Source organism: Pseudomonas sp. IT-P44 (assembly GCF_949768225.1).
In the GTDB taxonomy this organism is placed as follows: domain Bacteria; phylum Pseudomonadota; class Gammaproteobacteria; order Pseudomonadales; family Pseudomonadaceae; genus Aquipseudomonas; species Aquipseudomonas migulae.
In genome coordinates, this window is sequence record NZ_CATKQM010000015.1 from 1 (window position 1) to 57,671 (window position 57,671).

At 59.3% G+C, this 57,671-nt stretch carries 38 protein-coding genes (1 of these 38 running past the window's edge); 20 read left to right on the forward strand and 18 right to left on the reverse strand.

Annotated elements, in window-relative coordinates:
- The first annotated feature begins 67 nt into the window (after positions 1-67).
- Both ACM6IO_RS09545 and ACM6IO_RS09550 read left to right on the forward strand, forming a co-directional pair.
- Entirely contained in the window at positions 68-631 is a 564-nt protein-coding gene (locus ACM6IO_RS09545; protein WP_192227246.1) for a TetR/AcrR family transcriptional regulator, read from the forward strand.
- A gap of 56 nt (positions 632-687) precedes the next feature.
- A complete protein-coding gene (locus ACM6IO_RS09550; protein WP_008038345.1) occupies positions 688-1,164 on the forward strand; it encodes a DUF1348 family protein in 477 nt (158 codons plus the stop codon).
- A gap of 118 nt (positions 1,165-1,282) precedes the next feature.
- Here ACM6IO_RS09550 and sfnG read toward each other — a convergent pair whose 3' ends face one another.
- A complete protein-coding gene (sfnG, locus tag ACM6IO_RS09555; RefSeq protein WP_223414370.1) occupies positions 1,283-2,374 on the reverse strand; it encodes a dimethylsulfone monooxygenase SfnG in 1,092 nt (363 codons plus the stop codon).
- 338 nt (positions 2,375-2,712) lie between these two features.
- Between sfnG and ACM6IO_RS09560 the strand changes: the two genes are divergently transcribed.
- Together ACM6IO_RS09560 and ACM6IO_RS09565 are read left to right on the forward strand one after the other, a co-directional pair.
- The gene (locus ACM6IO_RS09560) at positions 2,713-3,951 is read left to right on the forward strand and encodes an acyl-CoA dehydrogenase family protein (RefSeq protein ID WP_414911342.1); all 1,239 of its coding nucleotides are present in this window, start codon (positions 2,713-2,715) and stop codon (positions 3,949-3,951) included.
- Positions 3,952-4,133: 182 nt separating this feature from the next.
- Complete coding sequence (locus ACM6IO_RS09565) at positions 4,134-4,913, forward strand: TSUP family transporter (RefSeq protein WP_223434540.1); 780 nt, start codon at positions 4,134-4,136, stop codon at positions 4,911-4,913.
- Here the strand turns inward: ACM6IO_RS09565 and nudC are convergent.
- Both nudC and ACM6IO_RS09575 read right to left on the reverse strand, forming a co-directional pair.
- The gene (gene nudC, locus ACM6IO_RS09570) at positions 4,881-5,711 is read right to left on the reverse strand and encodes an NAD(+) diphosphatase (protein WP_008026265.1); all 831 of its coding nucleotides are present in this window, start codon (positions 5,709-5,711) and stop codon (positions 4,881-4,883) included. The genes ACM6IO_RS09565 and nudC overlap by 33 nt on opposite strands.
- Before the next feature lie 7 nt (positions 5,712-5,718).
- Entirely contained in the window at positions 5,719-6,531 is an 813-nt protein-coding gene (locus tag ACM6IO_RS09575) for a crotonase/enoyl-CoA hydratase family protein (protein ID WP_008026262.1), read from the reverse strand.
- Positions 6,532-7,086: 555 nt separating this feature from the next.
- Between ACM6IO_RS09575 and glgA the strand changes: the two genes are divergently transcribed.
- The 11 genes from glgA (at position 7,087) to ACM6IO_RS09630 (ending at position 24,954) form a co-directional block, all read left to right on the forward strand.
- Complete coding sequence (gene glgA / locus ACM6IO_RS09580; RefSeq protein ID WP_207284283.1) at positions 7,087-8,673, forward strand: glycogen synthase GlgA; 1,587 nt, start codon at positions 7,087-7,089, stop codon at positions 8,671-8,673.
- Between the two features lie 13 nt (positions 8,674-8,686).
- Positions 8,687-10,483 carry a malto-oligosyltrehalose trehalohydrolase gene (treZ, locus tag ACM6IO_RS09585; protein WP_414911343.1) on the forward strand — a complete coding sequence of 599 codons (1,797 nt, stop codon included), beginning with the start codon at positions 8,687-8,689 and terminating at the stop codon, positions 10,481-10,483.
- Positions 10,480-12,558, forward strand: a complete 2,079-nt coding sequence (malQ, locus tag ACM6IO_RS09590; RefSeq protein ID WP_414911344.1) for a 4-alpha-glucanotransferase — start codon at positions 10,480-10,482, stop codon at positions 12,556-12,558. Before treZ ends, malQ begins: the two co-directional genes overlap by 4 nt.
- Entirely contained in the window at positions 12,555-15,326 is a 2,772-nt protein-coding gene (locus ACM6IO_RS09595) for a malto-oligosyltrehalose synthase (protein ID WP_414911345.1), read from the forward strand. Before malQ ends, ACM6IO_RS09595 begins: the two co-directional genes overlap by 4 nt.
- Before the next feature lie 2 nt (positions 15,327-15,328).
- Positions 15,329-15,655 (forward strand): DUF2934 domain-containing protein, encoded by a 327-nt coding sequence (locus ACM6IO_RS09600; RefSeq protein WP_008038331.1) that lies wholly within the window; start codon positions 15,329-15,331, stop codon positions 15,653-15,655.
- 198 nt (positions 15,656-15,853) lie between these two features.
- On the forward strand, positions 15,854-18,013 hold the full coding sequence (gene glgX, locus ACM6IO_RS09605) for a glycogen debranching protein GlgX (RefSeq protein ID WP_414911346.1): 2,160 nt from the start codon (positions 15,854-15,856) through the stop codon (positions 18,011-18,013).
- Between the two features lie 215 nt (positions 18,014-18,228).
- Positions 18,229-18,987, forward strand: coding sequence for a PIG-L deacetylase family protein (locus tag ACM6IO_RS09610; RefSeq protein WP_192227257.1), 759 nt, complete (start codon positions 18,229-18,231; stop codon positions 18,985-18,987).
- Positions 18,988-19,524: 537 nt separating this feature from the next.
- Entirely contained in the window at positions 19,525-20,325 is an 801-nt protein-coding gene (locus ACM6IO_RS09615; RefSeq protein WP_008041048.1) for an endonuclease/exonuclease/phosphatase family protein, read from the forward strand.
- A gap of 417 nt (positions 20,326-20,742) precedes the next feature.
- Positions 20,743-21,810: an autotransporter domain-containing protein gene (locus tag ACM6IO_RS09620; protein ID WP_414911347.1), complete on the forward strand. Its 1,068-nt coding sequence runs from the start codon at positions 20,743-20,745 to the stop codon at positions 21,808-21,810.
- A 139-nt stretch (positions 21,811-21,949) separates the two neighbouring features.
- Positions 21,950-24,679 carry an RHS repeat domain-containing protein gene (locus ACM6IO_RS09625; protein ID WP_414911348.1) on the forward strand — a complete coding sequence of 910 codons (2,730 nt, stop codon included), beginning with the start codon at positions 21,950-21,952 and terminating at the stop codon, positions 24,677-24,679.
- Positions 24,680-24,705: 26 nt separating this feature from the next.
- Positions 24,706-24,954: a hypothetical protein gene (locus ACM6IO_RS09630; protein WP_192227299.1), complete on the forward strand. Its 249-nt coding sequence runs from the start codon at positions 24,706-24,708 to the stop codon at positions 24,952-24,954.
- Here ACM6IO_RS09630 and glgB read toward each other — a convergent pair whose 3' ends face one another.
- The 3 genes from glgB to ACM6IO_RS09645 form a co-directional block, all read right to left on the reverse strand.
- Entirely contained in the window at positions 24,955-27,186 is a 2,232-nt protein-coding gene (gene glgB / locus ACM6IO_RS09635; RefSeq protein ID WP_192227260.1) for a 1,4-alpha-glucan branching protein GlgB, read from the reverse strand.
- 2 nt (positions 27,187-27,188) lie between these two features.
- Positions 27,189-30,530, reverse strand: coding sequence for a maltose alpha-D-glucosyltransferase (gene treS, locus ACM6IO_RS09640; protein WP_414911349.1), 3,342 nt, complete (start codon positions 30,528-30,530; stop codon positions 27,189-27,191).
- Positions 30,531-30,696: 166 nt separating this feature from the next.
- Complete coding sequence (locus ACM6IO_RS09645) at positions 30,697-32,691, reverse strand: alpha-1,4-glucan--maltose-1-phosphate maltosyltransferase (protein ID WP_414911350.1); 1,995 nt, start codon at positions 32,689-32,691, stop codon at positions 30,697-30,699.
- A gap of 216 nt (positions 32,692-32,907) precedes the next feature.
- Here ACM6IO_RS09645 and ACM6IO_RS09650 point away from each other — a divergent pair, with 216 nt between their 5' ends.
- Positions 32,908-33,075 (forward strand): hypothetical protein, encoded by a 168-nt coding sequence (locus tag ACM6IO_RS09650; protein ID WP_192227263.1) that lies wholly within the window; start codon positions 32,908-32,910, stop codon positions 33,073-33,075.
- Between the two features lie 110 nt (positions 33,076-33,185).
- On the opposite strand, the gene ACM6IO_RS09655 is transcribed toward ACM6IO_RS09650, so the two are convergent.
- Positions 33,186-33,680, reverse strand: coding sequence for an MgtC/SapB family protein (locus ACM6IO_RS09655; protein WP_008041053.1), 495 nt, complete (start codon positions 33,678-33,680; stop codon positions 33,186-33,188).
- A gap of 121 nt (positions 33,681-33,801) precedes the next feature.
- Here ACM6IO_RS09655 and ACM6IO_RS09660 point away from each other — a divergent pair, with 121 nt between their 5' ends.
- From ACM6IO_RS09660 to mapR, 3 genes are all read left to right on the forward strand, one after another.
- Positions 33,802-34,035, forward strand: a complete 234-nt coding sequence (locus tag ACM6IO_RS09660) for a DUF3203 family protein (protein WP_008035603.1) — start codon at positions 33,802-33,804, stop codon at positions 34,033-34,035.
- A gap of 195 nt (positions 34,036-34,230) precedes the next feature.
- On the forward strand, positions 34,231-35,643 hold the full coding sequence (ccoG, locus tag ACM6IO_RS09665; RefSeq protein ID WP_192227264.1) for a cytochrome c oxidase accessory protein CcoG: 1,413 nt from the start codon (positions 34,231-34,233) through the stop codon (positions 35,641-35,643).
- Positions 35,644-35,773: 130 nt separating this feature from the next.
- Positions 35,774-37,183, forward strand: a complete 1,410-nt coding sequence (gene mapR / locus ACM6IO_RS09670) for a GntR family transcriptional regulator MpaR (RefSeq protein WP_414911351.1) — start codon at positions 35,774-35,776, stop codon at positions 37,181-37,183.
- Between the two features lie 123 nt (positions 37,184-37,306).
- Here the strand turns inward: mapR and ACM6IO_RS09675 are convergent, their stop codons facing one another.
- From ACM6IO_RS09675 to ACM6IO_RS09720, 10 genes are all read right to left on the reverse strand, one after another.
- A complete protein-coding gene (locus tag ACM6IO_RS09675) occupies positions 37,307-38,053 on the reverse strand; it encodes an SDR family oxidoreductase (RefSeq protein WP_008035597.1) in 747 nt (248 codons plus the stop codon).
- Between the two features lie 241 nt (positions 38,054-38,294).
- The gene (locus ACM6IO_RS09680; RefSeq protein ID WP_414911352.1) at positions 38,295-40,403 is read right to left on the reverse strand and encodes a putative bifunctional diguanylate cyclase/phosphodiesterase; all 2,109 of its coding nucleotides are present in this window, start codon (positions 40,401-40,403) and stop codon (positions 38,295-38,297) included.
- Positions 40,404-40,730: 327 nt separating this feature from the next.
- Positions 40,731-42,206 carry an efflux transporter outer membrane subunit gene (locus tag ACM6IO_RS09685; RefSeq protein ID WP_414911353.1) on the reverse strand — a complete coding sequence of 492 codons (1,476 nt, stop codon included), beginning with the start codon at positions 42,204-42,206 and terminating at the stop codon, positions 40,731-40,733.
- A complete protein-coding gene (locus ACM6IO_RS09690; protein ID WP_192227267.1) occupies positions 42,203-45,310 on the reverse strand; it encodes an efflux RND transporter permease subunit in 3,108 nt (1,035 codons plus the stop codon). Before ACM6IO_RS09690 ends, ACM6IO_RS09685 begins: the two co-directional genes overlap by 4 nt.
- Positions 45,307-48,411, reverse strand: coding sequence for an MdtB/MuxB family multidrug efflux RND transporter permease subunit (locus ACM6IO_RS09695; protein WP_008030209.1), 3,105 nt, complete (start codon positions 48,409-48,411; stop codon positions 45,307-45,309). Before ACM6IO_RS09695 ends, ACM6IO_RS09690 begins: the two co-directional genes overlap by 4 nt.
- Positions 48,408-49,724: an MdtA/MuxA family multidrug efflux RND transporter periplasmic adaptor subunit gene (locus tag ACM6IO_RS09700; RefSeq protein ID WP_414911354.1), complete on the reverse strand. Its 1,317-nt coding sequence runs from the start codon at positions 49,722-49,724 to the stop codon at positions 48,408-48,410. Before ACM6IO_RS09700 ends, ACM6IO_RS09695 begins: the two co-directional genes overlap by 4 nt.
- A gap of 178 nt (positions 49,725-49,902) precedes the next feature.
- The gene (gene tpx / locus ACM6IO_RS09705; RefSeq protein ID WP_008030203.1) at positions 49,903-50,403 is read right to left on the reverse strand and encodes a thiol peroxidase; all 501 of its coding nucleotides are present in this window, start codon (positions 50,401-50,403) and stop codon (positions 49,903-49,905) included.
- A 347-nt stretch (positions 50,404-50,750) separates the two neighbouring features.
- Entirely contained in the window at positions 50,751-53,048 is a 2,298-nt protein-coding gene (locus tag ACM6IO_RS09710) for a hypothetical protein (RefSeq protein ID WP_414911355.1), read from the reverse strand.
- A gap of 344 nt (positions 53,049-53,392) precedes the next feature.
- The gene (locus ACM6IO_RS09715; RefSeq protein WP_414911356.1) at positions 53,393-54,103 is read right to left on the reverse strand and encodes a hypothetical protein; all 711 of its coding nucleotides are present in this window, start codon (positions 54,101-54,103) and stop codon (positions 53,393-53,395) included.
- A 205-nt stretch (positions 54,104-54,308) separates the two neighbouring features.
- Positions 54,309-56,267 (reverse strand): hypothetical protein, encoded by a 1,959-nt coding sequence (locus ACM6IO_RS09720; protein WP_414911357.1) that lies wholly within the window; start codon positions 56,265-56,267, stop codon positions 54,309-54,311.
- 258 nt (positions 56,268-56,525) lie between these two features.
- Between ACM6IO_RS09720 and ACM6IO_RS09725 the strand changes: the two genes are divergently transcribed.
- On the forward strand, positions 56,526-56,951 hold the full coding sequence (locus tag ACM6IO_RS09725) for a YciI family protein (RefSeq protein ID WP_414911358.1): 426 nt from the start codon (positions 56,526-56,528) through the stop codon (positions 56,949-56,951).
- 100 nt (positions 56,952-57,051) lie between these two features.
- Here ACM6IO_RS09725 and ACM6IO_RS09730 read toward each other — a convergent pair whose 3' ends face one another.
- Positions 57,052-57,671 carry the 3' portion of a hypothetical protein gene (locus ACM6IO_RS09730; protein WP_414911359.1) on the reverse strand. 349 nt of this gene lie beyond the right edge of the window, so only the last 620 of its 969 coding nucleotides appear in the window; the start codon falls outside the window, past its right edge; the stop codon is at positions 57,052-57,054.

Genomic DNA, 57,671 nt, shown 5'->3' on the forward strand with positions numbered 1-57,671 from the left:
AGGCGATTTAATGGTCAACACAAAATAATATTTGACCAAGGAGAACGATCGTTCTACTGTATGCCACATGAACGAAATCACTAGCAACGACACACGCGACATCATTCTGGATGTCACCGAAAAGTTGATCTACAAAAGTGGCATCGCTGCTACGGGCATGGATCTTCTGGTGAAAACCGCCGGCGTCTCCAGAAAAAGCATCTACCGCTACTTCGCCAACAAGGAGGAGTTGACCGTCGCCGCCCTGCAACGCCGCGACGTGCGCTGGATGCTCTGGTACAGAAGTGCCGTCGACCAGGCCGAAACCCCGGCCGACCGGCTGCTCAACCTGTTTACCGTGCTCAAGGCCTGGTTTGCCTCCGAAGGCTTCCGTGGCTGCGCTTTCATCAACACCAGCGGTGAAACCGGCGACCCGCAAGACCCGGTCCGGCTGGTCGCCAAAGAACACAAACAGAAGCTGCTCGACTACGTGCGCGAGCTCTGCACCGAACATGGCGCAACCGACCCGGAGACGCTGGCCAAACAGCTGCTGATCCTGATCGATGGCGCCATTACCGTGGCGCTTGTCATGGGTGATCACAGTGCCGCCGATAATGCGCAATGCATGGCGCGAAAGTTATTGGACCTGTAACACTTTAAACAAGCCCGACAACTTGCTTGAACTTTAATCTTATTGGGAGACTTTAAATGTCTAACGCCGAAGTTCGTCCGCCATTGCCGCCGTTTACCCGTGAATCGGCCATCGAAAAAGTTCGCCTGGCCGAAGATGGCTGGAACTCCCGTGATGCAGAGCGCGTGTCTCTGGCCTACACACTGGACACCAAATGGCGCAACCGCGCCGAATTCGCCTACAACCGTGAAGAAGCCAAAGGTTTCCTGACGCGCAAATGGGCCAAGGAACTGGACTATCGACTGATCAAGGAGCTCTGGGCATTCACCGGCAACCGCATCGCCGTGCGCTACGCCTATGAATGGCACGACGACTCGGGCAACTGGTTCCGTTCCTACGGCAACGAAAACTGGGAGTTCGACGAGAACGGCCTGATGGCCAACCGGTTCGCCTGCATCAACGACATGCCGATCAAGGAAAGCGACCGCAAGTTCCACTGGCCGCTGGGGCGTCGCCCGGATGATCATCCAAGTTTGTCCGACCTGGGCTTGTAAACGCATATCCCCCTTGTAGGAGCCGGCTTGCTGGCGATGGCGTCATAACATTCAACGATGATGTTGATTGTGAAATCGCTATCGCCAGCAAGCCGGCTCCTACAGGGGTTTGTGGTGGTCAGGCGACTTCGGCTTGTTTCACGCTGGCCTCAGCCTCCAGCTCCCGCACCAACGGCAGCACCCGCTTGCCGAAATACTCCACCTCTTCCTGAAAGTGCAAAAACCCCGCCAGCACCAAATCCACGCCCACCGCTTTCAACGCCACAATCCGCTCGGCAATTTGCCGCGGCGTGCCGATCAGGTTGGTCTTGAAGCCGTCGTTGTACTGCACCAGATCCTCGAACGTCGATTTGGCCCAATTGCCCTCGCCTTCCGGTGATGCCCTGCCCGCCTGTTTCGCCGCATCGCCAAAGGCATTCACCGCTTCCGGATCAGCCTGATCGATGATCTGCGCCAGCACTGCGCGTGCTTCTTCTTCGGTGTCGCGGGCGATGACGAACGCGTTGACCCCGACCTTCACCGAGTGATTATTCGCGGCGGCCTTGCTGCGGATATCGTCGACTTGCGCCTTGATGCCTTCCGGCGTGTTGCCGTTGGTGAAGTACCAGTCCGAAACTCGCGCCGCCATGTCCCGTGCTGCGCGGGAGCTGCCGCCCTGGAAGATTTCCGGCTGGCCCAGCGGTTTCGGTTTGAGGCTGTAATTGTCGAAACGGTAGAAGTCGCCGCGAAAGGTGAAGTTGTCCTGGCTCCAGATGCCTTTGAGCGAGCGAATGAATTCTTCGGAGCGGCGATAGCGCTCGTCGTGCTCCAGCCAGTGTTCCCCGATCGCCTGGAATTCACCCTTGAACCAACCGCTGACGATGTTCACCGCGATGCGGCCGTTGGTCAGTTGATCGATGGTCGCCAGTTGCTTGGCCGCCAGCGCGGGTTGCCAGGGGCCGGGCAGGATCGCCGCGATGACTTTCAATGTGGTGGTGGCGGCGAGCAGCGCGTGGCTGAAGGCGACCGATTCATGCTGGTACTCGGCACCGTAACCGGCGGTGAAGCGAATCTGCGTCAGGGCGTATTCGAACCCCGCCGCTTCGGCCAGTTGCGCCAGTTTGCGGTTGTAGTCGATGCCCCAGTGGGTGCGTTGTTCGATCTTGCTGACCACCAGCCCGCCGCTGACGTTCGGCACCCAGTAGGCAAATTTGACGGCTTGCTGACTCATTGACGTGTCCTCGGGACGTTAGGAAGTTCTGGGGTGAGAGCAGCAACCGTGCCAGTGCTTTCCCGAGCCAACCGAAATCCCCTGTGGGAGCGAGACCGGCTTGCCGGCGATGGCGGTGTGTCAGCCAACAAAAGTGTTGTATGTGCAACCGCCATCGCGAGCAGGCTCGCTCCCACATGGGTCTGGGTGTGTCAGGGCAATTTGCTGCGGCGCTGTTGGCCCAGCAACAGTTCAAGCAGAATCTGAATCCCTACGCTTCAGTAAATCCTGGCTGCCCCTCTCCGGCATGGACCATGCAATCCCCCTTGGCATCCACTGCCGATCCAAGGAGCTGTCCCATGACCGAACACCAGGTAATCAATCCGCTGTCCATTGGCACTGACTATGAAGCGCTGGCCGCGAGATTCCGTCCGATTTTTCAGCGCATCGCCGCCGGTGCCGTTGAGCGTGAACAGTCGCGCAGCCTGCCTTACGAGCCCATCCAGTGGCTGAAGGAAGCCGGTTTCGGCGCGGTGCGCGTGCCGGTGGAATATGGGGGTGGCGGCGCCTCCCTGCCGCAGCTGTTTGAGTTGCTGATCGAACTGGCCGAAGCCGATTCCAACGTGCCCCAGGCACTGCGCGGGCATTTCGCGTTTGCCGAGGACCGCTTGAACGCCACGCCAGGGCCGGCACGGGATCTGTGGTTCAAACGCTTTGTCGACGGCGACATTGTCGGCTGCGCCTGGACTGAAATCGGCAATGTGGCGATTGGCGACGTGATCACTAAAGTCTCGCCCAACGGCAACGGCTGGCGGCTCAACGGTGAAAAGTTCTACAGCACCGGCAGCCTGTTTTCCGACTGGATCGACGTCTACGCCCAGCGCAGTGATACCGGCGGCGATGTCATCGCAGCGGTTCGCACCCGACAACCGGGGATCGTGCAAAGCGATGACTGGGACGGTTTCGGTCAGCGCACCACGGGCAGCGGCACGTCGCGGTTTATCGACGCCGAGGTGGACGCCGAAAACGTCATCGACTTCGCCACCCGTTTCAAATACCAGACGGCGTTCTATCAGCTCGTGTTGTTGGCCACGCTGGCCGGAATCGGTCGCGCCGCTTTGCGCGACGTGGCGCATCAGGTACGTGAGCGCAAACGTATTTACAGCCATGGCAATGCCCAGCGCGTCAGCGAGGATTCACAAGTTCAACAAGTCGTCGGTGAAGTGGCGGCGCTGGTGTACGCCGCCGAAGCGAGCGCGTTGAAGGCCGCACAACCGGCGCAGCGGGCGTATCTGGCGCGGTTTTCGGGGGATGACGCGCTGGAGCGGGCGGCGAATGTTGCAGCGGAGCTCGAATCGGCGAAAGCGCAGGTGGTGGTGTCGGAGCTGATTCAGCGGGCGACCACCGAGCTGTTCAATGCGCTGGGGGCTTCGGGTGTGCGTCAGGGCAAGTCGCTGGACCGGCATTGGCGTAATGCGCGGACCGTGTCTTCGCATAATCCGGTGATCTACAAGGCGCGGATTGTCGGGGATTGGGAGATTAACGGGACTGAACCGCCGTTTGTGTGGCAGATCGGCAATGGGCCGGCCGCCAAGTGATGTAGCGCCTGCACGTCAGTCTTCGCGGGCAAGCCTCGCTCCTACAGGGGAATACACTTAACCGTAGGAGCGAGGCTTGCCCGCGAAGAGGCCAGACCAGTCGCCGCAGAAGTTGGATATAGGTAAGATATCGGCCCTTCCCCGCAGCCCTTTGCTGCACCCCGCCGAATAAGCCCATTTCCATGCCTTTCGAACTCAGCGTTGACCTCACCACCCTCGCCATCCTGGCCGTCGTCGCCTTCATTGCCGGTTTCATCGACGCCATTGCCGGCGGCGGTGGTCTGTTGACCACGCCGGCGCTGTTGACCGCAGGCCTGCCGCCGCACCTGGTGCTGGGCACCAACAAACTCAGTTCGACCTTCGGCTCGGCCACCGCCAGTTTCACCTTCTATCGGCGCAAACTGTTTCATCCCCGACAGTGGGTGCACGCCATCGTCGGCACCTTGGTCGGCGCGCTGACCGGTGCCGTGGTCGCCCATTACCTGCCCGCCGAATGGCTGAACAAAATGCTGCCGGTGATCGTGTTCGCCTGCGGCCTCTACCTGTTGTTCGGTGGCACGCCGAAAGCGCCGCTGGACAGCAACGCCCCGATCAAGAAAAAGTGGCAATCGACCCAAGGCTTCAGCCTCGGCTTCTACGACGGCGTGGCCGGCCCCGGCACTGGCGCGTTCTGGACCGTGAGCAGCCTGCTGATGTACCCCATCGACCTGGTGAAGGCCAGCGGCGTGGCGCGCAGCATGAACTTCGTCAGCAACATTGCAGCGCTGTCGGTGTTCATCTTTTCCGGGCAAGTGGACTGGATCATCGGCTTGAGCATGGGCCTGTCGGTGATGGTCGGTGCGTTCTTCGGTGCGCGCTCCGCCATCAGCGGCGGAGCCAAGTTCATTCGCCCGGTGTTCATCACCGTGGTGCTGGGTCTGACCGTGCGCCTAGCCTGGCAGCACTGGTTCAGCGTGGCCTAAGCGCCGCGCCACATAGACATCGATCAGGTAACGGGCAATCGAGCGTGACGCCGGCAACGGCGGCAGCTCGTGCACGTTGAACCACTGGGCGTCCTCGATCTCGTCCTCCTGGCAGACAATCTCGCCGCCGGCGTACTCGGCGTGGAAGCCGAGCATCATCGAGTGCGGGAACGGCCAGCACTGACTGCCCATGTACTGGATGTTCTTGACCTCGATCTGCACCTCTTCACGCACCTCGCGAATCAGGCAGTCTTCAGCCGATTCGCCCGGTTCGGCAAATCCCGCCAGCGTGCTGTAGACCCCGGTGACAAACCGTGGCGAACGCGCCAGCAAGACTTCATCGCCACGGGTGATCAGCACGATCATGCTCGGCGAAATCCGCGGGTAATAGCGCAAATTGCACGGCTCGCAATACATCGCCCGCTCACGCGGCACCTGCAAGGTCGCCTGCCCGCAGTTGCCGCAAAAACGGTGTTCGCGGGCCCAGGTGCCGATCTGCGCGGCATAACCCAGCACTTTGTAAACCGCGTGATCGCCATCGAGCATGAACGCCCGCAAGCCTTTCCAGTTGCAGCCCGGTACTTCGCTGTGACTGCGCAGCTCCAGCAGGTAGACCGGTTCGCCATCCAGATGACCGATGCCGTGTTCGGCCAGAACCGGCAGGTCCTGGCGCTTGAGCCATTCACGCGGGAACAGCGCGCCATTGTCGTCGAACAGGAAGCCTTCGGGGCTGCGCGCAACGGCCCAGCCGCCCGGTTGATCGGTGTCCAGTACTGCAGTGGTCCAGCGTGAAGTCATTTTTCAATCAATCCAGAAATTCGGGTTTCTGTTTGCTCATATGGGCGGCCATGGCCACGCGCAAGTCAGTGGATTGCAGCATGGCGGCGTTCCAGGTAGCGACGTATTCAAGGCCGTCGTCAATGCGATGGTCGCGCATGTAGCTGATCATCTCTTTGGTGCCGGTGATCGCAATCGGCGACTTGCCGGCGATGTCCCGGGCAATGCCCATGACACCGTCGAGCAGGCTGGCGGCGTCGCTGTAGACGCGATTGACCAGGCCGATACTGCGCGCTTCCTCGGCGCCAAACGAGCGACCAGTGTAAGCCAGTTCACGCAGCATGCCGTCACCGATGATCCGCGGCAAGCGTTGCAAGGTGCCAACGTCGGCGGCCATGCCGATGTCGATTTCCTTGATCGAGAATTGCGCGTCTTCGGCGGCATAACGCATGTCGCAGGCGGCAATCAGGTCGATCGCGCCACCCAGGCAGTAACCCTGGATTGCTGCCAGCACCGGCTTGCGGCAGTTGTCGACGGCATTGAAGGACGCTTGCAGCGCGAGGATCTTGCGGCGCAGCAGGCGCGCATTGCGGCCGACGTCCTTGCCCAGCTCATTGGCCACGCCGGCCAGCATCATCAGGTCGATACCGGAGGAAAAGTGTTTGCCGGCGCCGCTGAGCACCACCACCCGGACTTCGTCGGTGTCATCGATCCACTGGAAGATCTCGATGATCTCGCTCCAGAACGCGGCGTTCATCGAGTTGATCTTTTCCGGACGATTGATCTGCACATGGGCAATTTTATCGGCCAGTTCGACGGTGAACGCAGTGTACTGAGACATGGCAGTGATCCTTTACCGGGCAAAAAATGAGGCCCGAACTATAACAAGGCAACCCGCGCCGCAGTAAGGCAGCGGTTCGGCCAAAAGCGGGACCTGCGAGCGCACCACAACAGTGCGTAGCCGTAATCGCCCTCGCACATTCGTGTGACTGCCAGGTTACTTTTTGGGGCTGAATCGCGAAAAAACATGCCCTTCGTCGGGGCGTTTGGCTGCCTATCCGGCACGTCCGTACCGCTTTGAACCGATTGTCGAACAATTTTGCCATATGGCCTTCACCGCTCTAAGTTCTGGCCTAGACTCCTTTTCGCGGGGCAAAACCGGTCGGTCACAAAGTGTCAAAAAAATCGAAACTTTTGCCATTTGTGGCCGGTCCTCTGAAAGGTAGGTGCGTTGCGACTGGTGCAATCCTTGCAACGGCCACTCCAGCCATTCTGCTTTAACGCATGGGCAGCGTTTGCTCACCGATGCGTAGCGCGTTTGCGCCCGGCCACAGGATTTGGCCACGAAACACCGTTTGCCAGACCTAGAACTAGATCAACAACACGGGAGATTCATATGATCAGTACGGCATTAGATATCCAGGGAGAACGTGCTCATCAGCAGGTCGGCGAAACGAGCGCCGTGAGCGCCCCAAGTGCCCAATCGATCAACGTCACGGGTACCAAGACGTTGACGCCGGTGGTCAGTCAGAATCCCAACAGAAAGAAAGTGTTGTTTGTGACCTCGGAAATCGCCGACCTGGTGAAGACCGGCGGTCTGGGTGACGTTTCCGCGGCGCTGCCCCGGGCCATGGCGAAATTGCACGATGTGCGTGTGCTGATCCCCGGTTACCCGCAAGTGCTGCACAGCGAAAACCCGATCCACATTATTGGTGAGCTCGGCGGTCATGCCGCGCTGCCTGCCTGCAAGATCGGGCGCATGGACATGCCTGACGGACTGGTCATTTACGTGTTGATCTGCCCTGAACTCTACGAGCGCGAAGGTTCACCTTACGGCGCCAATAACGGTCGCGACTGGCCGGACAACCATATTCGTTTCGCCCGCCTGGGCCTGGCGGCTGCCGACATCGCCGCCAACCTCGCGCAAATCCACTGGTGCCCGGACCTGGTGCACGCCCATGACTGGCCCGCCGGCCTGGCCCCCGCCTATATGCACTGGCGCGGTCAACGCACGCCGACGCTGTTCACCATTCACAACCTCGCTTATCAAGGCGTGACCAGCCTGGGGTCGTGCCCCGAGCTGGGCATTCCCGCGCATGCCCTGCAACAGGAAGGCATGGAGTTTTACGGCAAGATGTCGTTCCTCAAGGCCGGCATGGCTTATTCGAGCCACATCACCACCGTCAGCGCCACCTACGCCCAGGAAATCACCACGCCGGCCTTCGGCTGCGGCCTCGACGGTTTTCTCGCCGCCAAGACCCAGCAAGGCCTGCTCAGCGGGATTCCCAATGGCATCGATGAGAGCTGGGACGCCGCCACTGACAGCCACCTGTTCCGTCCGTTCAGCATCGGTGACTGGGAAGGCAAAGCGGTCAACGCGGCGCACGTGCGCGAGCTGTTCGGGCTGGACGACTCCGAAGGTCCGCTGTTCGCCGTGGTCTCGCGCCTGGTCTATCAGAAAGGCCTGGACCTGACGGAAGCCGTGTCCGAGTACATCGTCAAATCCGGTGGCCAGATCGCGATCATCGGGCGCGGCGAGCCAGAAGAAGAACAGGCAATGCGTGAACTGGCACTGCGCTTTCCAGGGCAGATCGGTGTGCGCATCGGCTTCAACGAAACCGACGCCCGCCGCATGTTCGCCGGCAGCGATTTCCTGCTGATGCCCTCGCGTTATGAACCGTGCGGCTTGAGCCAGATGTACGCCCAGCGTTTTGGTTCGTTGCCGGTGGCACGCAACACCGGCGGCCTGGCCGACACCATCGAAAATGGCGTGACCGGCTTCCTGTTCGACGAATCCACGGTCGAGAGCTATCAGGAAGCCCTGAGCCGTGCCTTCAAGGTGTTCGCCTTTCCTGGCTTGCTCAATGCCATGCGTTGCCGGGCCATGGCCGCACCGTTCAACTGGTGCAAAGCCGTCGAACCCTACGCCGAACTCTACGAACAGCTGGTGGCTAAAGCGCTGGGGAAATCGAACAAACAGTAAGAGGTTTTCAACGATGCCGTTACGGACCCTTGAGACCTGGCCCCACGGCGCAATCATGCTGGACGCAGAGCACACGCGTTTTGCCTTGTGGGCGCCGGATGCGTTTTTTGTCAGTGTCGAACTGGAAGATGGACAGTCCTTGCCGTTGCTGCCTCAGGCCGATGGCTGGTTCGTGATCAAGACGCGCTGTCCTGCGGGCACGCGTTACCGCTACAACATTGATGGCGAACTCGAGGTGCCCGACCCGGCCTCCCGCGCTCAGGCCGGTGACATTCACCGGCACAGCGTGGTGGTCGATCCCCTCGCCTACACCTGGCGACACCGCGACTGGCTGGGACGGCCCTGGAACGAGGCGGTGATCTACGAGTTGCACGTCGGTGCGCTTGGCGGTTTTGTCGAGGTCGAGCAGCACCTGGCGCGGCTTGCCGGACTGGGCGTTACCGCCATCGAACTGATGCCGCTGGCGCAGTTCCCCGGTGATCGCAATTGGGGCTACGACGGGGTTCTGCCCTACGCGCCCCAGGCCTCCTATGGCACGCCCGAGCAACTCAAGCACCTGATCGACAGCGCCCACGGCCATGGTCTGGCGGTGATGCTCGATGTGGTCTACAACCACTTCGGCCCGGACGGCAATTACCTGCATCGCTACGCCAAGGCCTTCTTCAATGAAGACAAGCACACGCCTTGGGGAGCGGCCATCGACTTCCGGCGACGCGAGGTGCGCGACTTCTTTATCGACAATGCGTTGATGTGGTTGCTGGAATACCGCTTTGACGGTTTGCGCTTCGACGCGGTGCACGCGATCAAGAGCCCGGACTTTCTACAGGAACTGGCGCAACGCATCCGGCAGCAAATCGACCCGGCGCGCCACGTGTGGCTGACGGTCGAAAACGAACACAACCAGGCCAGCCTGCTGCAGGAAGGTTACGACGCGCAGTGGAACGACGACGGCCACAACGCCTTGCACGTGCTGCTGACCGGTGAAACCGAGGCCTATTACGCCGACTATGCCGACAACCCCACCGAACAGTTGGCGCGTTGCCTGAGCCAGGGCTTCGTGTTCCAGGGCCACACCAACCGCCACGGCGAAGCTCGCGGCGAGCCCAGCGGTCATTTGCCGCCCACGGCGTTCGTGCTGTTCTTGCAGAACCATGACCAGATCGGCAATCGCGCATTCGGTGAACGGCTGCACCAACTTGCCCATCCCGACGCCTTGAAAGCCGCGACGGCGTTGTTGCTGTTATCGCCGATGATCCCGCTGATGTTCATGGGCGACGAGTTTGCCGCCGAGCAACCGTTCCTGTTTTTCACCAGCCATCACGGCGAACTGGCGGAACTCGTTCGCGAAGGTCGGCGTAACGAATTTTGCGCGTTCGATGCATTTTCCGATCCGGCCAGGCGTGAACAGATTCCCGACCCGAACGCGCAGCAGACCTTCGAAGACTCACGGCCGAATCTGACGGCGAGCGGGCAATCGGCCATTTACGCGCTGTATCGCCAACTGCTGAAAATCCGCCACGAGCAGATCATCGCGCGCCTGCCCGGTGCACACCCGTTGGGTGCCGAGGCACTGGCGCCAGGCGCGGTGAGCGCGCGCTGGCAACTGGGCGATGGCAGCCTGCTGCGCATTGACCTGAACCTCAGCGACAAGCCGGTGGTCCACTCCCCACAGGCCGGCACTTCGTTGTTGTTCGAATACCCGCCGAAGTCCGCCGACCTGCTGAATCAGGGCACCCTTGCCCCGTATTGCGCGTTAGTCAGCCTCACGACCGCAGCCCCTTTGCTACCCCCGGATGGAGAGCGCCCATGAGCGATGCGCAATTGGAAATACTGGCCAGCCGCGCTGGCCTGGCCGTCGACTGGATCGATGCCAACGGCCGCCCACAAAAAGTCGCGCCATCGGTGTTACGCAATGTCCTGACCGGGCTCGGCCATCCGGCCGGCAGCGCCCAGGAGATCGATGCCAGCCTGCAAGAATTGCAGCAAGTGCAACAAACCCGGCATCTGCCGCCGCTGCTGACCGCGGACGTTGGCGTGGGCCTCAGCCTCGCGCATTATTTCGAGCCGCAGACCCCCTGCGAGATCCACCTTGAGGACGGATCGCGGCTCAACCTGAAACTGGATGCCCAGGCGATGTTGCCCGGCCTGATTCCTGTCGGTTATCAGCACGTCACAATCGACGGCCAATCCTTTACGCTGGCCGTGGCGCCGGCACGCTGCTACAGCGTCAGCGATGCGGTCGACAGCCCGATCCCTCGCGCCTGGGGGCTGAGCGTGCAGCTGTACTCGCTGCGCCGTCCCGACGATGGCGGTTTTGGCGACACCCAGGCACTGGAAGATCTGGCCCGCGTTGCCGGTGAGCGTGGCGCCGAAGCGCTGGCGATCAGTCCGTTGCACGCGATGTTCAGCAGCGACACCCAGCGCTATAGCCCTTATTCGCCGTCCAGCCGCCTGTTCCTCAACAGCCTGTACGCAGCACCCGGCGCGATCCTTGGCGAACGAGCGATGCGCACGGCGATTGACGCCACCGGGCTCGCCGCCGAGCTCAAGCATCTGGAACAACAGCCGCTGGTTGACTGGCCCGTGGCAGCCGACGCCAAGCACCGTCTGTTGCAGGCGTTGTACGAAGGCTTTGTCCAGGGCGAACACCCGTTGCACGCCGATTTCAGCAGTTTCCGCCACGCGGCCGGCGAAGCGCTGGAGAACCACTGTCGTTTCGAAGCCATTCAGGAGGCCCGTGCCGCCAAAGGTGAAAACCTCGACTGGCGCGAGTGGCCCGAGCAATGGCGCGACCCGCGCAGTGCTGCGCTGGCTGAATTTGCCGAAGAGAATGCCGGGCGCATCGGCTTCTTCTCCTTCTGCCAGTGGTTGATTACCCGTTGCCTGGAGCGCGCACAAACCGCTGCGCGCAGTAGCGGCATGAGCATTGGCCTGATCGCTGACCTCGCGGTCGGTGCCGACGGCGGCGGCAGCCAGGCCTGGAGTCGCCAGGACGAATTGCTTGCTTCGCTGACGGTGGGTGCGCCGCCGGACATTCTCAATCGCACCGGGCAGGGCTGGGGCATTTCCGCGTTCTCGCCCGAAGGCCTGGTGCGTCACGGATTTCGTGCGTTCATCGAAATGCTCCGGGCCAACTTCGCCCATGCCGGCGGCCTGCGCATCGATCACGTCATGGGATTGCAACGGCTGTGGGTGATCCCCAACGGCTCATCACCCGCCGATGGCGCTTATCTTTATTACCCGGTGGACGATCTGCTGCGCCTGCTGACCCTGGAATCCCATCGGCATCAAGCCATCGTTCTCGGCGAAGATCTCGGGACAGTGGAAGACGGCCTGCGGGAAAAACTCATCGCCCGTTCGATTCTCGGCATGCGCGTGTTGCTGTTCGAGCAGGACAACACACACTTCAAGCCGATCCTCGACTGGCCGGACAACGCACTGGCCACCACCAGTACCCACGATTTGCCGACGCTCAACGGCTGGTGGCATGGTCACGATATCGACTGGAATGCCCGATTGGGCCTGGTCGACGCCACGGGTGAAATCGAGTGGCGCCGTCACCGCGAACGCGAGCGTGAAGGCCTGCGCCGGGCGTTGAGCCAGGACCCGCAGAACTTCCGCGAAGAGTCCCATGAGACCGATCAGATACTTGACGCAGCCATTCGCTTCCTCGGCCATACCCGCGCGCCGCTGGTGTTGCTGCCGCTGGAGGATGCCCTGGGCATCGAACAGCAGGCCAACCTGCCCGGCACCATCGACACCCATCCGAATTGGTCGCGCCGCTTGCCCGGCGCCAGCGAAGCCCTGCTCGATGACCTGGACGCTGCCCGACGTCTGGAATTGCTTGCCTGCGCGCGGCTTCAGGCGGCCGAGCGTGACCGATGAATCAACCACGCGCGACCCTGCGTTTGCAGTTTCATAAAGGCTTCACGCTGGACGATGCGGTGCCGCTGGTGCCCTATTTCGCCCGCCTCGGCATCAGCCATGTCTACGCCTCGCCGTTGCTGAGCGCACGCGCAGGTTCCATGCACGGCTATGACGTGGTGGACCCCACCACGGTCAACCCGGAACTGGGCGGCGAAGCGGCGTTGCGCCGTTTGGTCAGCGCGTTGCGTGAGCAGAACATGGGACTGATCCTCGACATTGTCTCCAACCACATGGCGGTCGGTGGCGGCGATAATCCCTGGTGGCTGGACTTGCTGGAATGGGGCCGTTTGAGCCCGTACGGCGAATTTTTCGACATCCAATGGCATTCGCCCGATCCGCTGATGGAGGGTCAGCTCTTGCTGCCATTCCTCGGCAGCGACTATGGCGTGGCGTTGCAGGACGGCACCCTGCCCTTGTGCTTCGATGCGCAGCACGGTGCTTTTTACGTCGAACACTACGATCATCACTTCCCGATTTGCCCGATGAACTACGGCGAATTGCTCAAAGACGATACCGAGCGATTCAAGTCACTGGCCGACCGCTTCAGCACCTTGAGTTACCAGACCGACGCCCACCGCCTGGCCAAACCGTTGAAAGACGAGCTGCGCGAACTGGCCAGCGACCCGGCCCTGCTTCAAGTCATCGAGCAGAACCTGCAAGCCTACGATTCGCTCACGCCGGACGGTTTCCAGCGCCTGCACCAGTTGCTGGAACGTCAAAGCTATCGCCTCGCCAGTTGGCGCACGGCGGCGGATGACATCAACTGGCGGCGCTTTTTCGATGTCAACGAACTGGGCGGTCTGCGTGTGGAGCGCCCGGCGGTGTTCGAAGCCACTCACGCAAAAATCTTCGAACTGGTCGCCGAGGGCCTGATCGACGGCCTGCGCATCGACCACATCGATGGCCTCGCCGATCCACGCGGTTATTGCCGCAAACTGCGACGCCGGGTCGACAGCCTGACGCCGGGCCGACACCTGCCGATCTACGTCGAGAAGATTCTCGGTGAAGGTGAAACCCTGCACCGTGACTGGTCGGTGGATGGCACCACCGGTTATGAATTCATGAACCAGGTGTCCTTGCTGCAACATGATCCCGCTGGTGAGAAAACCCTCGGCGAATTGTGGAACCGCTACAGCGAACGGCCCGCCGATTTCCGTCAGGAAGCACACCTGGCCCGCCAGCAAATTCTCAACGGTTCGCTTGCCGGCGACTTCGAAAGTGTCGCCCAGGCGCTGCTGCAAGTGGCCCGGGATGATGTGATGACCCGCGACCTGACCCTCGGCGCGATTCGTCGGGCGTTGCAGGAACTGATCGTGCACTTCCCGGTGTATCGCACCTACATCAGCCCTTGTGGGCGTTCCGCTGAGGACGATGGTTTTTTTCAGCAAGCCATGGACGGCGCGCGGCAAAACCTCAGCGAAGCCGATTGGCCGGTGCTCGATTGCCTGGCCCGATGGCTGGGCGGCGAACCCTGGCGAAAACGCCCGGTGGGCCGCCCGCGCAAGATGCTCAAGCATGCCTGCGTGCGTTTTCAGCAACTGACTTCACCGGCAGCGGCGAAGGCCGTCGAGGACACTGCGTTTTATCGCTCGGCGGTTTTGCTGTCGCGCAATGACGTGGGGTTCAACACGGAACAATTCAGTGCACCGGTGGCTGACTTCCATGCCGCATGCTTCAATCGTCTCGAAGAATTCCCCGACAACCTGCTGACCACCGCGACTCACGACCACAAACGCGGCGAAGACACCCGTGCCAGGCTGGCGGTGTTGAGCGAGCGCAGCGCGTGGTTCGCCGAGCAGGTGCCGCTCTGGCAGACACTGGCCCGGCCGGTGCGCGCCGACGATGCGATGCCGTCGGCGGGCGATGAATTGATTCTGTATCAGGCGATTCTCGGCAGTTGGCCGCTGGAACTGCGCGTTGACGATCGGCCCGCGCTCGAGGACTACGTCAAACGTCTCTGGCAGTGGCAGCAGAAAGCCTTGCGTGAAGCCAAGCTGCAAAGCAGCTGGAGCGCGCCGAACGATGCGTATGAACGTGCGACCCAGGCGTTCATCGAACGTCTGCTGCTAAGTCCCGAAGCCGAGCTGCTGCGCGCAGCCCTGAGCAAAGCCGTGACGTCCATCGCTGCATCCGGCGCACTCAACGGATTGGCGCAAACCTTGCTGCGCATGACCGTGCCGGGCATTGCGGACCTTTACCAAGGCAACGAGTACTGGGACTTCTCGCTGGTCGATCCGGACAACCGACGCCCGGTGGATTACGCGAGTCGCCAACACACCATGCAACGTTCGCCGGAACTGCCGGAACTGCTGGCCAACTGGCGTGACGGACGCATCAAACAAACCCTGATCGCGCGCACATTAGGCCTGCGCGCCCAACAGGCCGCGCTGTTTCAACGCGGGACGTATCAAGCGCTGGAAGTAGTCGGCTGCGAGGCACACCGGGTGCTGGCATTTGCGCGCTCGTACAACCAGAAGCAGGCCATCGTGATCGTCCCGATACGCTGTGCAGGCCTGCTGAAAAACAGTGCCATACCCCATGTCGGCGCGCCGCTGTGGGGCGATACGCGAGTCAAATTACCGTTTACCACCCCTGCCGAAAATCTGAAGGGACTTTTTTCCAGCGTCGCAGTCACAGAACACAAGGAGCTGATGATTGGCGCCGCGCTGGGGGATTTCCCGGTCAATCTCTTTATCCAAAACTTTGAGTTCAGTTCAGGAGCATAGCGATGAGTACCGACGATAAACGCATCCGCGAATTTGCCTATCAGATCTGGGAATCGGAAGGAAAACCCGAGGGCCATGAAGCCCGGCACTGGGAGATGGCTCGAAAACTGGCAGAAGCCGAAGCCCTGGCCCCCAGCAAATCGCCCAAGGCGGCCGGCAGCAAAGCGGCAGGTACCAAGCCTGCCGTCAGCAAAACCGCCAACGGCAAGGCTGGCGAGCCGAAAACCAAAGCCAAGGCGAAACCGGCCGCTGCGGCAAAGGTGATCCCGCCCGGGGAAAAATCCACCGAGAAGAAACCTCGCGCAGCGCGTAAACCGCCTGCGGTCTGACGCTTCCCGGCATTGTCCTGACTGACCTTGTGGCGAGCGACCTCTCGCCACCGTGGGCACGTTCGCCCCCGATAAACCTGTAGGAGCGAGGCTTGCCCGCGAAGGCGGTGTGTCATTCAACATTCGAATCGACTGACACGCCGTCTTCGCGGGCAAGCCTCGCTCCTACAGGGGATTCCCCCAATTGCAGGAGCATCTATGACCAGTCCAAAAAAAGCCGCGCCAGAACCTCAGGCCGAGGCTTCGCGAATCCGGGAAGGTCTGCCCTTCCCGCTGGGCGCCACCTGGGATGGTCTGGGGGTCAACTTCGCCTTGTTCTCCGCCAACGCGACCAGGGTCGAACTGTGCATCTTCGATGACGCCGGCGAAGTTGAACTGGAGCGCATCGAACTGCCGGAATACACCGACGAGATCTACCACGGCTACCTGCCCGACGCCCATCCGGGGCTGATCTATGGCTACCGTGTTTATGGCCCGTATGACCCGGCCAACGGGCATCGTTTCAATCACAACAAACTGTTGATCGACCCCTACGCCAAACAACTGGTCGGCAAGTTGAAGTGGTCCGAAGCGCTGTTCGGCTACACCATTGGCCACCCCGACGCCGACCTCAGTTTTGACGAACGCGACAGCGCGCCGTTCGTACCGAAGTGCAAGGTGATTGACCCGGCGCACACCTGGGGCCACGACCACCGCGTCAGCGTGCCGTGGGACAAAACGATCATTTACGAAACTCACGTGCGCGGCTTCAGCATGCGTCACCCGTCTGTCCCCGAGAACGTGCGTGGCACCTTCGCCGGGTTGATGGTCGATGACATGCTGGAACACATCCGCAAGCTCGGCGTGTCGACCGTGGAATTGCTGCCGATTCACGCGTTCGTGAATGACCAGCACTTGTTGCACAAAGGCATGACCAATTACTGGGGCTACAACAGCATCGCGTTTTTCGCCCCGGACCCGCGCTACCTGGCCAGCGGCAAGATCGCCGAGTTCAAGGAAATGGTCGCGCACCTGCACGAAGCCAATCTGGAGGTGATTCTCGACGTGGTGTACAACCACACCGCCGAGGGCAACGAACAGGGCCCGACCCTGTCGATGCGCGGCATCGACAACGCCTCGTACTACCGCTTGATGCCCGACGACAAGCGCTTCTACATCAACGATTCCGGCACCGGTAACACCCTGGACCTGAGTCACCCGTGCGTGCTGCAAATGGTCACCGACTCCCTGCGTTACTGGGCGTCGGAAATGCACGTGGACGGTTTTCGCTTCGACCTGGCGACCATTCTCGGGCGCTACCACGACGGTTTCGATGAACGCCACAGCTTTCTCGTTGCCTGCCGCCAGGACCCTGTATTGCGCCAGGTGAAAATGATTGCCGAGCCGTGGGACATTGGTCCCGGTGGCTATCAGGTCGGTCGCTTTCCACCGGGCTGGGTTGAATGGAACGACAAATTCCGCGACACCGTGCGCGCGTTCTGGAAAGGCGACGACGGCCAACTCGCTGACTTCGCCAGTCGGATGACTGCCTCCGGTGAAATGTTCAATCAGCGTGGTCGGCGGCCCTACGCGTCGGTGAACTTCGTCACCGCTCACGACGGTTTCACCCTCAACGACCTGGTGTCGTACAACGAAAAACACAACGAAGCCAACGACGAGAACAACCAGGACGGCAGCAACAACAACCTGTCCTGGAACCACGGCGTCGAAGGCCCGACTGACGACCCGGAGATCAACGCGCTCCGCCAACGGCAGATGCGCAACTTCTTCGCCACCCTGCTGCTATCCCAGGGCACGCCGATGCTGGTGGCCGGTGACGAGTTCGCCCGCACCCAGGACGGCAACAACAATGCCTATTGTCAGGACAGTGAAATCGGCTGGGTCAATTGGGACCTGAGCGAAGATGGCAAGGCGTTGCTGAAGTTCGTCAAACGCCTGATCAAGTTGCGCCTGGCCTACCCGATCCTGCGACGCGGGCGCTTCCTGGTGGGCAATTACAACGAGGACATCGGTGTCAAGGACGTCACCTGGCTGGCGCCGGATGGCAGCGAGATGAGCACCGAACAATGGGAGGAATCCCACGGAAAATGCCTCGGCATGTTGCTCGATGGCCGAGCCCAGGAAACCGGGATTCGCCGCAAGGGCGGTGATGCCACCTTGCTACTGGTGGTCAACGCGCACCACGACATCGTCAACTTCAACTTGCCGCAAGTGCCGGATGGCAGGTTCTGGACCTGCATGGTCGACACCAATCAGCCATCGATCCGCGGTCAGGAGCGCTTTGAGTTCGGCCACGAATATTCGGTCACCGGCCGTTCGCTGCTGCTGTTCGAATTGCAGCGTGAGGAAGAAGAGTGAAATGAAACTACGGGGGTTTCTACATGGCCAGGCAGCGGACGGACACTGGAGCGACTCCAGCGATAATTGCGCGACCTGGCACAGCCCGGAGAAAAATATGCACCGGTGGGAACATCGACGCGACGAATAGCGTGACTTGAGCAATACTCTGCTCGCGGCAATCCAGGGTTCGGAGAGCGGCACATTGCTATCAATTAGAACAAGGACGTAGCCCGATGAAATCCGTTTCCATCAGCGACAGCAGCCTTACTGCACAGATCTGGAACAACGCGCCTCAGCTCGACAACATTCCCGTCATCAACACCCAGACCCTGGTCCCGCCCGGCGCCCGCGCCGTGGTGATCGCGCCGCATCCCGGCGATGAAGTCGTGACCTGCGGCGGACTGCTGCAATTACTCAGCGCTCTGGGCCATCCCCTGCAATTGATCTCGATCACCGACGGCAGCGCCAGTCATCCGGGGTCACAGCAATGGTCGGAGAAACGCCTCAGCGTGTTTCGCCCCCAGGAAAGCGTCGAAGCCTTGCGCCGCCTCGGTTTGCCGATGCACAGCCTGAAGTGGATTCGCGGTGGGTTCACCGACAACGCCCTGGCTGAGCGCGAACTTCAGTTGACTCAATTCATCGCGCGGTACTTGCGGCCTGGTGATGTGGTGTTCAGCACCTGGAGCGAGGACGGCAATGTCGACCACGACGTCGTCGGCCGCGCCAGTGCCAAAGCCGCCGCCTCGGTCGGTGCAGCGTTCAACGAAGTACCCGTCTGGGCGTGGCATTGGCCCTCGCGTGATCGAGGACTGATCCCGTGGCACCGCGCCCGCAAGGTTCGCCTCGACACCTGGACCGTCGCGCGCAAAAGCCACGCCACCCACGCCTACGCCAGCCAGCTCGACGGCGAACCCGCCATCGGCATCGCCCCGCTGCTGCCCCGGGTACTGCTGGAACGCATGCGGTTGCCCTATGAAATCGTCTTCGTCTAAACCAACACCCCCTGTAGGAGCCGGCTTGCCGGCGATGAGGCCCTTGAACCTTACGCTGATCTTGCGGACGCCATCGCCGGCAAGCCAGCTCCTACAGGTTTGTGTCGATCGCACCTTCGAAATTGCCCCCGCCTCTGTAGGAGCCAGCTTGCTGGCGATGAGGCCCTTGAACCTTGCACTAATCTTGAAGACGCCATCGCCGGCAAGCCAGCTCCTACAAAGTTGTGTCGATCACAGGTTTGAATTTACCCCCGCCCCTGTAGGAGCCAGCTTGCTGGCGATGAGACCCTTGAACCTTGCGCTATTCTTGCGGACGCCATCGCCGGCAAGCCAGTTCCTACAAAGTTGTGTCGATCGCAGGTTTGAAGTTGCCCCCACCCCTGTAGGAGCCGGCTTGCTGGCGATGAGGCCCTCGAACCTTGCGCTAATCTTGAAGACGCCATCACTGGCAAGTCGGCCCCCTGCAAATGCTCAAACTGAACTGCCCGCCCCCGCATCAGTCGCATACATAAGCCAGCCTGATTCAGAGGAGTCAAAGTGACCAGTGATTCCAAGCGCCAGACCGTCGAATCGACGCCATTGAACACGCCGCCGGCGATTAATCGACTCAGAGTACTGACGGTCAACACCCACAAGGGCTTCACCGCGCTAAACCGACGCTTCATCCTCCCGGAACTGCGTGAAGCGGTACGCAGTACGTCCGCCGACCTGGTGTTCCTGCAGGAAGTCGTCGGTGAACACGAACGCCATTCTTCCCGCCTCAACAACTGGCCGCAGACCTCGCAATACGAGTTCCTGGCCGACAGCATGTGGAGCGATTTCGCCTACGGCCGCAATGCGGTCTACCCCAACGGTCACCACGGTAACGCGCTGCTGTCAAAATACCCGATCCGCGAATACCGCAACCTCGACGTCTCGATCACCGGTCCCGAACGCCGAGGTCTGCTGCATTGCCTGCTCGACGTACCGGGCCACGCCGAAGTCCACGCGATTTGCGTACACCTGAGCCTGCTGGAAAGTCATCGTCAGTTGCAGCTCCAGTTACTCTGCCAACTGCTCGAGTCTTTACCCGACGATGCACCGGTGATCATCGCCGGCGACTTCAACGACTGGCAGCTACAAGGCAACGCCGCCCTCGCCCGCCACGACTACCTGCACGAAGCCTTCGAGCGCCACCATGGTCGCCCGGCAAAAACCTATCCGGCACGGTTTCCGTTACTGCGCCTGGACCGGATCTATCTGCGCAATGCCAGCAGCCATGAGCCGCGGATATTGGGCAGCAAGCCGTGGACGCATCTGTCGGATCATTTGCCGTTGGCGGTGGAAGTGCGTCTTTAGTGTTTCAGGCATGACCCGTCAGGCATCATTGATATTGACAGTAATGCTCTAAGGGATGCGCCCGTGAATCTCGCCGTTCACATCGACTTTCTTACCGACCGTCGGCTGCTCAAACGCCTCTGGAACAATACTTTCACGATGATTTTTCGTACAAACAAGAACTTAGATAAGCGCCAAAAAACAATCAGTTGCAACGGCTAAATTAGACATACCGCTTATCGTTCATTTTCTTGACGCGACGCCATCGGTCTTCTTGACTTGACGTTACTACCCCCGGAAGTACCACCCGGAGCAACCCCCAGACACCCGTCAAAACGGGCCGCCAGCGGCTTGCCCCAGTCCATTCGGTCGCCCCTCAATCAGGGGTAGGAGAGACGCCAGAGCGAGATACCACATGCGACTGCAAGGTAGCCCTCCATGAAAACTTCATTCACCCCACAAGAGATCAAAGTTACTTTTTGCACAGTGTCGAGTTCACTCTTGCTGTGTTCATCCATGGAAGTGCAGGCCTCGCCTGCCGAGGAAGAAACAACCCCCTGGTATGACCAGGAGGTCCCGGTGCTCACCTTGCCCTCGCTCGCTACCAACTACCCCGGCCGCTTCAGCGCCAACCCTGATCTGCGAAGTTCACACCTGACCATCGAAGACGCTGCGCCCTCGGCCTGGGATCAGCTCTATGGACAGGCGTCGCGTCAGGCACAAACCGATTATCTGTCCCAGGGATTCAGCATTCCTGGTGCCAACGAATTCAAAGGCCCGGCGATCCTCACCCTGCAAAGCGGTAGCGGCCATACCCAGCAGGTCGGGCTGATCGGCGGGATGAGCCAGTTTCAAGGCAACAGCAACGGCCTGCTGACCAGTCGCGCCCTTGCCGACCCCAACACCGACACCCTCAACCTGCAAGGCCAGAGCCTCGGCGCCTACTGGAGCCTGACCGGCCCACAGGGCTGGCACGTCGACTTGACGGCCAGTGGCGGTCGGGTCAACGGCTTCAGTCGTAATGAACAGGGAGCCCGACAAGCCACCGAAGGCAGCGCAGTCACCTTCTCGGTGGAAGGCGGCTTTCCGATTGGCCTGGGCGACAACTGGGTGGTCGAACCCCAGGCTCAGTTGATCAATCAGCGCATCACCCTGGACACCCCGTACGCTGGTTCCGGCAATGCGTCCTCCAGCGACCTGACATCCTGGAGTGGCCGGGTCGGTGCTCGGTTGAAAGGTAGCTACGACATCAACGGCCTCGGGGTCGAACCGTATGTGCGGACCAACTTGTGGCACACGGTGTACACCGGCAATACCGTGACCCTGGATCAGGTCGACAAGATCAGCACCAGCCGCTATTCATCGACAGTCGAAGTGGGTTTGGGCCTGGTGGCCAGAGTGACACCCGCCGTGAGTCTGTATGTCAGCGCCGATTACAGCAGCAGTGTGGATGAAAATGATTTGAATGGGCTGATCGGCAGTTTGGGTGTGCGGATGCGTTGGTGAAAACACTTGATTCACCTGTTACTTCTTACAGTAGGCAGGCGAATGATGGTCATGCATTGTGATAGGCAGTTCACCTTGATCAAGGCCAGCAGGGATGCTAACCGGAGCTTCGTCATACGCGCATACCGGCACACCGACCATGGTGGTGTCGGATGCGCGTGGGCTGTTGCTCAGAACGGTGCAGTTTCATCGGCGGGAGGCGGTCGATCCTGTTGACACACGGGTGACCCAACAAGGCTTCGATGCGGTGGGTCGATTGACGGCCGGTCGTGATCCGTATCTGTTCGATCTGGCTCACACCGATGCATCGGCTCCTTTTAACCTGAGCCAAGTGGCGAGCCTGTCAGGTGGCGCATTGATGACCGACAGCGTGGATGCCGGATGGCGCGTTTTTTTGCAGGGTGCCGCCGGGCAACCTTTGGAACACTGGGACGGCCGCGGCAGCCATTTGCTGACCGAATACGATGAACTGCTGCGCCCGGTGGCCGTGCATGAATATGGTCGGGAAGTGGCCGAACACACGCTGGAGCGCTTTACCTATGCCGATGCCAGCGCGGAGTCTGCGGCACGCAACCTGTGTGGCCAACCGATCCGTCAAGATGACCCGGCCGGCACCGTGTATGTTCGCCACCTGAATATCACCGGTAATGTGCTGAGCCACACGCGGAAGTTTTTGACCGGCACCGATGCGCCCGATTGGCCGGCCGATGTTGCCGGGCGGGATGCATTGCTCGAACCGGGAGACGGCGCGACCACGGCTTACACCTTTGCCCCCGGCGGCGAACCGCTCAGCCAGATTGACGCCTTCGGCAATGTTCAAGCCTTTGCTTACACCCTCGCCGGCCAACTGAAAGATACCCGCCTGACCCTGGCGGGCGACGGACAGGTCGAGAAGTTGCTGGTCCACGATATTCGCTACAGCGTCACTGGCCAGATCGAAGCGGAAACCGCCGGCAACGGCGTCATCACTCGCCACCGTTACGACGAAGCCAACGACCGACTGACCGAACTGAGCGCCCACAAAGCCGATGGCACACCGCTGCAAGACCTGAAATATCACTACGACGCCGCGGGCAATGTGCTGAGCATCGAGGATGCCGCGCAACCAATCCGCTACTTCGCCAACCAGCGCATCGCGCCGCTCAAGACCTACCGCTACGACACGCTTGATCAGTTGATCGAAGCCACGGGCTGTGAGGCCAAAACCGGATCCGGCGGCCCCGCCCTGCCCGACTTTCAAGCCCTGCCGCCCGACCCGAGCCAGATCGCCAACTACACACAAACTTTTTATTACGACGCAGGCGGCAACCTGCTGGACCTGGTACACGTCGGAGCGCAAGCCCATGGCCGCACCTTGACCCGAGCACGTTACAGTAACCGCTGCCTGCCCGAACGCGATAACCGGCCACCGACCGAGGAAGAACTGGCCAACGGCTTCGATGCCAACGGCAATCTGCGAGAGCTTCTAGTCGGCCAGTCACTGACCTGGGACTTGCGTAACCAGTTGCGGGAAGTGCGGCCGGTCGTGCGCGAGGACAAAGAAGACGACTGCGAATGCTACCTCTACGACGGTGGCGGCCAACGGGTGCGTAAAGTGCATTCCAGCCGGACCAGCGCGCGCACTGTACTTCGTGAAGTACATTACCTGCCCGGCGTGGAAATTCGCCGCCACAGCGGCACCGGTGAAATCCTCCATGTCATCACCGCCAACGCTGGCAGCAACAGCGTGCAGGTGCTGCACTGGGTGTCGGAACCACCCGATCAAATGACTCAGGATCAGGTGCGTTACAGCCTCAACGACCAACTGAAATCCAGCGCATTGGAACTGGACCAGCATGCCAACCTGATCAGCCAGGAATGGTATTACTCGTATGGCGGCACGGCGTGTTGGGCAGGTCGAAACGCGACCGAGGCCAAGTACAAAACCGTGCGTTATTCCGGCAAGGAACGGGATGCGACAGGGCTCTATTACTATGGATTGCGCTATTACGCGCCGTGGTTGCAACGGTGGATCAACCCGGACCCGGCCTGGGCAATTGATGGTCTCAATTTCTATCGAATGCTCAGCAACAACCCGATTGCTTACATTGATGTATTAGGAAATAAGGGGGAAAAATTTAACGACAACGATCTATCCGCGTTCAAAAATGAACTTTTCAAGGAGTCAGAGTTTGTATTGGGTTCTATTAAGAACAATGAGCAGATTCAAAAAATTCTTGAGAAAATAAAGAAAACAGACTCAATAGTAAAATCCAAACACTATACAAAATTCAAGACTCGAATCCTGAAACTGCTCGCAGAAATAAAGACCGAAAAAGACAGGATTGGCCCTGATGCTTTTAAAATGGCAGATAAGCTTTTTAGGTCTTCATTAACCTTTAAGCCTACTACCGATGGAGATTACAAACCCTGGGAGGCACCTGTATACAACTTCTGGGAAAACAATAGATCGAGCGCCTCCCACTCTTCGAGAGCTAGCAGGCCGAGTAGCGCTCAAGGCACGCATCCAGGTCCGCAGCGATCTGACACTTCAAGCAGGAATACAATAAATCACACTATCGGATATCCAGGCTTTCAAAGATCGACAGTTCCAAATGCATATACTGAAAACCCTGTAGCGACGCTTCGAGGGAACGACTCAAACTTTCGAACTCATCAAAACCTGTTGAGAATTGAGGGTGATCATCCAATTCAAACTGGCGCCCATGATCCTTATCCCCCAACTGGCATGGAAAGTACAAGGCAACAAAATCGTTTCACTACTCACGAGGCTGATGAGCGCAACCCGCATACCACCTCAGACGATATCAATGGAATTCGAACACGAAGAAGGTCACCTGATAGGACGGCCGCGGCGGCCATTCGCTGACGCAGCACGATGAACTGCTGCGCCTGGTGGCCGTGCGCGAATGCGGTCTGGAAGTGGCCGAACCCGCGCTGGAGCGCTTTACCTATGCCGATGCCAGCATGGAGTCTGCGGCGCGCAACCTGTGTGGCCAACCGATCCGCTACTTAGCCAAACAGCGTATCGAGCCGGTCAAGACCTACTGCTACGACACGCTTTATCAGTTGATCGAAGCCACAGGTTGTGAGGCCAAAACCACGTCCGGCGGCCTCACCCTGCCCACTATCAACGTTCCCTGATCACCCCTCCGGCCGCAACATCAACACCGCCAACGGCGGCAAATTCAGCACCAGCGAAAGCGCCTGCCCATGGCTCGCCTCTTCCTCGGTAGACGCCCCGCCGCTGTTCCCGTAATTCGACCCGGCATACGTCGCCGCATCGCTGTTGATCACCTCGGTCCAGCGCCCCGCAAACGGCACGCCAATGCGATAAGCCTGGCGCGGCACCGGCGTAAAGTTGGCCACCACCAGCACCGGCCGACCATCCTTGCTCCAGCGCAGGAACGCATAAACGCTGTTGATCGCGTCATCGCCAATCAACCACTGGAACCCTTGCGGCACGTCGTCCTGCTCATGCAACGCCGGTTCTTCGCGGTACAGCCGATTCAGGTCACCGACCAATGTCTTCACACCTTGGTGTTCCGGGTACTGCAGCAAGTACCAATCCAGCTGCTGATCATGATCCCACTCGCGCCACTGGCCAAACTCGCAGCCCATGAACAACAGTTTCTTGCCCGGATGCGCCCACATGAAGCTCAGGTACGCGCGCAGGTTGGCGAATTTCTGCCAGCGGTCGCCGGGCATTTTGTCGATTAGCGAGTGTTTGCCGTGGACCACCTCGTCGTGGGAGATCGGCAGGATGAAGCGCTCGGACCAGGCGTATACCAGGCCGAAACTCAGTTCGTTGTGATGATGCGCGCGGTACACCGGATCCTGCTGGATGTAATGCAGCGAATCGTGCATCCAGCCCATGTTCCATTTGTAATCGAAACCCAGGCCGCCCTGTTGCGTGCTCTGGCTCACGCCTGGCCACGCGGTGGATTCTTCGGCGATCACCAGTGCGCCAGGGGCTTCGAGGTTGACCACGTCGTTGAGGTGGCGCAGGAAGTCGATCGCTTCAAGGTTCTCCCGCCCGCCGTGACGGTTCGGCACCCATTCGCCGGCCTTGCGCGAATAATCGCGATACAGCATCGACGCCACCGCATCGACGCGCAGGCCATCGACATGGAAATGCTTGAGCCAGTGCAGCCCCGACGCCAGCATGTAGCCGTGCACTTCGGTGCGGCCGAGGTTGTAGATCAGCGTGTCCCAATCCTGGTGGAAACCTTCCAGCGGGTTGCCGTATTCGTACAGCGCGGTGCCGTCGAATTGCGCCAGGCCGTGGACATCGGTCGGAAAATGCGCCGGCACCCAATCGAGGATGACGCCGATGTCGGCCAGGTGACAGGCGTTGACGAACGCGGCGAAGTCATCCGGTGAACCGTAGCGCGCACTCGGGGCGAATTGCGAGAGCAGTTGATAGCCCCACGAACCGCCGAACGGGTGCTCCATGATCGGCATCAGCTCGATGTGGGTGAAGCCCAGATCCTTGACGTACGGGATCAACCGTTCACCCAGTTCGTGCCAGGTGTACTGGCGCGCGACTTCGCCCAGATCGTCCAGTTCGCACTGCCAGGAGCCGGCGTGCAATTCGTAGATCGACAGCGGCGCGCTCGGGCGTGAACGCTCGACACGTGCCTGCATCCACGCGTGATCCTGCCACTCGATGCTCAGCGGTGAGGCGACTTTCGACGCGGTGTCCGGCGGCAGCGCGGTGGCCAGGGCCATCGGATCGGCCTTGAGCGGCAGAATGCCGTGGGCACCGAGGATCTCGTACTTGTAAGCCTCGCCTGCCTGCATGCGCGGGATGAACACTTCCCAGACGCCGGTCGGGTGACGCGAGCGCATCGGGTGCCGGCGGCCATCCCAGTTATTGAAATCGCCGACCACCGACACCCGTCTGGCGTTGGGTGCCCACACGGCGAAACGCACGCCGTCGACGCCGTCGACGTTTTTCAGCTGCGCACCGAGACAACTGCTCAAGTCGCGGTGATTGCCCTCGGCGAACAGGTACAAGTCCATTTCGCCGAGCAACGGGCCGAAGCTGTAAGGGTCCTCGGACACCTGTTCGCCACCGGCCCAACGGGTGCGCAGCACATACGGCTGAGCGTGCTCGAAATGCCCGACAAACAACCCCGGCGTCTGGGTGGCTTCAAGGCTGCCGAGTTCTTCGCCGGAGTCCTTGGCCAGCACCTGCACGCTCAGCGCGTCAGGCAGATAAGCTCTTATGAATTGCCCGCCAGCACCATCGCCATGGGGGCCGAGGATTGCAAAGGGGTCGTGATGTTCAGCGCGTACCAGCGCATCGATGTCCCGGGATCTGGGCAGTAACGCCTCTCTAGCGTGACCCTGTTCCTTGTTCGAGAAACTCATGACTACTCTCCACCAAGATCGGAAAAGGGTTTAAGCCCACTCAATAATCCATATAAACCGTGCAACGGCACGGGCAACCAGGTGGGCCGATTCTCTGCCTCATAGGCCACCTCATACGCCGCTTTCTCCAGACCGAACAACGCCAGCGCGGCGTCCTCGCCTTCCGGATCTTGCCACGCATGAGCAAGACTAGCTGCCGCCAGCCGATAAGCGTCGACAAATGCCTGTCGCGCTTCACTTAAATAGCGATCGGCAACGCGCTGACGGGCCGCCTGCACATCGGTGGTGTGATCGGCGTTGTGCACGTTGATCGTCATCGCCGCAGCGTAGTCGAAGGAACGCAACACGCCGCTGACATCTTTATAAGGGCTGTGTTTGCCGCGCCGTTCGGCCAGTGGCCGCGCCGGCTCGCCTTCGAAGTCGATCAGGTACGCATCACCCTTGATCACCAGCACCTGCCCGAGGTGCAAGTCGCCGTGGACACGAATCCGCAAACCACCGACCGCTTTTTTACCCAGTTCTTGGACATGGCCGAGGATGGCTTTTTTGTTGTCCAGTAAACGGCTGACCAGGGTTTTGTCCGCCGGGTTCAGTTCGCTTTGATGCTGTTTGAGCAACTTCAGCGCGTGCTCCAGTTGCGCCGCGACATCCTTGGCCGAGGCCAGGGCGTCTTTTTGCGTGGTGACTTGCGGGGTGAAGTCCGGGTCGTCGGTAGACGCCGCCAGCACCAAGTGCATTTCACCCAGGCGCTGACCGAGCATGCCGGCGAAGTCTTTCAATTCGCCGAGGGCGTTGTAATGCTGCTCCTGCTCGGACATGGCGTCGGCCAGTTCATCGCGCAGCGCCCGTTCGAGGTTGTTCTGCGTCCATTCCCACGCATCGCCCTGATTGCTCAAATAGCCTTGGGCGATCATCAGCAAATTGTCTTCGCCCTTGGCGTCGCGGCGAACCACCGAACCCAGCAGCGGCGAGATATTGGCAAAGCCTGCGTTGGTCAGGTACGCGCTCATTTCCAGTTCCGGGTGCACGCCCGAGGCGATCTTGCGGATCAGCTTCAGCACCATGGTTTTGCCCACCACCACCGAACTGTTGGACTGCTCAGCGGACAGGTAACGCACTTCCGAATCCGCCGTCAGCCCCAGGCCGGCCAGTGCGGCAGTCGGCTCGAAACGGATTTCGCCACCATCGGAAGGCAACACCGTGTTGTCCTGCATGCCTGCCAGCACGGCGCGGATGAAGTGTTCGAGGCTGAAGGCATCGGTGATCAAACCCACCTGTGGTCCGCGTCGTACGCGCGACAACGCCAGTTGCTGCGGCAACGCCGGCCCGACCTGATCGTCCGCAATAAAGCCGAACGGCAACTGGTAACGACTGGTCTGGCCGCCGCTGGTGACTTCGATTTCACTCAACAGCACCGGATGCTGCGCATCACCGAAACGCACGCCGTAGGCCAGATTGACCTTGTCGATGGCCGCGTCCTTGCCGGCGAACCAACGCCGGTTCTGCAACCAGCTTGGCAAGATGCTCTGCTCCAGCGTGCCACGGGACGGCGCTTCGAGCAGTTCCTCCATGCGTTTCTTCAGCACCAGCGTGGTGAAGTCCGGCAGGCTTTGCGCCGGTTCGACGTGCCAGCTCGGCATCTGGTTTTCAGCTGCCAGCACAAACCAATAGAAACCGTACGGTGCCAGGGTCAGGAGAAAATTCAGCTGACCAATCGGTGGGAACGCATTCCCGCCGAGCATCTCCACCGGCACCATGCCGACGTAGGCCGACAGGTCGAGCTCTGCTGCTTGCGCGCTGCGGGACACGTTGGCCACGCACAGGATGATTTCGTGCTTGCCGTCGGCCCCGGTGAATTCACGGGTGTAGGCCAGAATCCGGCGGTTGCTCGGCGACAGCATTTTCAGGGTGCCACGACCGAAGGCTTTGGACTGCTTGCGCACCGCGAGCATGCGGCGGGTCCAGTTCAGCAGCGAATGCGGGTCGCCGGCCTGGGTTTCGACGTTGACCGACAGGTAGCCGTATTGCGGGTCCATGATCGGCGGCAGCACCAGGCTCGCCGGGTCGGCGCGGGAAAACCCGCCGTTACGGTCGATCGACCATTGCATCGGCGTACGCACGCCATCGCGGTCGCCGAGGTAGATGTTGTCGCCCATGCCGATTTCATCGCCGTAATACAGCGTCGGCGTGCCGGGCATCGACAGCAACAGGCTATTGAGCAATTCCACGCGACGACGATCACGCTCCATCAGCGGCGCGAGGCGGCGGCGAATCCCCAGGTTGATCCGCGCGCGACGGTCGGCGGCGTAGTAATTCCACAGGTAATCGCGCTCCTTGTCGGTGACCATTTCCAGGGTCAGCTCATCGTGGTTGCGCAGGAAAATCGCCCACTGACAGTTGGCCGGGATTTCCGGGGTTTGACGCAGAATGTCGGTGATCGGGAAACGGTCTTCCTGGGCCAGCGCCATGTACATCCGCGGCATCAGCGGGAAGTGGAACGCCATGTGGCACTCGTCGCCGTTCAGGCCTTTTTTATCGGTTTCACCGAAGTAGAGCTGGGTGTCTTCCGGCCATTGGTTGGCCTCGGCCAGCAGCATGCGATCGGGATAATTGGCGTCGATTTCGGCACGGATCTGCTTGAGGACATCGTGGGTCTCGGGCAGGTTTTCGTTGTTGGTGCCGTCGCGCTCGATGAGGTACGGAATCGCATCCAGACGCAAACCGTCGATGCCCATGTCCAGCCAATAGCGCATGACCGAGAGCACGGCTTTCATGACCTGCGGGTTATCGAAGTTCAGGTCCGGCTGGTGGGAATAGAAGCGGTGCCAGAAGTACTGGCCGGCGACCGGGTCCCAGGTCCAGTTGGATTTCTCGGTGTCGAGAAAAATGATGCGGGTGCCGTCGTATTTTTGATCGTCATCGGACCAGACGTAAAAGTCCCGCGCGGCCGAGCCGGGCTTGGCTTTGCGCGCACGCTGGAACCAGGCGTGCTGGTCCGAGGTGTGATTGATGACCAGCTCGGTAATCACCCGCAAGCCACGTTTGTGCGCTTCAGAGATAAAGCGTTTGGCGTCGGCCATGGTGCCGTAATCGGGGTGTACGCCGCGGTATTCGGCAATGTCGTAACCGTCATCGCGCCGTGGCGACGGGTAAAACGGCAGGAGCCAGATGGTGTTGACGCCGAGGTCGGCAATGTAATCGAGTTTGGCGATAAGGCCGGGAAAGTCGCCGATCCCGTCGTTGTTGGAGTCGAAAAAAGACTTAACGTGAACCTGGTAGATCACCGCATCCTTGTACCAGAGCGGGTCCTTGATAAACGTGGCTGCCTTGGGTTTCTTCGCCATTTGAAACTCCTGTTGAGTTCGAGAAGGTCGCTGGGCCGTACACAGTCCTCCGACGCGATGATTTCCCTGTAGGAGCCTGCTTGCTGGCGATGGCGGCGGGCCAGTCAACGAAACTGTTGAATGCAATTCCGTATCGCCAGCAAGCCTGCTCCTACAGGTCCTGCGTTTAGACGGTAATGCGCCAGATCCCGAACGGCTGATGCGCCGGGTCGATCCGCATGAACTGGTACTTGCCGTGCCAGGTCCAGCGATGCCCGTTCATCAAATCCTCGCCCTGGGTGCTGGCGTCGTCGGACAAACCCATTTCCCACAGCGGCAATTCGAAATTCGCTTCCTGAACGTTGTGCGGATCGAGGCTGACGGCCACCAGAATGAAATTGCTGCCATCGGCGTTGCGCTTGCCGAAATACAGAATGTTGTCATTCCAGGCGTTGTAGACCCTTAGCCCCAAATGCGTGTGCAGCGCCGGGTTTTGCCGACGAATGCGATTGAGCTGCGCGATCTCGGCGATGATGTTGCCGGGCGCATTGAAGTCCCTTGGGCGGATCTCGTACTTCTCGGAATCGAGGTATTCCTCCTTCCCCGGCACAGGCGCGGCTTCGCAGAGTTCGAACCCGGAATACATGCCCCACAACCCGGAGCCCATGGTCGCCAGCGCCGCACGGATGAGAAAACCGGCGCGCCCCGACTCATGCAGAAACGCCGGGTTGATGTCTGGCGTATTGACGAAGAAATTCGGCCGGTAGCATTCGCGCCACGGCGATTCGTTGAGCTCGGTGAAGTACGTCGACAGTTCGTGCTTGGTGTTGCGCCAGGTGAAGTAGGTGTAGCTCTGCGAATACCCCACCTTGCCCAGGCGCGCCATCATCGCCGGCGTGGTGAAGGCTTCGGCGAGAAAAATCACCTCCGGGTACAGCGCCCGCACATCGGCGATCAGCCACTGCCAGAACGGCAACGGTTTGGTGTGCGGGTTGTCGACGCGAAAGATCTTCACGCCCTCCTCGACCCAGCCGACCACGATGTCGCGCAACTCGACCCACAGGCTGGGGATCGCCTCGACCGCATAGAAGTCGACGTTGACGATGTCCTGGTATTTCTTCGGCGGGTTCTCGGCGTATTTGATGGTGCCGTCCGGGCGCCAGTTGAACCAGCCGGGGTGCTGTTTGAGCCACGGATGGTCCTGGGAACACTGGATGGCAAAGTCGAGCGCGATTTCCAGGCCATGGTCAGCTGCGGCAGCCACCAGCCGACGGAAGTCTTCGCGGGTGCCCAGTTCCTTATGAATCGCCTCATGCCCGCCCTCTTCACTGCCAATGGCATAGGGGCTGCCCGGATCGTCGGGGCCAGCGGTGAGCGAGTTGTTCGGGCCTTTGCGGTAGCTGCGCCCGATCGGGTGGATCGGCGGAAAGTACAGCACGTCGAACCCCATGTCGTGGATCATCGGCAGCCGCGAATGCACGTCGTTGAAGGTGCCGTGACGGGCCGGGTCATCGGTGATCGAACGCGGGAACAACTCATACCAACTGGCAAACTGCGCGAGCTCGCGTTCGACATCCAGCGGATACTCGGCGCTCAGGCTCAAAAAAGCGTGGTGATCGGCCTCGGCCATCAGGTCAGCGCTATGCTGGTGCAAAAACAGTGCGACCTGCTCGGTTTCGAGCAACCCGGACAATTCATGGTGCAGCGCGGCCAGCGCTTCGCTGAGTGGTCCTTCAGTGCGTTCGGCCGCCTGCTGGACCTGATTGCGCCCCTCCTGCAACTCAAGACTGACCGGCACGCGGGCCGTGTACTTTTTTTCCAGCTCATAACAGAAGCTGGCGAACTGATCGACCCAGGCTTCGATGCAGAACACATAACGGCCCTGGCGGTCGACGCGGAACTGGCCTTGATAACCGTTGTTGCCCAACTCGCCCATGACTTCGCTCTGCCAGACTTCATCGTCGGCGGCGCGCCAGCGGACCCGGACGGCCAGTTTGTCATGACCGTCGGCGAAGACTTTGCTGGTAACGACCACGTCTTGCCCCACCACTGCTTTAACGGCGAATTGCCCGCCATCGAGGGTCGGCATGGTGTTTTCGATGGCGATGCGCGGTAGCAGTAATGCCTGCGACAGCGGCATATGAGGGTTGTAGTTGAGCTCTGTGGGTTTTTCAGCAGTCATCGAGCATCTCTCCTTCACGCCCCATGGACGCTCTTGTACCTGGTCGTCATTCGCACAAGGCCAGCGGCCCCGGAATGAACTCACTTAAGCTCCGAGCGACCGGCGCCGGTAAAGTTCACGGGGATTTGCCTGGGTATCCGGTGGAATCAATTCCTGCACGAAGTGGTCAACACACTTAAGCACGACTTGCGCCATGTGCCACTGGAGGCTTCAACGATGAGTATTCCAATCCCGGCAGAAACGCCAGATCCGAACATCGACCAACCGACCATTCCGCCGACTGAGCCGCAACCTGTACCCGAGCAGGACCCGCCGGGCACTACCCCGCCACCGCGTGAAGATCCGCCAGAAACCATCCCGCCGGTGATCGTCAGTCCCGAATGATGCCGCGCCCCCTGTAGGAGCCGGCTTGCTGGCGATAGCGGTTTACAACGCACCATTTATATTAATTGACACACCGCTATCGCCAGCAAGCCGGCTCCTACAGGGCCGTGTCAGTCTTTGTTTTCGAGTAGCTTCACGATCCTCGGCATCACGCTGAAAATCGCCAACGCCAGCAACGTACTGAACACCGCCGTCGCCTCACGCCCCAACCCGGCGGAAACACCAATCGCCGCGGTCATCCACAACCCGGCGGCGGTGGTCAGGCCTTTCACATGGCCTTCATCACCGTCCTGGTTTTTCAGGATGGTCCCGGCACCGAGAAAGCCGATCCCGGCGATCACGCCCTGCACCACGCGGCTCATGGCATCCGCCTGAGAACCGGACATTTGCGGCACCAGCACAAACAATGCCGCGCCAAGCGCGACCAACATGTGCGTTCGCACTCCGGCCGCCTTGCCCTTGTGTTCACGCTCGAACCCTAGAATCCCGCCCAAAATCGCCGCTATCAGCAATCTGACGGTAATTCGTGTCAGTTGTGAGGCGTCACCGATGTCGGCGAACTCCGCTTGCAGCGTCACCCAAACCTCATGCCACCAGGCGTTCATGGTGCAATCCTTGTAGATGCTCGATAGAGGATGGACCGCGCCGACCATTAATCGGTTGCACAGAACGATGGCGGCCGCGGGTGCCCTAACAGTCATGAACCCGCAGAAAAAGGACCTCTCCATGACTGTGCGCATCGAAAACCAGACCTGCTTCTTCATCACGCAGAACGGCGAAGAAATCCGTCTGTGCCCCGACGTCACCATCATCACCGACGGCGCCAAGGCCATGTCGGCGGTAGACATCGACGGCCAGCGCATTTACATCACCGAAGCAGAAGCCGATGCATTGACCGTAGCAGGTGCAGTGGACGGTCGACGGCATCTGAAGGCAACCAACAGTGATTCGGTGATTTGACTGACCCGGATCAACATCACGCGCGAGCGCCTGATATAGGCGCCCGCGCCCCGTTTTGACGGGTGCATCAACTTGTCGCAGGGCAAGGCTCAACGCTCATCTGATCCGCTTTTTATTGCGATACCTGAGTCTGTTATGCAAACAGATCGCCGCTCATAGTGCTCATGCCTGATGGAGGCTGATGAGCGAAAGACCATGAGCGAAAGAATCCCCGTCCGAACCGTAGAAACATTTGAACCTTCGCGTCCAAAGATGAAGGCCAAGTCCAGCGACAACCTGATCCACACCCGCAGCTTCACCGGCCTGTTCCGAACCCTGCGCTTGAGCGGTGCGGGATTTCTGTTTCTGCTGTTTTTCGGCACCGTTTGGTTGAACTGGGGTGGCCGTCAGGCCGTGCTCTGGGACCTTTCCGAAAGCAAATTCCACATCTTCGGTGCGACCTTCTGGCCGCAGGATTTCATCCTGTTGTCGGCACTGTTGATCATTGCCGCGTTCGGTCTGTTTGCGATCACCGTATTTGCCGGCCGGGTCTGGTGCGGCTACACCTGCCCGCAGAGCTCCTGGACCTGGATCTTCATGTGGTGCGAGAAGATCACCGAAGGCGAGCGTAACCAGCGAATCAAGCTGCAAGCCGCGCCCTGGGGCGTGAATAAACTGATGCGTCGCTCGGCCAAGCACACGCTGTGGCTGGCGATCAGTTTGATGACGGGCCTGACGTTTGTCGGTTACTTCACGCCGATCCGTCCGCTGGCCGAAGAGTTGCTGACCTTGCAGATGGGCGGTGTCAGCCTGTTTTGGGTGCTGTTTTTCACCGGCGCGACCTACATCAACGCCGGTTGGCTGCGCGAAGCGGTGTGCATGCACATGTGTCCGTATGCACGGTTCCAGAGCGTGATGTTCGACAAGGACACGCTGACCATTTCCTACGATGTCGCCCGTGGCGAAAACCGTGGCCCACGCAAACGTGAGGTGAAACCTGCCGACGTCGGCCTTGGTGATTGCATCGATTGCCAACTGTGCGTTCAGGTCTGCCCGACCGGCATCGACATCCGCGATGGCTTGCAGATGGAGTGCATCGGGTGCGCCGCGTGTATCGACGCCTGCGATTCGATCATGGACAAAATGGGCTATGCCCGTGGCCTGATCAGCTACACCTCGGAGCACGAGTTGCAAGGTGGCAAGACGCATCTGCTGCGGCCAAGGCTGATCGGCTACACCGCGGTGTTGCTGGTGATGATCGGCGCCCTCGCCCTCGCGCTGGTGGAACGGCCGATGGTGTCGCTGGACGTCAGCAAGGACCGTGGTCTGTTCCGCGAGAACAGCCAGGGGCAGATCGAAAACATCTACAGCCTTAAAGTCATCAACAAGACCCAGCAACGTCAGGACTACCGCTTGACCCTGGTCGATGGCGACGGCTTCCAGCTGCAAGGCAAGACCGAACTGAGCCTGGCGCCGGGCGAAATTGTCGACGTGCCGGTGTCCGTGGCGATGACCACCGAACGGCCGAGCAGCAGCTCGCAGAGCATCAGTTTCAAGATCATCGACAGCGATGAACCTGAGATTTATAGCGTGGCCAAAAGCCGGTTTGTTGCGCCGATGAACCGTTGATCCCTTAGACTGCGGTGCTGCCATTCGCGGGCAAGCCTCGCTCCTACAGTCTCCACCGTACTGTAGGAGCGAGGCTTGCCCGCGAAGAAGTCACCTCGATTTCACTGAACCACAATGAACCGGGCACTCGATGAAACGCTACGAAAAATTCGCCGACGACATCGCTGAACTGATCCGCTCCGGCGTCCTCGGCCCCGGCCAGCGCGTGCCATCGGTGCGCTACGCCAGCCAGACCTACGGCGTCAGCCCGTCCACGGTGTTCCAGGCCTATTACCTGTTGGAGCGCCGCGGCCTGATCCGCGCCCGCCCGCGTTCCGGCTACTTCGTCAACACCCACGCGCCGAGCCCGTTTTCAGAGCCGGTGATCAGCAGCCAGGTCAACGAGTCGACCGAAGTCGACGTCAGCGAACTGGTGTTCTCGGTCCTCGACTCGATCAAAGACCCCAACACCGTGCCCTTCGGCTCGGCGTTCCCCAGCCCGACCCTGTTTCCCCTGCAACGCTTGTCCCGCTCCCTGGCCAGCGCCGCCCGGAACATGGACCCGCGCATGGTCGTCACCGACATGTCGCCGGGCAACCCGCAACTGCGCCGACAAATCGCCCTGCGCTATATGGTCGGCGGCCTGATGCTGCCCATGGAAGAGCTGCTGATCACCAACGGCGCCCTTGAGGCGCTGAACCTGTGCCTGCAAGCCGTCACTGAACCCGGCGACCTGGTGGCCATCGAAGCCCCGGCGTTCTACGCCTGCCTGCAAATCCTCGAACGGCTGAAACTCAAAGCCGTGGAAATCCCCGTGCACCCACGCGATGGCATCGACCTCCGCGTGCTCGCGCAAACCCTGGAGCGCCACCCAATCAAGGCCTGCTGGTGCATGACCAGCTTCCAGAACCCCATGGGCGCCACCATGCCCGAGGCCAAGAAACAGGAACTGGTGGAGTTGTTGCGCAGCCATCAGGTGCCGCTGATCGAAGATGACGTTTACGCAGAACTCTATTACGGGCAACAGGCGCCAAAACCGGCGAAAGCGTTCGATACCGAAGGGTTGGTGATGCACTGCGGCTCGTTCGCCAAGAGCCTCGCCCCTGGTTATCGCATTGGCTGGGTGGCTGCCGGGCGCTATGCGCAGAAGATTGAGCGGTTGAAGTTGATGACTTCGCTGTGCGCTTCGATGCCGGCGCAAGCGGCCATTGCCGACTACCTGCAACATGGCGGCTACGACCGGCATCTGCGCAAACTGCGTTATGCGTTGGAAGAGCAGCAAAGTGCAATGCTGGCGGCGATTGCGCGCTATTTCCCGGCGCAGACTCGCGTCAGCCAACCGGCCGGCGGGTATTTTTTGTGGCTGGAATTGCCGCCGCAGATGGACTCGTTGAAGTTGTTTCAGATGGCATTGGCGCAAGGGATCAGCATTGCGCCGGGGCCGATATTCTCACCGGCGCAGCGGTTCAGGAATTGCATTCGGCTGAATTATGGCAGCCCTTGGGATGAGGCTTCGGAGAAGGCGATGGAGACGTTGGGGCGGATTGTTCGGTCCTTCTGAAGGCTCGAAAGTGTATGGACTATCGCCTTCGCGAGCAGGCTCGCTCCTACAGTTGACCGCGTTCCACTGTGGGAGCGAGCCTGCTCGCGATGAGACCAGAACAGGCACCACAACACTTGAGGGCTAGCGTCCGCCACCAAGATCAACAAACGTCCCCGTCGCATACGACGCCTTATCCGACAACAACCACACAATCGCTTCCGCCACTTCATCCGGCCGGCCACCGCGCGCCATCGGTATCGCCGATTCCAGTTTGCTGACCCGGTCCGGATCGCCGCTCAGCGCGTGGAAATCGGTGTAGATGTAGCCAGGTCGCACGGCGTTGACGCGGATACCTTCGCCGGCCACTTCCTTGGACAGGCCGACGGTGAAGGTGTCGAGCGCGCCTTTGGAGGACGCGTAGTCGACGTATTCGTTGGGGGCGCCCAAGCGTGCGGCCACCGAGGAAACGTTGACGATGCTGCCTCCCTGGCCGCCATGTTTGGGCGACATGCGCAGGATCGCGTGTTTGGCGCAGAGGATTGGCGCCAGGACGTTGGTTTTGAGAATTTTGAGGATGCGGAATTCGGACATTTCGTCGACCCGGGACTTGTGCCCCACGGTGCCGGCGTTGTTGACCAGTGCGGTGACCCGGCCCAGTTCGGTGTCGACCCGGTGAAACAAGGCGATCACTTCGTCTTCGATGCTGACGTCGGCACGGACCGCGATCGCTTGGGCACCGAGGGCGCGGACTTGCTCGAGCACACGGTGCGCAGCTTCTTCGTCGGATTGATAGTTGATGCAGATCCGATAGCCCTGTTCGGCGGCCAACAAGGCTGTGGCGGCGCCGATGCCGCGGCTGCCGCCGGTGATGACGATGACTTTGTCCATGCGAGCTTTCCCCGTTCAAGCGTAAGCAGTCGGGGGCAAGAATAACCGTCATCGGCGTTTTTTGCATGGGGTGTTGTGGTGTCCGGGCGGACGCCATCGCCGGCAAGCCGGCTCCTACAAGGTTTTGTGGCGGGCCTGAACGATCTGAACAACACGGTCCTCTGTAGGAGCCGGCTTGCCGGCGATAGCGCCCGCGACATCGACGTAACTCTCACGGGGCCCATCGCCGGCAAGCCGGCTCCTACAGGGGGAGTGACTCGGCGGTAAGCGGTAACGCGGTCGCACGCTCCGCTCGAAGGATGTCGACCATGAAGCGCTCCGCCGGCAGCGGGTGCCCCAGCAGGTAACCCTGCAACGAATCGCAGCCCAGCTGGGTGAGGAAATCCTGCTGCACGTCGGTTTCCACCCCTTCGGCGACAATCCGCAAACCCAGTGCCTGGCCCAACGCGACGATGGCGGAAACGATCGCGGCGTCGTCGCTGTCGCGCTCCAGGTCGCGGACAAAACCGCGGTCGATCTTCAATTCATTGGCCGGCAAGCGCTTGAGGTACATCAAACTCGAATAGCCGGTACCAAAGTCATCGATGGACAGGTCGACGCCCATCTCCGAGAGCTCGTTAAGCACCGTCATGCTCGCATCGGCGTCACTCATGGCGGTGGTTTCGGTGATTTCCAGGGTCAGGCTGTTGGCGGGCAAATGGTGCGTGGCCAGGGCTTTGGCGACACTTTGAACCAGGCCTGCATGGCAGAACTGCAGGGCCGAGAGGTTCACGGCGATGCGCCAGTCGGTGTAGCCGAGCACGTACCACTCGCGCATCTGGCGGCAGGCTTCGTTGAGTACCCAGTCGCCAATCGGGATGATCAGCCCGGTCTTCTCCGCCAGCTCGATGAATTTGTCCGGCAGCAGCATGCCCTGAGTCGGGTGCACCCAACGCAACAGCGCTTCGGCGCCGACCGGCCGGCCATTGCTGGCGTCGAACTTGGGCTGGTAATAGAGGCTGAACTGTTGCTGGTCCACGGCATTACGTAGGTCTTGCAGCAATTGCAGTTGTTTGCGCGCGTTGCTGTTCATCGAGGCGTCGAAGAAGCTGTAGCCGTTTTTGCCCGCGCCCTTGGCGTGATACATCGCCGCATCGGCATTCATCAGCAGCTCTTCCGCCGTCTGGCCGTTGCCCGGGTAGAGGGCGATGCCGACACTGGCTGAAATCTGCAAATCATGTTCGGCGACGCGGAACGAGCGCGCGATCATTCCGACCTGACGGGCCGCCAGGTTCAGGGCGTCATGTTCGTCGCGCAGTTGCACCAGCAAGACAAATTCGTCACCGCCGATCCGCGCCAGGGCGTCCTGGCTGCGCAGATCCTCGCGCAAGCGCAAGCCGACTTCCCGCAGCAGCAGGTCGCCCATGTGATGGCCGAAGGCATCATTGACCGGTTTGAAACCGTCCAGATCGATGAACATCAACGCAAAACAACCGCCCTGCTCCTGCACCCTCGACATGGCCTGGCCGATGCGGTCGGCCAGCAATATCCGATTCGGCAAACCGGTCAGGGTGTCGTGCAGCGCCAGTTGGGTGAGTTCACGATTGGCTTCGGTCAGCGAGCGGGCCAGATCGGCGGTACGTGCCTCTAGACGCGCATCCAGAATCGAGGTGAGCAAGGCGATGCTCAACACCGCCAGCGTGGTGATCAAGACCAGGCTGTCCAGGCCCTTGCCGCTCAAACCGTTGACCGCCGCGCCACAAAAACTGCCGTCCGGAAACCGCGCCGCGGCCATGGCCGTGTAGTGCATGCCGACGATGGCGATGCCCATGATCACCGCCGCGCCGCCGCGAATCAGCCGGACATAAGGTGTGTGCTTGCGCAGGCGGAAGGCGATCCATAATGCCGCGCCCGAGGCGCCAACGGCTATCAGCAGCGATACGCTGAACAGCGTCGGGTCGTAATCGATGCCCGGCTGCATGCTCATGGCGGCCATGCCGGTGTAATGCATGGCGCTGATGCCCGCACCCATCACCAGTGCGCCGAACGCCAGTTGCCAGGCCGGTAATTGTGGCTGGCTGACCAGCCACAGGGCGAAGCCGCTGGACAGGAACGCGGTCAGCAGCGACAGCGACGTCAGCGTGACATCGTAGCCAAGGTCAATCGGCAATTTGAACGCGAGCATGCCGATGAAATGCATCGACCACACACCAATGCCCATCGCAAAAGCCCCGCCCGCCGTCCACAAATGCACGGCCCGACCTTTGGCGGTGGCAATGCGCCCGGTCATGTCGAGTGCGGTATAGGAGGCGAGAATCGCTACGAAGAGCGAAATGATAACCAGCGTGGGTGAATAGCTACCGATGAGCATTGGATTTCTCGCGACTACCCCGCCGTACTGCTTCCGTTCTCGGGGGGCAAATCGGGCGATTGTACTGATTGCACAAAAGAACGCACTGAGAAAATTAGCAAAGGGCCATCAAGCCGATGAAACGCTTGTTTGAACGCCCACAATACCTCTGAAACGTTACTACCGAGCCCCAACTCCCCCGCTCTCCTGTAGGAGCTGTCGAGTGAAACGAGGCGGCGATTCTTTCAGGCAATGAAGATCTGGAGCAAGATCAAAAATCGCCGCCTCGTTTCACTCGACAGCTCCTACAGGGATACGGGGGAATACGGGAATACGGGAATACGGGGGTCAGTTGTTGAGTTCGAGCTGGCCGTCCCATCCGCCGCCCAGCGCCGCAATCAATTGCACGCTGGCGATCAGCCGGCTCTGCAACAAGTCCAGCATGTTGCGTTCATTGTTCAGCGCCGTGGCCTGCACCACGACCACATCCAGGTAAGCAATCAACCCGGCCTTGTACTGGTTCTGGGTCAGGCGCAGGGATTCACGTGCCGCGTCCAGTGCCTGTTGACGCACGGCGGACTCGTCTTCCAGGACCTTGAGCTGCACCAGGTAGTTTTCCACCTCGCGGATACCGTCGAGCACTGTCTGACGGTACTTGGCCACGGTTTCGTCATAGGCCGCTTCGCTGCGGTCGACTTCCGCCGAACGCTGACCGCCGTCGAACAGGGTCATTGCCAATTGCGGGCCGACCGACCAGAAGCGGTTCGGCACACTGATCCAGTTCGAAGAGGTGCTGCTGCTGTAACCACCGTTCAAACTCAACGTCAGGTCCGGGTAATAAGCGGCCTTGGCCACGCCGATGTTGGCGTTGGCCGCCATCACCGAGCGCTCGGCGGAGGCGATGTCCGGGCGACGTTCGAGCAATTGCGAAGGCAGGTTCAGCGGCACGTCGGGCAGCAACGGGATGTCCGTGGTTTCTGCGAGGCTGAACTCAGCGGGCGGCAGCCCGATCAGTACGGCGATAGCGTTCTCGAACTGGGCGCGCTGCCAGATCAGATCGACCAACTCGGCCTCGGTGCTCTTGAGCTGAGTGGTGGCCTGTGCCACCGCGTCCTTGCCGGAAACACCGGCGCGGTACTGGTTTTCGGTCATTTTAAGCGAGCGCTGATAGGCCTCGACCGTCGCTTGCAGCAGCCGCCTTTGCTCATCGATCACGCGCAATTGCAGGTAGTTCTGTACCAGCTCCGACTGCTGACTCAAACGCATCGCCGCCAGATCGGCAAAACTTGCCTCGGCGTTGGCAGTGTCGGCCTCAAGGCCCCGGCGCAGTTTGCCCCAGACGTCGGCCTCCCAACTGACCCCGGCCTGTGCCGTGTAGGTGTTGCGAATACCGCTGGAGGAACTGCTCAGGCTCGAACTGCTGCTGCCGGTGCCCTGACTGGAACGGTTTTTCCCGACGGTCAGGTCCACCGTCGGGAAGAAAGCGCCGCGGGCACTGCGCACCAGGGCCTGGGCTTGACGGTACTGGGCTTCGGACTGGGCGACGGTCTGGTTGGCGCTGTTGAGTTTGTCGATCAGGCCGTTGAGCTGTTGATCGCCATACAGCTCCCACCAGGCGCCGCGGGCCAGGGAATCGCTCGGGTTGGCCTGACGCCAACCGGCCGCCTCCTTGTACTGCACCGGCGCGGCGGCCGTCGGGCGCTGGTAATCCGGGCCGATGGCGCAGGCACTGAGCAGCGCCACGCACAGCGACAGGCTCAACAAACGCGAGCCTCGGGCCGTGATCAGCGGTGCAGACAGGTTGATAAGCGAACGGTCAGTCATAGCGGAGTTTCCAGAGCAGCATCAGTACGCACCCCACGCCATTTATTGAAACGATGGCGCAGTTTGTCGAGATAGAGGTAAACCACCGGGGTGGTGTAAAGGGTCAGCACCTGACTGAAGATCAGCCCGCCGATGATGGTCAGGCCCAGCGGCTGGCGCATTTCCGCACCTTCGGCACGGCTCAGCAGCAGCGGCAACGCTCCGAGGATCGCCGCCAGCGTGGTCATCAGGATCGGACGCAGACGTTGCAGGCACGCGCTGCGAATCGACTCCAGCGGTTCCAGGCCCTTTTGCCGCTCCAGTTGCAGCGCGAGGTCGATCATCAGAATGGCGTTCTTCTTCACCACCCCGATCAGCAAAAACAGGCCGAGCAACGAGATCAGGCTGAACTCGCCGCCCAATGCATAGATCGACAACAACGCGCCGACCCCGGCCGACGGCAAGGTCGAGAGAATGGTCAGCGGATGAATGTAGCTTTCATACAACACGCCCAGCACCAGATACACCGCCACCAGCGCGCCAAGAATCATCCAGGGCTGGCTCTTTTGCGTGGCGGCAAAGGCATCGGCTGTACCGGCCATTTTCACGATGACGTCTTCCGGCATACCGAGCTTGGCAATCGCCCGTTCGATGGCCGCACTGCCCTGCTCCACGGTCACGCCTTCGGCCATGTCGAAGGAAATGCTTTCGGAGGCGAACTGGCCTTCGTGGCTGACGCGGTCATCTTCCAGGCTGTTTTCGTAATGGGCGATGGTCGACAGCGGAATCCGCGCGCCGTCGGCGGTGATCACCTGGACCTGCTTGAGGGTGATCGGGTCCTGGGCGTACTTCGGATTGACCTCCATCACCACCTGATATTGGTTGAGGCTGTCGTAAATCGTCGAAATCTGCCGCTGACTGTAGGCGTTGTTCAACACGGCGGTGACCATGTCCATATCGACGCCCAGGCGCTTGGCCTGATCGCGATCGACGATCAAGGTCACTTGTTGCGCGCCGCGTCCTTCACGGGCGTCAATCGCGGTCAGTTCCGGCAACGCTTTGAGCGCGGTGACGACTTTCGGGTACCACTGGCGCAATTCGCCAAGGTCGGCGCTTTGCAGGATGTAGGAATACTGCGAACTGGTCTGTTCACGACCACCGCCAAACTGCAGGTCCTGATCCGCCATCAGCATCAACTGTGCGCCGGGAACCTTGGGCATTTCCTTGCGCAGGCGTTCGATGACTTTTTGCGCGGACACGCCCCGTTCCTTGATCGGCTTCAGACGCACCAGCATGAAGGCGTTGTTGGTGCCGTTAGTGCCACCGATGAAGCCGGCGACGCTTTCCACTGCCTCATCTTTCAACACGGCACGGCGGAAGATTTCCATTTTCGGCTGCATCACGCTGAACGACAGACCATCGTCGCCACGCACGAAACCGATCAGCTGACCGGTGTCTTGCTGAGGCAAAAATGTTTTAGGAACAACAACATACAGCGCAATATTAACGCCAACTGTCACGATCAAACTGAGCAACGTCAGACGGCGGTGACGCAGCACCCAGTCAAGGCTGGTGGCGTATTTGCCGACCATCCACTCATTGGCGCGCTGGCTCCAGCGCTGCAAACGGTTTTCCTGACCCGGCGTATGTGGCTTGAGCCAACGGGCGCACAGCATCGGTGTCAGCGTCAGCGAGACCACCAGCGACACCACGATGGACGCCGCCAGCGTGATGGAGAACTCACGGAACAGGCTTTCGATGATCCCGCCCATAAACAGGATCGAGAGGAACACCGCCACCAGCGACACGTTCATCGACAGCAGCGTAAAGCCGACTTCCTGTGCCCCGAGGTAAGCGGCCTTCATCGGCGGCACGCCTTCGTCGATGTGCCGGGAAATGTTCTCCAGCACCACGATGGCGTCGTCCACCACCAGCCCGGTGGCCAAAATCAATGCCATCAGCGACAGGTTGTTAAGCGAGAACCCGTAGAGGTACATCACCGCGAAGGTGCCGACCAGCGACACCGGCACCGCGAGGGTCGGAATCAGCGAAGCGCGGAAGTTACCGAGGAACAGGAACACCACCAGAATCACCAGCGCCACGGCAATCAGCAGGGTCATTTCCGCTTCGTGCAGGGTCGCCTTGATTACCGGCGAGCGGTCCATGGCCAGGTTCAGTTTGACGCTGGCTGGCAGCACGGCTTGCAGTGCCGGGAGCTGGGCCTTGATCTCGTTGACGGTCTCGATGATGTTGGCGCCGGCCTGGCGGTTGATCACCAGCAGCACTGCCGCGTCGTCGTTGAAGAAACCGCTGTTGTAGCGGTCTTCGACGCCGTCGCTGACCTTGGCCACATCCTTCAGGCGCAATGCTGCACCGCCGTTGTAGTGGATGATCAGCGACTCGTAGTCCTTGGCCTTTTCCAGTTGATCGTTGGCCTGAACCTGCCACAAGCGCTGGCCGTCCTCGACCGAGCCCTTGGGCCGGCGCACGTTGGCGTTGGCGATGGTGTTGCGCACATCGTCCAGCGCCACGCCGTACTGGTTGAGCGCCTGCGGTTCGAGTTCGATACGCACCGCCGGCAAAGAGCTGCCGCCGATCTGTACTTCGCCCACGCCTTGCACCTGGGACAGGCTCTGGGACAGGATCGTCGAGGCCAAATCGTAGAGTTGGCCCTTTTCCAAAACGTCCGAGGTCAGCGACAGCACCATGATTGGTGCCTGGGACGGGTTGACCTTCTTGTAGGTCGGCATGCTGCGCATCCCGCTCGGCAGCAGGTTGCGCGAGGCGTTGATCGCCGCTTGCACTTCCCGCGCTGCGCCGTTGATGTCGCGGTCGAGGTCGAATTGCAGAATGACCCGGGTCGAGCCCTGGCTGGATCGGCTGCTCATGGTGTTGACCCCGGCAATGGCGCCGAAGGAACGTTCGAGCGGCGTGGCCACGGTCGAGGCCATTACCTCCGGGCTCGCGCCGGGCAGACTGGCCTGGACCACGATCACCGGGAAGTCCATTTGCGGCAACGGCGACACAGGCAGCAAACCGAAGCTCACCCCGCCCAGCAGCATGATCGCCAGGCTCAGCAACATGGTGGCGACCGGGCGCTTGATGAAAGGTCCGGAGAGGTTCATGGCTGCTCGACCACTTCCACGGACTCGGACTTGCGGCCCCAACGACGACCGAGGCGGTCGAAGTACAGGTAGATAACAGGCGTGGTGAACAGCGTCAGCACCTGACTCACCAACAAGCCACCGACCATCACCAGACCCAACGGCTGACGCAACTCAGCGCCAGAACCGGTGGCGAGCATCAACGGCACCGCGCCGAACAACGCCGCGAGCGTGGTCATTAGAATCGGCCGGAACCGCAGCAGCGCGGCTTGATAGATCGCCGTTTCCGGGTCCATGCCCTGATTGCGCTCAGCATCGAGGGCGAAGTCGATCATCATGATCGCGTTCTTCTTCACGATACCGATCAGCAGGATGATGCCGATGATCGCGATCATCCCCAGGTCATTGCCACTCAACAGCAACGCCAGCAAGGCGCCGACCGCCGCCGAGGGCAAGGTCGAGAGGATGGTGATCGGGTGGATGTAGCTCTCGTAGAGCACGCCGAGCACGATGTACATGGTCACCACCGCCGCCAGAATCAGCAGCAAGGTGCTCGACAGCGAAGCCTGGAACGCCTCGGCCGCGCCCTGGAACTGGGTCTGCACGCCAATCGGCATGCCGATGTCCTTTTGCACTTGCTCGATGATTTGCACCGCATGCCCCAGCGCCACGCCAGGTGCGAGGTTGAACGACATCATCACCGCCGGGAACTGGCCGATGTGGGTGATCGCCAGTTGCGCCTGACGCTCTTCGATGTGCGCCAGGCTGGACAGGCGCACTTGCCCGCCATCGGTGGTCTTGACGTGAATCTGGTTCAGCGCATCCGGGCCGATTTTCTCGCCGGACTGCGACTGCAGGACCACGCGATACTGGCTGGCCTGGGTGTAAATGGTCGAAATCTGCCGTTGGCCGAAGGCGTCGTACAGCGCGTCGGTGATATTCGACACCGATACCCCGACCCGCGACGCGGCATCGCGGTCGATCACCAGATAAACCTGCAGGCCTTTGTCCTGAAGGTCGCTGGCGACGTCGGTCAGTTCCGGCCGTTGGGCCAAAGCCTCGACCAATCGACTGCTCCACAGGCTGAGCAGCTCGGAATCCGGCGACGACATACTGAACTGGTACTGCGTGCGGCTGACCCGGTCCTCGATGGTCAGGTCTTGCACCGGCTGCATGAACAGACGGATACCGACCAGTTTGTCGAGTTCCGGTTGCAGGCGGGCAATCACCTCGGTGGCGCTCAAGTCGCGATTGCTGTGTGATTTGAGGTTGATCAGCAGGCGACCGCTGTTCAATGTCGAGTTATCGCCGTCGACGCCAATATAGGACGACAGGCTTTCGACGGCCGGATCCGCGAGGATCACCTTCGCCAGTTCCTGCTGCCGCTCGCTCATCGCCGCAAAGGAAATTGACTGCGGCGCCTCGGAAATCCCCTGAATCACCCCGGTGTCCTGCACCGGGAAGAAGCCCTTCGGCACCACCATGTAAAGGAACACAGTCAGCGCCAGAGTGCCGATGGCCACCAGCAACGTCAGCGGTTGATGCTTGAGAACCCACTTTAACTTGCGCCCGTAAGCCGCGATCATCCAATCAATTGCTTCGCCGCTGGCCCGGTAAAAACGGCCCTGCTCTTCTTCCTTGGGTTCGCGCTTGAGCAACCGCGCGCACATCATCGGTGTCAGGGTCAACGACACGACCAGGGAAATCAGGATCGCCACCGCCAGGGTGATGGCAAATTCGCGGAACAAGCGCCCTACCACGTCGGCCATGAACAGCAGCGGAATCAGTACCGCGATCAGCGACAGCGTCAGGGAAATCAGGGTAAAGCCAATCTGCTTGGCACCCTTGAGCGCCGCGTTCAACGGGCTGTCGCCCTCTTCGATGAACCGGGAAATGTTCTCCAGCATGACGATCGCATCGTCCACCACGAAACCGGTGGCGATGGTCAGTGCCATCAGGGTCAGGTTGTTCACCGAGAAACCGGCGAGGTACATCACGCCGAAGGTGCCGATGAGCGACAGCGGAACGGCCACCGATGGAATGATTGTGGCGCTGGCCCGGCGCAGAAACAGGAACGTCACCATCACCACCAACGCGATGGCGATCAGCAGCTCGTGTTGCACGTCGGTGACCGATGCGCGGATGGTCTGGGTGCGGTCGGTCAGTACGGTGACCTCGAGACCGGCCGGCAGGTTGTCGGTGATGCTCGGCAGCAAGGCCTTGATCCGGTCGACCACCTCGATGACGTTGGCACCCGGCTGGCGCTGAATGTTCAGCAATACAGCCTGATTTTCATTGGCCCATGCCGCCAGGCGTTCGTTCTCCGCGCCATCAACGATTTCCGCTACGTCCTTGAGCCGCAATGGCGCGCCGTTGGTGTAGGCCAGGATCAGGTTGGCGTAATCCTTGGGCGAAGTCAGTTGATCGTTTGCATCGAGCATCGAGACTCGGGTCGGGCCGTCGAAATTGCCCTTTGGCTGGTTGACGTTGGAGGCACCGATCAGGGTGCGCACGTCCGACAGGTTCAGGCCGTTGGCCGCCAGGGCTTCAGGGTTGACCTTGATCCGCACCGCCTGACGCTGACCGCCGGCAATGCTGACCATGCCGACGCCGCTGATCTGGGCGATTTTCTGCGCCATGCGCGTATCGACCAAGTCATTGAGCTTGGGCAACAGCATGGTTTTAGAGGTGATCGCCAGGGTCAGCACCGGGGTGTCCGCCGGGTTGACCTTGTTGTACACCGGCGGCGCCGGCAGGTCCTTGGGCAGCAGATTGGTCGCGGCGTTGATCGCGGCTTGCACCTGCTGCTCGGCGACGTCCATGTTGATGTCGAGGCTGAACCGCAGGGTCAGCACCGAAGCGCCGCCGGAGCTGGTCGAAGCCATTTGAGTGAGACCCGGCATCTGCCCGAACTGACGTTCGAGCGGCGCGGTGACGGCACTGGTCATGACGTCCGGGCTGGCGCCGGGATAGAGGGTCATCACGCGAATGGTCGGGTAATCGACCTGCGGTAACGCCGACACTGGCAACAGCCGATAGGCGATCACACCGGCCAGAATAATGGCCAGCATGCTCAGGGTCGTGGCGACCGGGCGAAGGATGAACAGCCGCGAGATGTTCATGCGCCGCCCTTTTTCGCCTTGTCGGTGGTCGCCGGCTCAGTCGCGTCGGCCGCCGATTTGCCTTGCAGATGCCCGGTCGGGGTGGTCGGCACATCCTTGGTGTCGTTGACCACTTCCACTTCGCTGCCTTCCTTCAGGCGGTCGGTGCCTTCCAGGACGACACGATCGCCGGCGGCCAGGCCTTCGGTAATCACGGTGTTGTCACCGTCGCTGGCGCCGACTTTCAACTGGCGGATCGTGACTTTCTTGTCGCCATCCATCGCATAGACGAAGGTGCCATTGGTGCCGAATTGAATCGCTGCCGACGGCGCGAGTACCACGCCCTTGAGGGTGTCGGCCAGGAGGTGGACGTTGACGAACTGATTGGGGAACAGCGCCTGATCACGGTTTTCGTAGCGCGCCTTGAATTTCAAAGTGCCGGTGGTGACGTCGATCTGGTTGTCGAGGCTTTGCAATACACCGGTGGCCTGTATTTGGGTATCGCCACGGTTCCACGCTTCGGCGGGCAACCTGGCGCCGCTGCGATAGCGGGCCAGCACTACGTCGAGGCTGTTTTCCGGCAAGGTGAACGCCACGCTGATCGGTTGGGTCTGGGTGATGATCGCCAGCGCCGTGGTGTCGTTGGCCGCCACCAGGTTGCCGACGTCGAGCTGACGCAGGCCCACACGCCCGGTGATCGGCGCACGGATCTTGGTGAATTCGAGATTGAGCTTGGCGTCGTTGACCGCTGCCTGATTGGTCTTGACCGTGCCTTGGTACTGGCCGACCAGCGCTTCGGCGGTGTCCAGGGTCTGCTTGGCGATGCTGTCTTCGCGGTACAGGTTGCGATAACGCTCGACATCGACCTGCGCGTTTTTCAGTTGCGCCTGATTCTGCAGCAAGGTGCCTTCGGCCTGTAGCAAGGCGTTCTGGTAAGGGCGCGGATCGATTTCCGCCAGCAAGTCACCGGCCTTGACCATCTGCCCTTCTTCGAACGATACCTTGATCAGCTCGCCGCCCACCCGGCTGCGCACATTAATGGTGTTCAGCGCCGTTACGGTGCCCAACGCCTTGTAATACAGCGGGAAGTCACCCTTGACCGCCGGAGCCACACGCACCGGCACTGGCCCGGTCGCCCCACCGAAACCCGGACGCATGCCACCCGAACGGCCTGTGTGCCCGGCCACGGCTTTTTGTCCGTTGCCTTCTTTTGGCGCAGCACTGCCAGGCCAGAACTTCCAGCACAGGCCAGCGATGACCAACAGGACAAGCAGGCCGAACAGCCAGCGACGAGGACTACGGGGAGCAGAGGATTGCATTGAATGATCAACCATTGGGCGCGTGGGCTTTTTCTACGGGAGGCTGAACGATAAGCACTGGCGGGGATTTAGCAAAGCGCCTTTACCGGCAATTTACCTTCGGCTTACGTAACAGGAGAATTATCTAAGACACTGAAGCACAAATGAAAACGGCCTGGACAGGGCCAGGCCGTTAACAATTGTAAAAGCTGAGTTATTTCAGAACGGCAAGTGCCGCTTCGTAGTTCGGTTCTTCAGCGATTTCCTTGACCAGCTCGCTGTGCAGCACGTTGTCGTTCTCGTCCAGTACCACAACGGCACGGGCGGTCAGGCCTTTTAGCGGGCCATCGGCAATCGCAACGCCGTAGTTCTCGATGAACTCGGCACCGCGAAGGGTCGACAGGTTCTGTACGTTTTCCAGGCCTTCGGCACCGCAGAAACGGGCCTGGGCGAACGGCAGATCAGCAGAGATGCACAGCACCACAGTGTTGGCGACGTCATTGGCCTGGGCGTTGAACTTGCGCACCGACGTGGCGCAGGTCGGCGTGTCGACGCTTGGGAAGATGTTCAGCACTTTGCGCTTGCCGGCGAAGCTCGCCAGGGTCACGTCGGACAGATTGCCGGCAACCAGGGAAAAGGCTGGCGCCTTGGAACCGGCTTGTGGCAGTTGGCCGTTGACTTGAACCGGGTTGCCTTTGAGAGTGACTTGAGCCATGAACGGAGTCCTTCTGAACGTTGATGTGGAGAATTCGACGAGGCAGAAGTTAAGCATGGATTGCGCTGATGGCCTATGGGTGGATACAAATCGTGATAAGCCGGGTAGGAGCAAGCTTGCTCACGATAGCGGTAGAACCTTCAACGAGTAAGGGCGACTCATCACTGGAAGTCGGATCGCCGCACCGCGGCTCCTGCAACATGTTGCGATACCATGCCTTGAAAACAAATCGAGTACGCCGGCAAAGATTGGGATGGTTTGCAGTGCATCGGTAAAAGCGCCCACGAGCTATGCTTGGCAAACCAGCGCATAGCTCGTGGACAACCCTGCAAACTAAACATCAGCATCTAATCAAGCTTCTCCACACCACTAACATCGCTATATAAATCTTCCACTAGAATATCGATAAAATCTGTATAATCGGCATAATCATTGAAGTCAGCAAACTTAAAGGCAAATCGGCTAGTACCAGCATACCTGTTCGCGCTCATGTCGAGTCTTAATATTTTCCCCGGACCAACGGTATAGGCAAGAGGTAATCCGGGCTCAACGAGCATCATCCCGTCTAGTTTTTTAGCTTGTATTACACGCTCCACCGCCGAACCCGAAAATCCCACAAGAAATATATGCTGCCCCCAATTACGTACTCTTGCAGATCCAACCCCATCAACCAACTCAATGGATTTTCCAGCCATTGAGTACCAAATATCAATCTGCCTACAATCAATATATAATGAGCCACTCTGAAAAGGATAAGATACTTCAAGCCTGAACAGCCCTTCGCCTGAACTAACGCAACCAACTTCCCATTCACGACCGAGTGTTTCAGAACCAAAGGCCGGAGTACTTTTTATAGTGCCCGGGGGGATCCCACTTACAATTTCACACTTCATCATTAATGGAAGCTTGTCGATCGGACTTGTTGATTTTGCCACTAACTGGATTTTTCTGGTCTTTTTCCTTAGGAAAGCAACTCCATTAGCAGTAATATTTTGGCCATCAATTTTGATGTCAGCCTCGTCAGCCAAGTTATTTGATAGCAATATACACTCTGGCAATTTAATTGGCGTAGTCATGCCCTCGCCAACCAACTCGAACTGGAACGTGCCGCTCTTGTCTGCGGGGCCGGTGATGTTCCAGCGGTGTTCTGGGGTGTAGGTGTCGAGGGCGGGTTCGCAAGTAAACTCTTCGGCCCGCAGCCCTTCCCCTTTGATCCATCGCAACTTCAGAGGTAGACGGCCCAGTGGACTGCCCGATTTGGCGACCACTGTCAGTGTTTGTGCCTCACCCCGGAAGAAGACCTGCCCTTCTGCCGGGATTTCCACGCCGCCGATCCGCACTTCGGCTTCATCATTCAGATCAGTCGACAACAAGGTATTGAGTGCCAGCGTGATTGGCACAGCAATGCCCTGGCACGTGAATATCAGCTGGAAAGTACCACTGTTGTTAGATCCGATTAAGTTCCAGCGATGATCCAAAGTGGGAACGCCAAATGCGGGAGCGGACCTCAAATCTGCTTGAACAAGACCGCTGGTGATCACGCAAGTCAGCGTCACAGCGAGGCCGTCTATCGCCGAACTGCCCTCTTTGGGCACCAACGTAAAAAAGCGGGGCTGGCTGCGGAAGAATAAGTTGACGTCCGACGTGACAGGTTTGCCGTCAATCCGAACTTCCACTTCATCAGCGAGATCGCCTGCAAGCACTCGACAGTCGTGCTCCCAGGGCTGTGTCACGTTCCGGCTATAGAAGACAATCCTGACTCGACCACTCTTCTCCTCGTTCGAGGTGACGGTCCATTCGAACTCTAAGGTTTCCGGATCCGGGTCGTGCCACACATCGCTTGAAGGTAAGGCATCAATGTCCAGCCCTTCGTCATCAATCAACTCCAGTCTGAGTGTTTTTGCGATTTTCGGATCAACTTTCACGGTCACTTCATTCGCTTGCCCACGACGCAATAGAACCGGTGAACGCCACTCCACGCGTACACCGTTGACTTTCAGCTCCGCGTCTTTCCAAGGGCTCTCGGCGTACACCTTGATTTCAAAATCGTGTTCGACCGTGGTGTCGTTATAGGGGTTAAACACCTTGGCCGTAATCGACTGGTCGCCTTCCGTTACGAAGGTGTGACTGAACTTGCTCCAGCCCAGATCGTTGGTTTTTTTCGGTCCTGCGGGTTCGCCACCCACGAACCACTGAACCTCGATATCTTTGAGTACTTTTTGGGTGTAGGCAGACACTACCTGGACCTCGGCGGTGACTTCTTCATCTATCAGTGGCGCACCGATCGGATTACGTTTGCCCAGGAATTCACGCAGGTAATGCCCCAACTTCACCGGAATACTGTAGGGCTCGGCGGTGAACTCGGTCTGTATCCGGCAATCGAAGGCGAGCTCTTCGCCGTCGTCCGGGCAATTGACCTTCCACTCACATCCCTGCTCCGAAAACGTCTGGTACTCGCCAGACGCGGGGACACTCTGGAACGGAAGGGTTTGCCCGCCAGCGGGATTTACACTGACGCCGTGTCCGACCCACGGACTGCTGGCTTCGCCGACTACGGTGAGCTTATGCCCGCGTCCGCCTGAAGCCCCATAACAAAAATAGACGGGAGAAGTTTCGGAAGCTCCGATTTTAAGGTTCGAGGTCATGACGCGTATCCGATAGTTGGAAGTGGACAAAAAACTGGCCACTCGACTATCGAGAAAATAGCAACGGCGGGCACTGTCAGAAATGACAGTTGATAAGATCCATTTACAATAAAAAGACCTCCTAGCGCTTCGCTTTGGAAATAAGAGCAACCCACTTATACAAGCATCAGTACGCTGATCGCGGATGAGCGGAGATTTTAGATGATGACCATGCACTCTGCGCCAAATCTTAACTAGTCCGACGCATACGTGAGCTAGCCATCCAACTACGGAGCAAACAGAAAAAACGGAAGTCAACACATCAACTCCCGCTCAAAATACGTCAATAAAAAAGATATATAAAATTATCGACCAATTTTTTCTATGTTAACCAACCCCATTTCACCGCTCTCACAAACAAAAGCGACAGGAATAGCCCCCAACGGTGCTGCCCGCTTAAGCCTTATGTTTCGCTTGCTTCTACCTGCCCCACCAAGTTCGGTCAACCGCATCCCCACAAAAGTAATTTCCTTGGGCGGCGCGGTGTTTTTTTCAGCGCCCGGATCTTCGAACACATCCATCCATTCGCTTACCCCATAATAGCTACCTACCACATCATCTCCTGCATGACCGAGTGGATGTACCGCAATCTCATGAATAATACTCTCCTCCATCAATACTGGCAGAAAATCTCCGTGATCAAGTCCGCGATCAGTAAATGTCGCCCACGGACGATACATAGAAACAAAAATACTTATTCCACCCGAAGCATCAGATGCAACTTTCACACCTTCATCTCCATATGCTTGAATGATGCGCCCCGCCCCCTTTAGAACATCTCCCTCAAAACTGTGAGACTTGAATTCGATTAAGTTATTGACACCAAACCCATCACTACTTACACGACTATCGAATTCGACCACCACCTCAACCTCTTCTCCATTGCCAGGAATTAACACATGGCCATAAGAGCTTCCCGCCTTAGAATTTCCATTTTTCATACGAACACTAGTACGACCACTAAAGGGTCGATCAAACTGATGCAGACTATTAGCATAATCGAGTTTTTCTGACATTTTATTTACTCTATTTACCAGTTAATATTACCCACAGAGCACTCTGCAGGTATTCGCTCACACCCTAGTCATCCACATCATTTTGGACACTATCATCGGTAGGTTTCACGGCCCAAAAACAGGACCTGCGACTAGCTGTTTTCAGCTTGCGGAAATGCTCCTACAAATCCTTATTTCTACCATGTCATTCAAGCCAACTTTAAAGCTAGACAATTTCAATTGGAACTTTCAAAACACCAAAATCTTTAACCTGCACATCCATATCAACCTTCCGACCTACGCCCCCCCCAGTATCCCTGGCCCGTATGGTCTTCTTCGCCCCCCCTGCCGCAGGCGAACCAATCTCCTCAAATTTGTCAGAAGGAGGTAACAACTCGATAGTAGTCCCCTGTTCTACAACGCCGACAAACTTGCACTTCCAGCCCACAAAAACGCTGTCTTCAGTTTTCGGCCTAATAGAAAGTTCGTAGTTTTTATTGAATTTAAGCAATAACGAATCCGCACCATGGTTCACGCCGTCACACCAGATACTCAGTCCGCTGGAAGGCAGCCCCCTGAAGTACCTGAACGTCCAGGACTCTGTAACCGCGCCACCGTAGTCCAGACACAACTGATGGCGCTTGAGCCACGCGGAATTATCCACGCCGTTGATTTCGACAACAGTTGAAGCCGCCATTACAAACGGGGCAGGTAACACGACAGAAGGATTAGCGTCTCCTTTCCACTTAAATGCGACTGTTCTGCCTATGAGTGGGCTTGAAAGGGCCAGAGTCATGGTCAAGCGAGCGGATTGTTTTGTAAGACTCAAGCCATCTCCCTTCAAATCAACCGGAGAAGCAACTTCACCAGACTGTGTGATCATCAGGTCGACTTCGTCTTCCAGGTCAGGTGACAGCAATGGACACGCTGGTAATTCAGTTGGCGCTTTCAAGCCAATCATAAGTAGCTTGAGCTGGAATATACCGCTCTTGTCCGCCGGACCGACGATGCTCCAATTGTAGTCTGCAGTGTCAGCATCGAAAGCAGGTTCACAAATAAAGTCTTTCGCCTTCAGTCCGGATGATCCCGTAACCCATTGCAACATCACAGGGAAAGGGCCGAGTGGGCTTCCTGGTTTGGCAACCACTGTCAGCGTTTGTGCCTCACCCCGGACGAACGCCCACCCTCCTGGCGGAATTTCCACGCCCCCGATCAGGATGATGGCTTCATCAGCGAGATTGTCTGAAAGCACCCGACAGTCGTGCTCCCAAGGCTGGCCCACTTCCAGACTATAGAAGACAATCCTGACTCGACCACTCTTCTCCTCGTTCGAGGTGACGATCCATTCGAACTCTCCGGTACCCGGATTCGGGCCCTGCCACACATCGCTTGAAGGTAAGGCATCAATGTCCAGCCCTTCCTCATCAAACAATTCCAACCTGAGTGTTTCTGCGATCGCCGGCTCCACTTTCACGGTCACTTCATTCGCTTGCCCACGACGCAATAGAACGGGTGAACGCCACGTCACGGGTACACCGTTGACTTTCAGCTCCGCGTTTTCCCAAGGACTATCGGCATATACCTTGAGTGCAAAACTGTGCTCGGCCCACGTGTCGTTATAGGGGTTAAACACCTTGGCCGTAATCAACTGGTCGCCGTCCGTTACGAAGGTGTGACTGAACTTGCTCCAGCCCAGATCGCTGGTGTTTTTTGGGCCTGCGGGTTGATCACCGACGAACCACTGAACCTCGATATCTTTCAGTATTTTTTGGGTGTAGGCAGACACTACCTGGACCTCGGCAGTGACTTCTTCACCGATCATTGGCGCGCTGATCGGATTGCGTTTTCCCAGGAATTCACGCAGGTAATGCCCTAATTCGAAAGATATTGGATAAGGCGCTGCGGTGAACTCGCTTTGTAACTGACCTGCGAAACTGACTGTTTCTCCATCATCCGGGCAGGAGATCGTCCAGTCTCCTCCATCCACTGGAAATGGTTGGTATAGACCTATCGCAGGGATAGTCGAAACAGGGAATGTTCCGAGCGCATTTAAACTGATGCTTTGCCCAACCCATGGACTGTCCGCCTGCCCTACAAATGTCAACCTATGGCTGCGAGCATCCTTGGCACCAAAGCAAAGATACACAACAGAATCTATCGTTTCGATTTTAAGGTTCGAGGTCATGACGCGTTACCGATAGTTGGAAGTGGACAAAAAACTGGCCATTCGACTATCGAGAAAAAAAGCAGCGGCGGGCACTGACAGAAATGACAGTTGATAAGATCCATTCACAATAAATGTTCGAAAAATACCGTTGTCTTGGAATAAGGGCTTGAGCCGCGTTGTTCCGATGACGCGCGATACTTCGGGAAGCGCTGTCGATTTAAACGTCGGCCAATCGACCATGCTGTGAGTCACTCACATCCATTGGAGACAACCCCCATGCGATTCATGATCATTGTCAAAGCCAGCCCAGACTCCGAGGCTGGCGTGATGCCCAGTGAAGAACTGTTGACCGCGATGGGCAATTACAACGAGGAACTGGTCAAGGCCGGGATCATGCTGGCCGGAGAAGGCCTGCACCCGAGCAGCAAAGGTGCGCGCGTGCGTTTCTCGGGTGACAAGCGCACGGTGATCGACGGCCCGTTTATCGAGACCAAGGAATTGATCGCCGGCTACTGGCTGTGGCAAGTGAAGTCGAAAGAGGAAGCGATCGAATGGGTCAAGCGCTGCCCTAACCCGATGCCGGGTACCGAAGCTGAGATCGAGATCCGCCAGGTGTTCGAGGCGGAGGATTTTGGGGCCGAGTTCACGCCGGAACTGCGGGAGCAGGAGGAGCGGCAACGAGAGCAGATGAACAAGCGCTGAGCCCCCACCATAGCGCCACGATCACGTCCAGGTCCTGTGCCATTGAACGGACGTGATCGGGAGCTCGACGTTCACCCGTTTAACCTGATACTTATCAGGGTTAAACGATATTAATGGTTCTTGGAGAACTAGGTTTTCCGCGAACAAAGGTGTGGGCTGTAATCACACCGACCAATTCCCCCTGTTTAAACTGTATAGAGCTGGATGCATTTTCACCGGTGAATTCAAGTTTCAGACGACTACCGTCTGCCCTAAGCCATTCAACCTTAACCCCCTTCTTCAACTGAACACCTTTCATGGATCTAGTCGTCAGTGTTTTTGAACTGCCAACCGTCTGCAGAATAATGGTTGTCAGTATGACACCACCGTCTTGATAGCCCACGTCCACTGGCAGCTGAACAAATTCTTGCGGGCTACTCTCCAGACTCAATTTGATTGATAAGTTTCCATCCGTTTCGTCACCGCAATCCAGGCTCCAACGAGCAACGGGGTTAAGTGTTTGAGATCCTTCTGGCGGTTCGAACACTGGAACCAGTTTCGGCGGTGTCGCCGCATCCGAAGACAATTCAATGTTCTGGCCTATTAACGGGCTACCGCGAAGAGGTTCCACCTCAATTAAATTACTGCTACCCCTTACCGCATAAACAATATCTCCAGACTTGAGCTCTGAGCCATTAATCCGGATGACTAACTGTTCAATTGGCTTGGGCGACATGACCT

Excerpts from the sequence above, each read along its gene's own strand:
- ACM6IO_RS09660 (WP_008035603.1), top strand. The coding sequence starts at position 33,802 with ATGACTGTGCGCATCGAAAACCAGACCTGCTTCTTCATCACGCAGAAC.
- ACM6IO_RS09690 (WP_192227267.1), bottom strand. The coding sequence starts at position 45,310 with ATGAACCTCTCCGGACCTTTCATCAAGCGCCCGGTCGCCACCATGTTG.
- ACM6IO_RS09560 (WP_414911342.1), top strand. The coding sequence starts at position 2,713 with ATGACCGAACACCAGGTAATCAATCCGCTGTCCATTGGCACTGACTAT.
- nudC (WP_008026265.1), bottom strand. The coding sequence starts at position 5,711 with ATGACTTCACGCTGGACCACTGCAGTACTGGACACCGATCAACCGGGC.
- glgX (WP_414911346.1), top strand. The coding sequence starts at position 15,854 with ATGACCAGTCCAAAAAAAGCCGCGCCAGAACCTCAGGCCGAGGCTTCG.
- tpx (WP_008030203.1), bottom strand. The coding sequence starts at position 50,403 with ATGGCTCAAGTCACTCTCAAAGGCAACCCGGTTCAAGTCAACGGCCAA.
- glgB (WP_192227260.1), bottom strand. The coding sequence starts at position 27,186 with ATGAGTTTCTCGAACAAGGAACAGGGTCACGCTAGAGAGGCGTTACTG.
- ACM6IO_RS09700 (WP_414911354.1), bottom strand. The coding sequence starts at position 49,724 with ATGGTTGATCATTCAATGCAATCCTCTGCTCCCCGTAGTCCTCGTCGC.
- ACM6IO_RS09680 (WP_414911352.1), bottom strand. The coding sequence starts at position 40,403 with ATGCTCATCGGTAGCTATTCACCCACGCTGGTTATCATTTCGCTCTTC.
- ACM6IO_RS09575 (WP_008026262.1), bottom strand. The coding sequence starts at position 6,531 with ATGTCTCAGTACACTGCGTTCACCGTCGAACTGGCCGATAAAATTGCC.
- ACM6IO_RS09655 (WP_008041053.1), bottom strand. The coding sequence starts at position 33,680 with ATGAACGCCTGGTGGCATGAGGTTTGGGTGACGCTGCAAGCGGAGTTC.
- ACM6IO_RS09550 (WP_008038345.1), top strand. The coding sequence starts at position 688 with ATGTCTAACGCCGAAGTTCGTCCGCCATTGCCGCCGTTTACCCGTGAA.
- ACM6IO_RS09725 (WP_414911358.1), top strand. The coding sequence starts at position 56,526 with ATGCGATTCATGATCATTGTCAAAGCCAGCCCAGACTCCGAGGCTGGC.
- sfnG (WP_223414370.1), bottom strand. The coding sequence starts at position 2,374 with ATGAGTCAGCAAGCCGTCAAATTTGCCTACTGGGTGCCGAACGTCAGC.
- ACM6IO_RS09710 (WP_414911355.1), bottom strand. The coding sequence starts at position 53,048 with ATGACCTCGAACCTTAAAATCGGAGCTTCCGAAACTTCTCCCGTCTAT.
- treS (WP_414911349.1), bottom strand. The coding sequence starts at position 30,530 with ATGGCGAAGAAACCCAAGGCAGCCACGTTTATCAAGGACCCGCTCTGG.
- ccoG (WP_192227264.1), top strand. The coding sequence starts at position 34,231 with ATGAGCGAAAGAATCCCCGTCCGAACCGTAGAAACATTTGAACCTTCG.
- ACM6IO_RS09650 (WP_192227263.1), top strand. The coding sequence starts at position 32,908 with ATGAGTATTCCAATCCCGGCAGAAACGCCAGATCCGAACATCGACCAA.
- ACM6IO_RS09620 (WP_414911347.1), top strand. The coding sequence starts at position 20,743 with ATGAAAACTTCATTCACCCCACAAGAGATCAAAGTTACTTTTTGCACA.
- treZ (WP_414911343.1), top strand. The coding sequence starts at position 8,687 with ATGCCGTTACGGACCCTTGAGACCTGGCCCCACGGCGCAATCATGCTG.
- ACM6IO_RS09545 (WP_192227246.1), top strand. The coding sequence starts at position 68 with ATGAACGAAATCACTAGCAACGACACACGCGACATCATTCTGGATGTC.
- ACM6IO_RS09695 (WP_008030209.1), bottom strand. The coding sequence starts at position 48,411 with ATGAACATCTCGCGGCTGTTCATCCTTCGCCCGGTCGCCACGACCCTG.
- mapR (WP_414911351.1), top strand. The coding sequence starts at position 35,774 with ATGAAACGCTACGAAAAATTCGCCGACGACATCGCTGAACTGATCCGC.
- ACM6IO_RS09600 (WP_008038331.1), top strand. The coding sequence starts at position 15,329 with ATGAGTACCGACGATAAACGCATCCGCGAATTTGCCTATCAGATCTGG.
- ACM6IO_RS09715 (WP_414911356.1), bottom strand. The coding sequence starts at position 54,103 with ATGTCAGAAAAACTCGATTATGCTAATAGTCTGCATCAGTTTGATCGA.
- ACM6IO_RS09595 (WP_414911345.1), top strand. The coding sequence starts at position 12,555 with ATGAATCAACCACGCGCGACCCTGCGTTTGCAGTTTCATAAAGGCTTC.
- glgA (WP_207284283.1), top strand. The coding sequence starts at position 7,087 with ATGATCAGTACGGCATTAGATATCCAGGGAGAACGTGCTCATCAGCAG.
- ACM6IO_RS09675 (WP_008035597.1), bottom strand. The coding sequence starts at position 38,053 with ATGGACAAAGTCATCGTCATCACCGGCGGCAGCCGCGGCATCGGCGCC.
- ACM6IO_RS09645 (WP_414911350.1), bottom strand. The coding sequence starts at position 32,691 with ATGACTGCTGAAAAACCCACAGAGCTCAACTACAACCCTCATATGCCG.
- ACM6IO_RS09720 (WP_414911357.1), bottom strand. The coding sequence starts at position 56,267 with ATGACCTCGAACCTTAAAATCGAAACGATAGATTCTGTTGTGTATCTT.
- ACM6IO_RS09685 (WP_414911353.1), bottom strand. The coding sequence starts at position 42,206 with ATGACTGACCGTTCGCTTATCAACCTGTCTGCACCGCTGATCACGGCC.
- ACM6IO_RS09625 (WP_414911348.1), top strand. The coding sequence starts at position 21,950 with ATGGTGGTGTCGGATGCGCGTGGGCTGTTGCTCAGAACGGTGCAGTTT.
- malQ (WP_414911344.1), top strand. The coding sequence starts at position 10,480 with ATGAGCGATGCGCAATTGGAAATACTGGCCAGCCGCGCTGGCCTGGCC.
- ACM6IO_RS09565 (WP_223434540.1), top strand. The coding sequence starts at position 4,134 with ATGCCTTTCGAACTCAGCGTTGACCTCACCACCCTCGCCATCCTGGCC.
- ACM6IO_RS09610 (WP_192227257.1), top strand. The coding sequence starts at position 18,229 with ATGAAATCCGTTTCCATCAGCGACAGCAGCCTTACTGCACAGATCTGG.